At 68.9% G+C, this 56464-nt stretch carries 53 protein-coding genes and 7 pseudogenes (2 of these 60 only partly in view); 37 read left to right on the top strand and 23 right to left on the bottom strand.

Annotation, left to right across the window (positions count from 1 at the left end):
• The 6 genes and pseudogenes from OG798_RS00900 to OG798_RS00875 form a co-directional block, all read left to right on the top strand.
• Positions 1–66: the 3' end of a hypothetical protein gene (locus OG798_RS00900; protein ID WP_328755876.1), read on the top strand. 1182 nt of this gene lie to the left of the window's left edge; the window shows 66 of its 1248 coding nt (coding positions 1183–1248); its start codon lies beyond the left edge, outside the window; the stop codon is at positions 64–66.
• The gene (locus tag OG798_RS00895) at positions 63–2036 is read left to right on the top strand and encodes a VMAP-C domain-containing protein (RefSeq protein ID WP_095849827.1); all 1974 of its coding nucleotides are present in this window, start codon (positions 63–65) and stop codon (positions 2034–2036) included. The genes OG798_RS00900 and OG798_RS00895 overlap by 4 nt, the downstream gene beginning before the upstream one ends.
• Positions 2033–3085: an AAA family ATPase gene (locus OG798_RS00890; RefSeq protein WP_328755875.1), complete on the top strand. Its 1053-nt coding sequence runs from the start codon at positions 2033–2035 to the stop codon at positions 3083–3085. The genes OG798_RS00895 and OG798_RS00890 overlap by 4 nt, the downstream gene beginning before the upstream one ends.
• Positions 3085–4515: pseudogene (locus OG798_RS00885) on the top strand (SAV_2336 N-terminal domain-related protein); the annotation flags it as partial. The gene OG798_RS00890 and the pseudogene OG798_RS00885, both read left to right, overlap by 1 nt.
• Positions 4516–6261: 1746 nt before the next feature.
• Positions 6262–6969: pseudogene (locus OG798_RS00880) on the top strand (Crp/Fnr family transcriptional regulator); the annotation flags it as partial.
• Between the two features lie 27 nt (positions 6970–6996).
• On the top strand, positions 6997–7569 hold the full coding sequence (locus OG798_RS00875) for a TerD family protein (RefSeq protein ID WP_328759959.1): 573 nt from the start codon (positions 6997–6999) through the stop codon (positions 7567–7569).
• 454 nt (positions 7570–8023) lie between these two features.
• On the opposite strand, the gene OG798_RS00870 is transcribed toward OG798_RS00875, so the two are convergent.
• Positions 8024–8719, bottom strand: coding sequence for a TetR/AcrR family transcriptional regulator (locus OG798_RS00870; RefSeq protein WP_328755874.1), 696 nt, complete (start codon positions 8717–8719; stop codon positions 8024–8026).
• Positions 8720–8981: 262 nt separating this feature from the next.
• Here OG798_RS00870 and OG798_RS00865 point away from each other — a divergent pair, with 262 nt between their 5' ends.
• Positions 8982–9353, top strand: coding sequence for a hypothetical protein (locus OG798_RS00865; protein WP_328755872.1), 372 nt, complete (start codon positions 8982–8984; stop codon positions 9351–9353).
• A 684-nt stretch (positions 9354–10037) separates the two neighbouring features.
• Here OG798_RS00865 and OG798_RS00860 read toward each other — a convergent pair.
• Positions 10038–10760, bottom strand: a complete 723-nt coding sequence (locus OG798_RS00860) for a VOC family protein (RefSeq protein WP_328755870.1) — start codon at positions 10758–10760, stop codon at positions 10038–10040.
• Between the two features lie 393 nt (positions 10761–11153).
• Here OG798_RS00860 and OG798_RS00855 point away from each other — a divergent pair, with 393 nt between their 5' ends.
• Genes OG798_RS00855 through OG798_RS00845 form a run of 3 tightly spaced genes read left to right on the top strand, consistent with a single transcriptional unit; the run spans position 11154 to position 12498 of the window.
• Entirely contained in the window at positions 11154–11543 is a 390-nt protein-coding gene (locus tag OG798_RS00855) for a hypothetical protein (RefSeq protein ID WP_328755869.1), read from the top strand.
• A 23-nt stretch (positions 11544–11566) separates the two neighbouring features.
• A complete protein-coding gene (locus OG798_RS00850; protein ID WP_328755867.1) occupies positions 11567–11749 on the top strand; it encodes a hypothetical protein in 183 nt (60 codons plus the stop codon).
• Positions 11750–11751: 2 nt separating this feature from the next.
• Positions 11752–12498 carry a hypothetical protein gene (locus OG798_RS00845; RefSeq protein WP_328755866.1) on the top strand — a complete coding sequence of 249 codons (747 nt, stop codon included), beginning with the start codon at positions 11752–11754 and terminating at the stop codon, positions 12496–12498.
• Here OG798_RS00845 and OG798_RS00840 read toward each other — a convergent pair.
• Together OG798_RS00840 and OG798_RS00835 are read right to left on the bottom strand one after the other, a co-directional pair.
• Complete coding sequence (locus OG798_RS00840) at positions 12447–13346, bottom strand: Ku protein (RefSeq protein WP_328755865.1); 900 nt, start codon at positions 13344–13346, stop codon at positions 12447–12449. The genes OG798_RS00845 and OG798_RS00840 overlap by 52 nt on opposite strands.
• A 121-nt stretch (positions 13347–13467) precedes the next feature.
• Complete coding sequence (locus OG798_RS00835) at positions 13468–13896, bottom strand: winged helix-turn-helix transcriptional regulator (protein ID WP_328755863.1); 429 nt, start codon at positions 13894–13896, stop codon at positions 13468–13470.
• Positions 13897–13988: 92 nt separating this feature from the next.
• Between OG798_RS00835 and OG798_RS00830 the strand changes: the two genes are divergently transcribed.
• The 5 genes and pseudogenes from OG798_RS00830 (at position 13989) to OG798_RS00810 (ending at position 20429) form a co-directional block, all read left to right on the top strand.
• Positions 13989–14828, top strand: coding sequence for an SDR family oxidoreductase (locus OG798_RS00830; protein WP_328755861.1), 840 nt, complete (start codon positions 13989–13991; stop codon positions 14826–14828).
• Between the two features lie 363 nt (positions 14829–15191).
• A pseudogene (locus OG798_RS00825) lies at positions 15192–16393 on the top strand (RNA-guided endonuclease InsQ/TnpB family protein).
• A 301-nt stretch (positions 16394–16694) separates the two neighbouring features.
• Positions 16695–17108: a hypothetical protein gene (locus OG798_RS56340; protein WP_443053686.1), complete on the top strand. Its 414-nt coding sequence runs from the start codon at positions 16695–16697 to the stop codon at positions 17106–17108.
• 87 nt (positions 17109–17195) lie between these two features.
• Positions 17196–18902, top strand: a complete 1707-nt coding sequence (locus OG798_RS00815) for an MFS transporter (RefSeq protein WP_095849821.1) — start codon at positions 17196–17198, stop codon at positions 18900–18902.
• A gap of 639 nt (positions 18903–19541) precedes the next feature.
• Entirely contained in the window at positions 19542–20429 is an 888-nt protein-coding gene (locus OG798_RS00810) for an aminoglycoside phosphotransferase family protein (RefSeq protein ID WP_328755860.1), read from the top strand.
• A gap of 19 nt (positions 20430–20448) precedes the next feature.
• Here the strand turns inward: OG798_RS00810 and OG798_RS00805 are convergent.
• Both OG798_RS00805 and OG798_RS00800 read right to left on the bottom strand, forming a co-directional pair.
• A pseudogene (locus OG798_RS00805) lies at positions 20449–21335 on the bottom strand (IS982 family transposase).
• 66 nt (positions 21336–21401) lie between these two features.
• Positions 21402–21782, bottom strand: a complete 381-nt coding sequence (locus tag OG798_RS00800; protein ID WP_328755859.1) for a DUF2568 domain-containing protein — start codon at positions 21780–21782, stop codon at positions 21402–21404.
• Between the two features lie 302 nt (positions 21783–22084).
• On the opposite strand from OG798_RS00800, the gene OG798_RS00795 reads away from it, so the two are divergent.
• Positions 22085–22597, top strand: coding sequence for a DUF6584 family protein (locus OG798_RS00795; RefSeq protein WP_328755857.1), 513 nt, complete (start codon positions 22085–22087; stop codon positions 22595–22597).
• Between the two features lie 291 nt (positions 22598–22888).
• Entirely contained in the window at positions 22889–23215 is a 327-nt protein-coding gene (locus tag OG798_RS00790; RefSeq protein ID WP_435864134.1) for a hypothetical protein, read from the top strand.
• A 12-nt stretch (positions 23216–23227) separates the two neighbouring features.
• Here the strand turns inward: OG798_RS00790 and OG798_RS00785 are convergent, their stop codons facing one another.
• Positions 23228–23578, bottom strand: a complete 351-nt coding sequence (locus OG798_RS00785) for a hypothetical protein (protein WP_328755855.1) — start codon at positions 23576–23578, stop codon at positions 23228–23230.
• Positions 23579–23859: 281 nt separating this feature from the next.
• On the bottom strand, positions 23860–24153 hold the full coding sequence (locus OG798_RS00780; protein ID WP_328755854.1) for a hypothetical protein: 294 nt from the start codon (positions 24151–24153) through the stop codon (positions 23860–23862).
• Positions 24154–24262: 109 nt separating this feature from the next.
• Here OG798_RS00780 and OG798_RS00775 point away from each other — a divergent pair, with 109 nt between their 5' ends.
• Complete coding sequence (locus OG798_RS00775; RefSeq protein WP_328755853.1) at positions 24263–24490, top strand: hypothetical protein; 228 nt, start codon at positions 24263–24265, stop codon at positions 24488–24490.
• 294 nt (positions 24491–24784) lie between these two features.
• Here OG798_RS00775 and OG798_RS56335 read toward each other — a convergent pair whose 3' ends face one another.
• Positions 24785–25258 carry a hypothetical protein gene (locus tag OG798_RS56335; protein ID WP_435864132.1) on the bottom strand — a complete coding sequence of 158 codons (474 nt, stop codon included), beginning with the start codon at positions 25256–25258 and terminating at the stop codon, positions 24785–24787.
• A gap of 390 nt (positions 25259–25648) precedes the next feature.
• Between OG798_RS56335 and OG798_RS00765 the strand changes: the two genes are divergently transcribed.
• Together OG798_RS00765 and OG798_RS00760 are read left to right on the top strand one after the other, a co-directional pair.
• Positions 25649–25990 carry a hypothetical protein gene (locus OG798_RS00765; RefSeq protein ID WP_328755852.1) on the top strand — a complete coding sequence of 114 codons (342 nt, stop codon included), beginning with the start codon at positions 25649–25651 and terminating at the stop codon, positions 25988–25990.
• 91 nt (positions 25991–26081) lie between these two features.
• Positions 26082–27587 carry a GMC family oxidoreductase gene (locus OG798_RS00760; protein ID WP_328760220.1) on the top strand — a complete coding sequence of 502 codons (1506 nt, stop codon included), beginning with the start codon at positions 26082–26084 and terminating at the stop codon, positions 27585–27587.
• A gap of 349 nt (positions 27588–27936) precedes the next feature.
• Here the strand turns inward: OG798_RS00760 and OG798_RS00755 are convergent, their stop codons facing one another.
• Positions 27937–28971: a helix-turn-helix domain-containing protein gene (locus OG798_RS00755; protein WP_328755851.1), complete on the bottom strand. Its 1035-nt coding sequence runs from the start codon at positions 28969–28971 to the stop codon at positions 27937–27939.
• Between the two features lie 523 nt (positions 28972–29494).
• Here OG798_RS00755 and OG798_RS00750 point away from each other — a divergent pair.
• From OG798_RS00750 to OG798_RS00735, 4 genes are all read left to right on the top strand, one after another.
• A complete protein-coding gene (locus OG798_RS00750; RefSeq protein ID WP_121418137.1) occupies positions 29495–30031 on the top strand; it encodes a DUF4240 domain-containing protein in 537 nt (178 codons plus the stop codon).
• Positions 30032–30087: 56 nt separating this feature from the next.
• A complete protein-coding gene (locus tag OG798_RS00745) occupies positions 30088–30348 on the top strand; it encodes a transposase family protein (protein WP_328755849.1) in 261 nt (86 codons plus the stop codon).
• Positions 30349–30806: 458 nt separating this feature from the next.
• Entirely contained in the window at positions 30807–31358 is a 552-nt protein-coding gene (locus OG798_RS00740) for a hypothetical protein (protein ID WP_143669577.1), read from the top strand.
• Positions 31359–31519: 161 nt separating this feature from the next.
• Positions 31520–32224, top strand: coding sequence for a TetR/AcrR family transcriptional regulator (locus OG798_RS00735; protein ID WP_095849810.1), 705 nt, complete (start codon positions 31520–31522; stop codon positions 32222–32224).
• A gap of 156 nt (positions 32225–32380) precedes the next feature.
• Here the strand turns inward: OG798_RS00735 and OG798_RS00730 are convergent, their stop codons facing one another.
• The 4 genes from OG798_RS00730 to OG798_RS00715 all read right to left on the bottom strand — a co-directional run bounded on the left by OG798_RS00730 (position 32381) and on the right by OG798_RS00715 (position 34762).
• Entirely contained in the window at positions 32381–33298 is a 918-nt protein-coding gene (locus tag OG798_RS00730; protein WP_328755846.1) for an IS3 family transposase, read from the bottom strand.
• Positions 33295–33603 carry a transposase gene (locus tag OG798_RS00725; protein WP_179436216.1) on the bottom strand — a complete coding sequence of 103 codons (309 nt, stop codon included), beginning with the start codon at positions 33601–33603 and terminating at the stop codon, positions 33295–33297. The genes OG798_RS00730 and OG798_RS00725 overlap by 4 nt, the downstream gene beginning before the upstream one ends.
• Positions 33604–33669: 66 nt before the next feature.
• On the bottom strand, positions 33670–34074 hold the full coding sequence (locus tag OG798_RS00720; protein WP_257016064.1) for an SsgA family sporulation/cell division regulator: 405 nt from the start codon (positions 34072–34074) through the stop codon (positions 33670–33672).
• Positions 34075–34372: 298 nt separating this feature from the next.
• Complete coding sequence (locus tag OG798_RS00715) at positions 34373–34762, bottom strand: hypothetical protein (protein WP_328755845.1); 390 nt, start codon at positions 34760–34762, stop codon at positions 34373–34375.
• 578 nt (positions 34763–35340) lie between these two features.
• Between OG798_RS00715 and OG798_RS00710 the strand changes: the two genes are divergently transcribed.
• Positions 35341–36429 (top strand): integrase, encoded by a 1089-nt coding sequence (locus OG798_RS00710; RefSeq protein ID WP_435864136.1) that lies wholly within the window; start codon positions 35341–35343, stop codon positions 36427–36429.
• Entirely contained in the window at positions 36345–37727 is a 1383-nt protein-coding gene (locus OG798_RS00705) for an MFS transporter (protein WP_328755843.1), read from the top strand. The genes OG798_RS00710 and OG798_RS00705 overlap by 85 nt, the downstream gene beginning before the upstream one ends.
• 143 nt (positions 37728–37870) lie before the next feature.
• On the opposite strand, the pseudogene OG798_RS00700 reads toward OG798_RS00705, so the two are convergent.
• Positions 37871–37975, bottom strand: a pseudogene (locus tag OG798_RS00700) (HNH endonuclease); the annotation flags it as partial.
• Between the two features lie 51 nt (positions 37976–38026).
• Between OG798_RS00700 and OG798_RS00695 the strand changes: the two are divergent.
• From OG798_RS00695 to OG798_RS00685, 3 genes are all read left to right on the top strand, one after another.
• Positions 38027–38437 carry an ankyrin repeat domain-containing protein gene (locus tag OG798_RS00695; RefSeq protein WP_328755841.1) on the top strand — a complete coding sequence of 137 codons (411 nt, stop codon included), beginning with the start codon at positions 38027–38029 and terminating at the stop codon, positions 38435–38437.
• Between the two features lie 207 nt (positions 38438–38644).
• Entirely contained in the window at positions 38645–39025 is a 381-nt protein-coding gene (locus OG798_RS00690) for a YrdB family protein (RefSeq protein WP_121413437.1), read from the top strand.
• Between the two features lie 67 nt (positions 39026–39092).
• Entirely contained in the window at positions 39093–39929 is an 837-nt protein-coding gene (locus tag OG798_RS00685; protein WP_328755837.1) for an IS982 family transposase, read from the top strand.
• A gap of 116 nt (positions 39930–40045) precedes the next feature.
• Here the strand turns inward: OG798_RS00685 and OG798_RS00680 are convergent, their stop codons facing one another.
• On the bottom strand, positions 40046–40468 hold the full coding sequence (locus OG798_RS00680; RefSeq protein WP_121413774.1) for a winged helix-turn-helix transcriptional regulator: 423 nt from the start codon (positions 40466–40468) through the stop codon (positions 40046–40048).
• 87 nt (positions 40469–40555) lie between these two features.
• Here OG798_RS00680 and OG798_RS00675 point away from each other — a divergent pair, with 87 nt between their 5' ends.
• Together OG798_RS00675 and OG798_RS00670 are read left to right on the top strand one after the other, a co-directional pair.
• Entirely contained in the window at positions 40556–41371 is an 816-nt protein-coding gene (locus tag OG798_RS00675; RefSeq protein ID WP_121413773.1) for an NAD(P)H-binding protein, read from the top strand.
• Positions 41372–41376: 5 nt separating this feature from the next.
• A complete protein-coding gene (locus OG798_RS00670) occupies positions 41377–42378 on the top strand; it encodes an IS481 family transposase (RefSeq protein ID WP_328755836.1) in 1002 nt (333 codons plus the stop codon).
• A gap of 19 nt (positions 42379–42397) precedes the next feature.
• On the opposite strand, the gene OG798_RS00665 is transcribed toward OG798_RS00670, so the two are convergent.
• The 3 genes from OG798_RS00665 to OG798_RS00655 all read right to left on the bottom strand — a co-directional run bounded on the left by OG798_RS00665 (position 42398) and on the right by OG798_RS00655 (position 45329).
• Positions 42398–43984, bottom strand: a complete 1587-nt coding sequence (locus OG798_RS00665; RefSeq protein WP_328755835.1) for a Na+/H+ antiporter — start codon at positions 43982–43984, stop codon at positions 42398–42400.
• A gap of 277 nt (positions 43985–44261) precedes the next feature.
• Positions 44262–44792 carry an alpha/beta fold hydrolase gene (locus tag OG798_RS00660; protein WP_328755834.1) on the bottom strand — a complete coding sequence of 177 codons (531 nt, stop codon included), beginning with the start codon at positions 44790–44792 and terminating at the stop codon, positions 44262–44264.
• 132 nt (positions 44793–44924) lie between these two features.
• A complete protein-coding gene (locus tag OG798_RS00655; protein ID WP_093479447.1) occupies positions 44925–45329 on the bottom strand; it encodes an FKBP-type peptidyl-prolyl cis-trans isomerase in 405 nt (134 codons plus the stop codon).
• A gap of 405 nt (positions 45330–45734) precedes the next feature.
• On the opposite strand from OG798_RS00655, the gene OG798_RS00650 reads away from it, so the two are divergent.
• Positions 45735–46064: a transcriptional regulator gene (locus tag OG798_RS00650; protein ID WP_095849801.1), complete on the top strand. Its 330-nt coding sequence runs from the start codon at positions 45735–45737 to the stop codon at positions 46062–46064.
• A 35-nt stretch (positions 46065–46099) separates the two neighbouring features.
• On the opposite strand, the gene OG798_RS00645 is transcribed toward OG798_RS00650, so the two are convergent.
• Positions 46100–46954 (bottom strand): trypsin-like serine peptidase, encoded by an 855-nt coding sequence (locus OG798_RS00645; protein WP_328755830.1) that lies wholly within the window; start codon positions 46952–46954, stop codon positions 46100–46102.
• Positions 46955–47240: 286 nt separating this feature from the next.
• Here OG798_RS00645 and OG798_RS00640 point away from each other — a divergent pair.
• Positions 47241–47357, top strand: a pseudogene (locus OG798_RS00640) (PPOX class F420-dependent oxidoreductase); the annotation flags it as partial.
• A 55-nt stretch (positions 47358–47412) separates the two neighbouring features.
• Here OG798_RS00640 and OG798_RS00635 read toward each other — a convergent pair.
• Positions 47413–50187, bottom strand: coding sequence for a hypothetical protein (locus OG798_RS00635; RefSeq protein ID WP_328755829.1), 2775 nt, complete (start codon positions 50185–50187; stop codon positions 47413–47415).
• Positions 50188–50331: 144 nt separating this feature from the next.
• Between OG798_RS00635 and OG798_RS56330 the strand changes: the two are divergent.
• Positions 50332–50562: pseudogene (locus OG798_RS56330) on the top strand (IS6 family transposase); the annotation flags it as partial.
• Between the two features lie 451 nt (positions 50563–51013).
• Here OG798_RS56330 and OG798_RS00625 read toward each other — a convergent pair.
• Together OG798_RS00625 and OG798_RS00620 are read right to left on the bottom strand one after the other, a co-directional pair.
• A complete protein-coding gene (locus tag OG798_RS00625; protein ID WP_328755828.1) occupies positions 51014–52132 on the bottom strand; it encodes a fatty acid desaturase family protein in 1119 nt (372 codons plus the stop codon).
• A 7-nt stretch (positions 52133–52139) separates the two neighbouring features.
• Complete coding sequence (locus tag OG798_RS00620; RefSeq protein WP_328755827.1) at positions 52140–53195, bottom strand: ferredoxin reductase; 1056 nt, start codon at positions 53193–53195, stop codon at positions 52140–52142.
• An 87-nt stretch (positions 53196–53282) separates the two neighbouring features.
• On the opposite strand from OG798_RS00620, the gene OG798_RS00615 reads away from it, so the two are divergent.
• From OG798_RS00615 to OG798_RS00605, 3 genes are all read left to right on the top strand, one after another.
• Positions 53283–54422 (top strand): PucR family transcriptional regulator, encoded by a 1140-nt coding sequence (locus tag OG798_RS00615; RefSeq protein WP_328755824.1) that lies wholly within the window; start codon positions 53283–53285, stop codon positions 54420–54422.
• A gap of 562 nt (positions 54423–54984) precedes the next feature.
• Complete coding sequence (locus OG798_RS00610) at positions 54985–55323, top strand: thioredoxin family protein (protein ID WP_121413763.1); 339 nt, start codon at positions 54985–54987, stop codon at positions 55321–55323.
• A gap of 653 nt (positions 55324–55976) precedes the next feature.
• Positions 55977–56464: the 5' portion of a YcxB family protein gene (locus tag OG798_RS00605; RefSeq protein WP_121413762.1), read on the top strand. Its footprint extends 451 nt past the window's final position; the window shows 488 of its 939 coding nt (coding positions 1–488); it begins with the start codon at positions 55977–55979; the stop codon falls past the right edge of the window.

The following is a 56464-nucleotide window of genomic DNA, read 5'->3' as shown; positions in this document are numbered from 1 at the left end:
AGCGCCTACTGGAAACTCGACGCGGTGTACGACCGGATCGTCAAGGAGATCGAGGCATCGCGGTGAGCACGGCCGATGTCATGGAACCAGTCGATCCGCGCAGGATGTTCGCCCTGGTGGTCGGCATCGAGTCCTACGCGATCAGCCACAGGTGGGATCTGCCCGGCGCGGCGCGGGACGCCGTGCGCTTCGCGGACTGGCTGACGGCCGGCGGCGTGCCCGAGGAGCAGGTCCATGTCCTGGTGTCTCCCCTGGACCGGACCGCGGCGGGCCTGCCGGACTCCGACGGCCCGGCGCCGACACGCGATCACGTCGAGCGTCTGCTGTTCAAGGAACTGCCCGCGTGCGACGGGGACCTGCTGTGGATCTACTGGGCCGGACACGGCTACCTGGACCACGCCCACCAACTGCTCCTGCCGTACGCCGACGCCACCCGGGACTGGACGTCCCATCTCAATCTCGAGGCCGCGCTTCGCTGGTGGAAGGGATCGGGTCCCATGGCGGCCCGCTTCCGCCGGCAGATAGCGATCGGCGACGCGTGCCGAGTGGACGCCCGTCTCGCCCGGAAGCTCTCCTTCGGGGTGGCGGAGTACGGCGCCCGTCCCCCGGACCCTGACCGGCTCCAGTTCACGCTGTACGCCTCCCGGGTCGGCGAACTCGCCCAGAATCTGCCGGACAGCGGAGCCGGGCAGTTCACCGACGCGCTCATCCGCCGGCTCCGGGAGACCTCGCCGCAGACGAGCGTGCGTGAGCTCGTTCCGATCGTCCGGACCGTGCAGGCCGACCTCTTGGAGATGCGCTCCCGCGGACTGGCGTGGCAGCAGCCCCAGTTCGTCGTCGACCGGGACTGGACCGGCTCCACCTTCCTCGGCGACAGCCGGCACACGGACGACCGGCCGACGGGCGGCACGCCGACACACAGCGCAGCCTGCCTCGACCAGCGAGCGTGGGACGAATTGGCGCCGCTGCTCCACCTGCCCCGCCTTCCCTCCCACACGTACGACGCCTACCGCTGGGCGTTCGAGATCACCGACTGCGCCCATCCCGCCCGACGTGGCCTGCCGACCGCCGAGTTGGCGGGCATCACGCACGACCTCGATGCACGCCAGGGCCGACCGGGCATGCCCCTGGTGCTGCCGTTCATGAGGTATCTCGCCGCCCACTGCACGGACAGCGTGTGGGCGCAGCAGGTCCTCGTCTGGATCGAGTCGGCCCGTACGCGGCTGGGCATGTCCCCGGTCCCGGTCCCTCCCCGAGCCGACCCCGAGCAGGTCGGCCTGCATGTGCGGTTCGAGGAGGACACAGAACGGGATGGCGCCTACTGGGTGCGGATGTGGCTCTACCGCAACGAGGGTTTCGAGACGCTCTGGGAGTCGGACCAGCCACTGGACCCGGCCGGGACCCGGCGGGCGCTGGCCCGTCTCCTGGACGAGACGCACGCGTGCGACGTGCGACGTATCGAGTTCCATGTACCGCTCGGTCTGCTGGCCGAGCCGTTCGAATCCTGGCGGCTGCCCATCGGCAGGCGCCGCAAACCCGTCGAGCTCGGCCAGACGTTCGAGGTCGTGGTGCGTTGCCCGCAAGAGCGGGACGGCCTGGCCGGGGCGCTCTGGCTTCGCAAGTGGCAGTGGCTGAAGGCTCATGGCGGAACGGATCCGCAGGCGGTGAGGGAACTGCGGGACGAGGGCGTGTCCGTGGAACTCGGCACCATACTCCAGGCCGCCGAGTCCCCCGTCTGTGTACTGGCCGACGTCTCCGGGCCGCGTCTGACGGAGACGATCGAAGCAGTGCTCGACGCCGGCGTTCCGATCGCCGTGTGGCACCGGGACGGCGGTGAACCCGGTCGCATCGCCGCGATCCTCGCCGAACAGTGGGACCCGGAGGAACTGAACGTCCGACGGCTGCCCTTCCTGGTGTGGCAGTCCAGGATCCCGAACGCGGCTTCCACCGCGCGGACAGGACGTACGTCCGCCGCCCGTCTTGCGTTGATGTGGGACGACCCTGAACGTGTACCCGAAAGGCGGGCATTGTCATGACGGCGGAGGACTGGTGGATCTACCGAGGCCCTGGAGCCCGTGACGACCGGCGGGCGAAGCTCGCGGCCGAGTGTCCTCCTTGGCGCACCTTCGACGGCGAGACGGATCCCGGGTACGACTTCCCGGACCGCGACAGCGCGGCCTGGAGGGAGACCCTACGGCGGGGAGCCGACCACGTTCCGGACACGGCGGAGGCGAACGCGGTCAACACCGCTCTGTATCTGCGCCGTCCGCTGCTGGTGACCGGAAAACCGGGAGTGGGGAAGTCCTCCCTCGCCTACAGCATCGCCGCGGATCTGGGGCTCGGCCCCGTGCTGCACTGGCCCATCACCAGCCGGAGCACGCTGCGCGACGGGCTCTACCAGTACGACGCCATCGGACGGCTCCACGAGGCCAACCTGCGGCATCTGCGGGGGCAGAACCCGGACCCCGACGGCGAGGGCCCCTCGATCGCGCCCTACCTCCGCCTCGGCCCCCTGGGCACCGCCCTGCTGCCTCGCGAGCAGCCCCGGGTGCTGCTCGTGGACGAGATCGACAAGAGCGACATCGACCTGCCCGGTGACCTGCTGACCGTCTTCGAAGAAGGCACCTACGACATTCCCGAGCTGGCCCGGGTCGCCGGTCAGGAACCCGAGGTGCGGGTCGGCACGCACGACGACCCCGAGGCTCGGGTCCACGTACGGCGGGGCCTCGTACGGTGCCGGTCGTTCCCCGTCATCGTCCTCACCAGCAACGGGGAACGGGATTTCCCGCCACCGTTCCTGCGCCGCTGCATCCGGCTCTACATGGAACAGCCCGGCGAGGAGAAACTGGTGCAGATCGTCCGGCGGCGCCTGAGGCTGGACACCGCTGAGGCCGACCGCCAGCGAGGGCTCGTCGAGCAGTTCCTGCAACGGCGACTCGACGGCGATCTCGCCACCGACCAGCTCCTCAACGCCGTACAGCTGCGGCTGCGCGGGGCCTGGCCCGACACCGCCGGCGAGGGGGAGTTCCTCGACGCGGTCCTGCAACGCCTCACCGGTCCCACCACCGGTCAGGGACCCTTGTGATGCTGGCGGAACTGCGTGCGGCGCTGCTGGCAGCCGGAGTCGAGGCCGGACCAGAGGAACTGGCTGACATCCTCTGGCTCGCGAGCCGAACGGGCGCCCACCGCCGACCACGCGGGGACGAGGAGCCCGAGCGGCCGCCGCCCCTCGGCGAGCGGACGCCGACGGCTTCCCCGCCGCCGAGTGACACCCCCACGCCTTCCGCCGGCACGGTACGCCACTACGCCTCCGCCTCACCTGGCGGCCGACCCCGTGACCTACCGCGAGGCAGGCCGGTCCAGGTGCGGCGCGCGCCGGACCTCGCCGACCCGCTCGCCCTCATGCGAGCCCTGCGCCCCCTGGCCAAGCGGACCGTTCCCGGGGTGACCGGCACCGAGCTGGACGAAGAACGCACCGTGGCCGCCAGCGTCGAACAGCGCGTGGCGGTGCCGGTCCTCACCCCGCGCCGCAGCCGGTGGATCGACCTCGCCCTGGTCGTGGACACCCACCACTCGATGCTGCTCTGGCACGACCTGGTCACGGAGCTGTCCAGAACCGTCCAGCGAGCCGGGGTCTTCCGGGACGTACGCACCTGGTTCCTCAGCGGCACCGACGGCACCTCCCCTCCCCGGATCGCGTCCGCACGCGGCGGTGAGGCCCGCAGTCCCCAGGAGGTCGCCGATCCGACGGGGCACCGGCTCACCGTGGTCCTGACGGACGGAGTGGCGCCCGGCTGGGGCAGCGGTGCCCTGCACGACGTGCTGCGCCACTGGGCCGTGCACAGCCCGCTCTGCATGGTGCAGGTACTGCCACGCCGGCTGTGGGGCAGCACGTCGTTGCCGACGACCGGCATGCTGGTGCAGGCGAGTCAGCCGGCCGCCCCCAACGCGTCCTGGCGCCTGCTGCCGGCCCGCGCCCGTCGGCGGCGCTCCGAGCCCCGGCAGGGCAGCCCATGGCCACCGGAGCCGGCCGGGACGATCGCTGTTCCCGTCGTCGAAGCCACTGCGCCGGGGCTGGGTTCCCTCGCCTCGATCGTCACCGGAGGCGGGCGCTGGCACCGGACGTCCTGTCTGGCGGTCCCCCGAGCCCACGCACCCGTGGAAGAGCCACCCGCACCAGCTCCCGCCCTGTCCGGCCCCGCCGCTCTGCGACGCTTCCACGAGACCGCGTCCCCCCTGGCTCTGGAACTGGCCGGCTACCTGTCGGCGGTGCCGCTCACCCTGCCCGTGATGACCCTCGTCCGCCGGGTCATGCTGCCCCACGCGGAGCACGGACATCTCGCCGAGGTGGCGCTGGGCGGACTGCTTCTCCCCTGGGAGCAGGCGGGCGACCGGCCCGACGACATGTCCGTGTTCGCCTTCGACTTCCTGCCCGGAGTGCGCGAGGCACTGCTCGGGGCGCAGCTCCGCCATGACGTGACGGCCGTGCAGGAGCTGGTGCGCCGCAGGATGGGCCGTCATCTTGAACGCCGTGCGACGGGTCCCGGCACCGACTTCACGGCGGTGCGAGTAGGACCGGGCGAGCCGGCCAACGGCGCGGGCCGCGGCCGGGCGGTGGGGGCGGGCGCCGTACCGTTCGCCGAGTCCATCGGCGCTCCGCGGCACGTGACCCCGGTGGGGCAGACCGACGCGATGGCCCTGGGGGTCCACCCGGTCGTCTTCACGGACCGGGCCCGCCCCCTCCCGGACTACGTGGAGCGGGACCACGACGCCCGCCTGCGTACGGCCGTGCGGCGTGCCGCCTCCGGGGACCGAGCGCGTGTCGTCCTGGTCGGCGGGGCGCTGTCAGGCAAGACACGCTCCGCCTGGGAAGCGATCCGGGCCCTCCTCCCCGGCTGGCAGGTGTGCACGCCGGACGGCGGCACGAGCGGTCAGGACGCCGTGTGGCGCGTGGGTCCCGAGACCGTGCTGTGGCTCGACGGTCTGGAGCGATTCCCGGCCGTCGAAACACTTCTTCGGTCCACGGGCGCGCCACGGCTCGTGCTCGCCACCGTGCGGCCGGAGCACTGGGAGAGGACGCACCAGGACCCCGCTTGGAAGGGGGCCACGGTGATCCACGTCCCGCACGCCCTGACCGCCGCCGAGGTCGAGCGCGCGCGCTCCGCCTGGGCCGGCTCCGGCCACCCCGTTCTCGACGCCGTACTGGAACTGGCGGGGCACGGCGGTGGTTTCGAAGGACTGACGGCCGGCCCGGCGTTCCTCGACGCCTACGAGAACGCCGATGAGATGGTCCGGGTCCTGGTCGACGCAGCCGTGGGCGCGCGGTCCCTGGGCTGTCGGGCGCCGTTGCCCGCCCGGGTGCTGGTGCATGCGGCCAGGGACTACCTGTCAGGCCCGGCAGACGGCGACATCGAGCTGCTCCAGGCCCTTGAGCGCGCCACCGCCCCTGTCGTGGGAGGCATTCCCTTGCTGGCAACGCACCTGGGCCGTGACGAGATGGTCTACTTCGCGCATGACGTGGCGCTGAACATGCTGGCCGTGCACCCGACCGCGCTCCGGCGGCCCTCGCTCCTGCGGGCGCTCGGCAACCATGCGTCCCGCCTCGACCTGGCGGCCGTGATCCAGTCCGCCCGGCAACTCGGACTCACGTTGCCGCAGTGGCCCACCAAGCGATTGGGACCACCCCCCAGCAGCTCGGCCGTGTGCCTGTGGGACCAGGACCGCCCGCTGTGCTCGGGCGTGCTGCTCGGTCCTGCACTTGTCACGGCACCGGCCGGCCCCTTGGGCGAGCCGGTGTCCCGGCTGCGGGTCTCCCGCGCGGGGGACCCGGCGGTCGCCCTGTACGAGGCGGGGATCGACTGGGTCGACGAGGTCACCGGACTGGCACTCGTCTCTGTGACGGACGTGCGCTGGCCGCAGGTCTCGAGCGACATCGCCGCTCTCAGCCGGACCGACCCGGTCCCGGGGCAGCGCTTTACCGTGGTGGGCCGGCCACCGGAGCCGTCCGTCGCGCCGGCGGCCTGCGATTTCCTCGACACCACGGTGGTCGCCCCCGACACCCTCAAGCCGCAGTCCTCGGCGCCCTGGACGACCCGCACGGTGACGGGGGCTCCCGTGCTCGACGAGCGCGGATACATCGCCGGGGTGGTCACGAGCGTCACGGACGCCGGCCTGACGCTGGTGACCGGCCGGCGGATCGACGCCGCGCGGGGGAGGGCGCCCCAGCAGCCGTCCCAGGACCGGCAACCCGAAGGGGAGTCCGTGGGACGGCGCGGCACCACGCAGTGGGGGGATGACGGACTTGACGACCGAATTCCTTTCCTGGCCCGGCTCGAACAGCAGGATCGAGCCGACCTGCTCGCCCTCGGCAGCGAAATCACCTACAACGCCCGTACTCCGCTTCTCCGTCAGCACGAACCGAGCAACCACATCCTGATCATCCTTTCGGGCTGGACCAAGGTGACCGCTGCCACCGCATCCGGCTACGAGGCCCTGCTGAGCCTGCGCGGGTCGGGCGACCTGGTGGGTGAGGAAGCGGTGCTCACCGGACGCCCCAGGAGCACGACGGTCACAGCGCTGGAACCGGTCAGGGCCAGGGCCGTGCCGGGCGAGCTGTTCATGGGCTTCCTGCAGCGGCATCCCGACGTGTCCTACCACCTGCTCGGACTCACGTCCGACCGGGCACAGGCGGCGGACCGCCGCCGTCTGGAGCTGGCCTCGATGTCCGTGCGTGAGCGCTTCGCCTCGCTGCTGCTGGACCTGGCGCGGACACACGGACGCCGTACGGAGGAAGGCATCGAGCTTGCCCTGCCCCTCACGACCCAGGAACTGGCCGGGTCCGTAGGCGCGAGCAGGGAGACGACGCAGCGGCTGCTCAGAGAACTGCGCGAGCGGAACATCGTGACAACCGGCCGGCGCCGCATCGAGGTTCTCCGCCCTGATCAGCTGCGGGCCCTGGCCGGGCCGGGGGGCAGCCCTGGTGGTTCTGTGAACGCCCTGTCCCCGTCCCGGGGTCGGGAGAGCGCCGGGAGCGGTCTCTCGAAGGGAATCCAGAAGGTCGAAGTCACCATCAAGTGGGACCCGAGTCCCGCAGGACAACCGCCCACCAACCTGGACCTCGTCGCGGCGGCTTACGCGGCGGGCGATCCGTATGGTGATCCGGTGTACGCGGTGCACTTCGGCAGCCGCTCCCCGGACAGCACGATGCACTTGAACCGGACCAGCAACGACGGCGCGGGCTTCGGATGGGATGAGGTGATGACCCTGGAGCTCGGCCGGCTCGCCGACCGGTATGCGCGCGTGGTGGTCGGCGTCGTCATCCAGCAGCGTCCCGTGCACCGCACCTTCGCCGGCGTGCTCAACCCGGCCCTGCGCATCCGCGAGGGATACACGGTCCTGGACGAGGACGACTTCAGCGGCGTCCTGGAGGCGACGGCGGTCACGGTCGCGGAGTTCGTGCGCGACGAATCGGGTTCATGGACTTTCCGCGCCGGTATCCGCGGCATCGAGGCTTTCGACGGCGGCACGGCTTCCTTCACGGCAGTGATGGGCAGGATGCGCGAACGCTGACGCCGCCGGTCGCCGGAGCCGAGGGGGCGGCCACGACCGCTGCCGACGGACTTCCGCAGTCAGCAAGGCAGCAGGCCGACTGCGTCGCCGTGGGCGGCCTTCGCCGCTGCCCGCCACTTGCCGTGTCTCTCCGATGCTGAGAGATGCTGAACGCCAGCGACTGCTGCCCGCGTGCTCTCGCGCACATGCTCCACGGCTTCGGATACGTCGTGGCAGACGAACAACTCTTCACGTGAGCCACCGGTGCCTACGCCGACTCCCGGATCGACTTGGTCCCAGGCCGACGCATCCGCGGCCATCGCGTCGCTGATCCCATGAACGGGGAAGGCGCCCTCAGTCACCGGCGTCTGCGGATGCCCTGTGAGGTGGGCGGCGTGTGACGGCACGGGCCGGGGCGGCCGGAGGACGGCGGTCGGACGACCCCCTGCCGCCCGGAGCGCTGTCCCTCGTGTGGTCAGGACTGCTCGCGGCAGTCCTCTTCGGTGCACTCGAGAGTGACGAGGGTCTGGTCGACCTGCTGGCTGGTCAGAGGAGGTTCGGGCAGTTCGTGGGCGCCCTCGGTGCGGAAGGCGTCGAGCATCAGGTGGAGGTGGCGGCGCCAGGCCTGGGGGGCGATGGTGCGTGTGGCCCGGATGATCCCGGCCTGGGACCAGATCACGAAGGCGATGTCCTGCGCGGTGACGTCGCCGCGCAGGACGCCCTGTTCCTGGGCGTTGCGCATGATCTGGATGCAGAGTTCCTTGGCGCGTTCGTACATCTCGCGGCCGGCCACGTGAAGGGGCAGCCGTGCCGAGACCAGGTCGTTGAAGGCGCGGTCGCAGGCCTGCAGCTGGCAGAGTTTCTCCAGGTAGCGGCAGAACCCCTCCCAGGCGTCGTCCATGGCCGCGGCTTCTTCCGCGGTGGTGAGCAGTTCCGTGTACTTCGCGTTGAAGAGTGTTTCGACCAGGTCGAGCCGGGTGGGGAAGTGGCGGTAGAGCGTGCCGATCGCGACGCCGGCCTCGCGGGCGACGCCCTCCAGGGACGCCCCGAGGCCCTGCTCGGAGAAGGCCGCGCGGGCGGCGGCCATGATCGCGTCCCTGTTGCGCTGTGCGTCACGGCGCAGGGGTTTCGCCGGTGTCTCCCTCGCGGACGGGGCGTGCTGGTGGCTCATGACTCGAGCGTAACATGAGGCCCCCCTCGAATTCGGGTGTTGTCATGTTTCCGATCGCAATCTTGCCCTTCTGACGTGCTGTGATGAGCCTCACTGCAAACATGAGGCACCCCTCGGGTACGGTGGCAGAGCCGAACGTGAGGCACCCCTCCGGATGACCTTGCGGCAAGCCGACTGACCCGGGATTTCCGGATCTCGGTTCACACAGAAGCGGCGGCCGCCAGTTCGGCGGAACCGCGGCAGTCTCGCAAGGGAAATGACCATGAACAGCATGACCAAGCGCGTCTCGATGGCACTCGCCTCCACGGCACTGGCCGGCGGAGCCCTTCTCGGAGCCGGCGGCTCGGCGTCGGCAGCCACGGCTTCGGTGCCCGTGCAGCACACGCAGTACGTGTCCGCCACCTCCGCGACCAGCAGCGAGCAAGCCGGCCGCCACACGGACGACGACCACCGTGGGCAGGACACCGTGCGCTACGTACGGACTGCGGACCACGAGGGCGAAGCGGTCTCGTGGCGCGGCGTCAGCGCCGCCCGCTGGTACCAGGACCAGGTCGACGAAGCGGCCTCGTGGCACGGTGTCAGCGCCGCCCGCTGGTACGAGGACCAGGTCATGTGGTCCCTGAACCACAGCTGACGCGGCCCGAGCCGCCCCACTCCGGAACGCCGGCGCCTGCCCACACAGCAACACGGCCGCACCCCGGCCGGCCAGGATCCCGGATCGCGCGCCCCACGGCGGTCCGCGCCCGCATGGAGACGAACGCCACACGCAAGGCGAAGGCACTCTGGCCCTCAGCGCCCGCCACGCCGACCACGGCCAGGCCCGCACCGACACATGAACCCCGTCGACCGCCTTTCTTGCCGATCGCTTCCCCACACGCCGTGACACCCCGCCGGACCGGGCAGGTCCACTCCACGCCGGGACAGTCACCCGACGCGAACGCCCAGAACACCACCCCAGGGCGATCGACCGGCCGGGCCGGATCCGGGGCCGCAGTGGTCACAGACGTGCCCGATGAGTCTGCCGACGACGTGCAGCCGTACGCATGGCCGGCAGTTCCTTGCTCCGGTTGCAGCGAGCCGGGGGAGCCCCGGACGCCGAAGCGGTCAGCAGGACTGCTCGCGCGGCCGGCCGGATCGTTCGCGGTGATCGGCTCGCCATCGTGCGGTGCCGACGGACTCCGGGCACGTCGAGGCGCGGGCGCGCCACGCGCCCGCGGTGACCGAACCGGTCCCGTCGGTCTTGCCGCGGACCACACGTCGATCTCCACCAGGCCCTCAGCGCGGCCGCCGAACTGCTCAGCGACCGTGCCCGGCCCCGCTACCGGGGCCTTTGTACGGAGAACTCGTTGCCGTCGGGGTCGAGCATCAGCACCCGGACGCCGTCGCCCGCGCCGATGCCGGTGCGCGTCGCACCGAGCGAGATCAGGCGCTCGACCTCCGCCTCCCCGTCGGCGTCGGCGGGGAGCGCCAGCTCCAAGTACAGCCTGTTCGTGCCTGTCTTCGGCGCCACCGGAGGACCACCCCAGGTGATCTTCGTACCGCCGTCCGGCGATTGGATCGCGGTCTCCTGGTCCTGGTCCCAGACCAGCGGCCACCGCAGCGCCTTGCTCCAGAAGTAGCCGACCTCCTGCGTACCGTCGCAGGCCAGCGCTCCGATGACACCGGTGTCGGCGAGGAACTTGTTGCCCGCCTCGATCACGCAGAACTCGTTGCCGTCCGGATCGGCGAGCACCACATGTCCTTCTTCCGGGAGTTGGCCCACGTCGATGTGTGTCCCGCCGAGTTCCAGTGCCCTGGCCACCGTCTGCTGCTGGTCCTCCGGGGAGGTGCTCGTCAGGTCGAAGTGTGCCCGGTTCTGGCCGGTCTTCGGCTCCTGGCTCGGCAGGAAACGGATGCGGAACCCGTCGGCATCAGGGGGCAGGATCGCGACGCCGTCGTCCGGACCGTCGGCCAACTCCCAGCCCAGGACCCCGGACCAGAAGCGCGCCAGGCCCGACGGCCGGGTCGCGTTGAAGCAGATCGCGAACAGTTGACTGGTCATACCCCGTGCATCTCCGATCCATCGACGGTCGACACGGCGACTCGCCCTCCGCGCGGGCGCAGCCTAGGGGCGGCCGTGCGGCACCCGCATCCGAGTTTCCGGCGCGGGCACGGCGGCGCAGGCGGTCAGATCCAGGTCGAGGCGGGCAGGGGCGCAGTGTTCTGAGGGGCCGACATCCGAGGTCAACTGGTCCTGCTGAACACGTCACAGGCCGCAGCGCGTTGCTTCCGCGATGCAGCACCCGCCGTCCTTTACTCGGTCGCTGCGGCGCGCTTCTTCTTCGTCTGTGCTCCCCGGTTCACCGCCGACGGGCGGGGGAACTGCGCACGGCGGAGAGCCGCGCCGGGCGGCCGGTGGATGAGGGCGGCCGGACGCGGGAGCACCTTCCGGACCGTGATGGCCGTCGAGGACCGGGCCGGTCTGGCATCCCGCGAGGTCTACGACCTGACGGTCGACGGTATCCACACGTTCTACGTCAGCACCGAAGGTGCCCACCCGCAGAACCTCCTCGTCCACAACTGCCAGGACCTCGTCGTCGACGAGGATGTCGAAGGGGCGCACACCATCGGCGACCACGGGACCCCGGACGACGACGTCATGGAGGCGAAGGCCCTCGACCCGAGAACCGGGGCATCGCCACGCGCTGGGCCAGTCTCGACATCGCCCGAGAGGCCGTCGACAAGGCCGTCACCCAGTGGCTCGAACACGATCCGGACCACCTGCAACAGCTCGTCAAATGGCAGAACGAGCAGGCGCAGAGAAAGGCCAAGGGGAAGCTGCTGAATCTCAAGAAGATCCGCTGGGAGGTGAGGGACGTCGAAACCAGGGGCGGACCGATAGGCTACAAGTGGGTCAAGGACGGAACTACCGCCGAAAAGAGCGCGGTGACCTCCAAGTGGGTCATCGTCCATCTGAAATACATCGGCAAGGGCAACCGCGCGCACCCTCTTGGCAAATGGGTCGTGTACACCTCCTATCTGGAAGGGTGACCGTGGCCCACGAGCATGAGAGCGATGTCGAGGACGATTTCGTCGAGGCCGAATTCATCGAAGACATCTACGTGACGGACCTCGGGCTGACCTGGCTGGCCTCTCGATGGGAGGTGCTGGAAGAGTTCTACAGGGAGCACTTCCCGTCCCGTGCCGTGGACCCCGGCCCCGTCACGGTGTGGCTCATGCTGGCGGACTCATCGGTCGACCAGTTCGACCGCTCCAAGGCCGCCCAACTGGGCCAGGACGTGCAGCGACTGCTGCGCTCACCGCTGCCGGACGAGACGATCCGTACGGTGTGGCTCGCCGCCACCCACGGCATCCTCGACCCGCACGAGCACGGCATGACGGCCCGTACCTGGCTGCGGCGGATCGAGGAGGCGTGGCTGGCCCGCGTGCACCAGGACGATCCGGCGTTCGCGCCTCCGCCACCACAGCCAGTGGTCGACGAGGAGCTGCGGCGGGCGGTGATCCAGGTGATCCACACGGTCGCGGAGCCATTGCGCCTCGCCTCGGAGCAGCCCCCGTACGGGGTTCCGGTGACCGGCCTGGTCCCCGCGCTGGAGCGGGTGGTCACCGAGGCGTGCGCCGACCTCGGCTACCGGCTCTTCCTGCGCGCGGTGAAGGCCTACTTCGTGCCGGTGCCGGCCGACGGGGAGACGTACGGCAGGTTCGTCGCTCTCGGTGAGCGGTTCGGCTACCCGTACTGGGTCGTGCGCGAAGGACTCAACGACCGCCGGACCGACTGACGCCGAGGTGTGGGGCGGGCGGACAGACTCCGCCCGCCCCACGCGGCACGTCGGGGGTCCGGCATCCACATGACGCACCCCCGCACGTCGGGGGCGGGCACCCACGTGACGCACCCCACCTCCCACGCAGGCCCGACTACGGTGGCGGACACCCCATGACCCCGACCACAGCAGGCCAGCGCGCTGGCGTACCTGGCCGACCTCCCGTGCGCCCGGGGTTCTTTGAGGAAGCCCTTCGGGAGGGTGCCTTCTTCGCGGGCTTGGCCGGCACCTTGGGCGCATCCGTCTCGCCGCGCGCCGCCCGGGCCTTGTGGACCGACTCCTGCAGCGTGGCCATCAGGTTCCACCAGCTGTCCCGGCAGGGCCGTCGGCTCGGGGGCCTCCGGCGGCGGGCGGTCTGCCTGCTTGGCCTCGATCACCGCGTGCAGGACTTCGGTGTACCGGTCGGTGAACTCGGGGCCGGTGAGGTCGTCGCGGGTCATGGCCTCGATCAGCGCCATGGCCTCGTCGATCTCGTCTTCGCCCAGGGTGACCGGAGGGGGGACCACAGCGGCCGGGACGAACGCGATCAGCTCGATGGCACGCGCCTTGGGCAGCGGCAGGGCCCGCAGCTCTTCGTCCGTGACCGGGACGACCCGGCCGTCCGGCAGTTCACAGCCGCGCCCGATCTCTGCGAATGTGACCTCGCGGTCCTCCGCCTCGCACCAGTGGTGGTTGCGCACCAGGCCGTGGTCGGCGGTGTGGATCTGGCGGAAGCGCGCGGCATGGTCTTCGGTCGCGCTCAGGACCGTGATCGGGACGCTGACGAGCCCGAATGAGATAGCGCCGTTGAAGATGCTCGCGGGCATGGCACACCTCCGGGGCCCGGAGCACTACCAGCTGTGGGATCTCAGATTGGCTCCGTGCTGGGAGTACGCATGAACCTTTCTGCCGTCACGATCAGTGTCCGTCGTAGAGATGGTGAAGTTGTTAAGGATCTGGGGTGGTCAGCTGCTTCGCTCGACCTGTTGCGCTCAGCCGCTCCGCGGCGGACGTTCCGCTGGGTGGCAGTCGCTGTGTGATCCGGTCGAACAAGTCCGTCAGCGGCTCGCCGACGTCCTGACCGAACTCGGTCAGCCCGTAGGTGACTTGGGGCGGCGTCGTCGGCTCGACCTCCCGCCAGACCAGGCCGTCCTGGACCAGTGCGCGCAGTGTCTGAGCGAGCATCTTCTCGCTGATGCCCTGGATGCTGTCACGCAGCTCGTAAAACCGAAGGTCGTTGCTCCGTAAGGAGATCAGCACCCAGATACCCCACCTGCTGGTCACGTGGTCGACCACGTCGCGCGCAGGGCAGTCGGTGTGAAACACCTCATACCGATTGCCCGCCTCGGCCTGCGTCAGCTGCGCGCCTTCCCCCATGTCCGGAGCTTACCTCTGGGTATGTTCTTACGGAAAGTAAGCCCGACTCCTAGCGTCAATTGCCGCAGTGCACAACGGACTAGGAGCTGAACATGATCGTGGTGACCGGGGCTACCGGGAATGTGGGCCGGCCTTTGACGCAGGCCTTGGCCGAAGCGGGCGAGCAGGTGACAGCGGTGTCGCGGCACGCGGCGGCGGTGCCGGACGGGGTCCGGCACGTGCCGGCTGACTTGGCCGAGCCGCAGGGTCTCACTCCCGCGTTGGACGGGGCGAAGGCGCTGTTCCTCCTGCTGTCCGGCGACCTGCACGCCCCCGAAGCCAGGCCGACCGACATCATCGACCTGGCCGCGGCCAGCGGGGTCGGCCGGGTCGTCCTGCTGTCTTCGCAGGGCGTGGCGACCAGGCCGCTCGGCCCGTCGCGGATCGCGATGCGCGCGGTGGAGGACGCGTTGAGAGAGTCCGGCCTGGACTGGGCCGTCCTGCGACCGGGCGGCTTCGCCTCCAACGCCTTGGCCTGGGCGGAGTCCGTCCGCACGCAAGGGATGGTCGCCGCACCCTTCGGCGACGTCGGGGTTCCGATCGTCGACCCGGCGGACATCGCCGAGGTCGCGGCGGCCTGTCTGCTGGACGACCGGCACACCGGCGGAGTCTTCGAGCTGACCGGGCCCGAGGTGATCACGCCGCGTCAGCAGACGGAAGCCGTCGCCGCCGCGCTCGGCTCGCCAGTGCGGTTCCACGAACTCACCCGCGAGGAGGCCAAGGCCGCAATGACCCAGTTCGTGCCGCCGGAACTCGCCGACGACACCCTGGACATCATCGCCGCCCCGAACCCCGCCGAACTACGGATCAGTTCGGACGTGGAACGAGTCCTCGGCCGCGCCCCGAGCCCCTTCAGCAACTGGGTCGCCCGTAGCATCGCCGCTTTCCGCTGAGGCACAACTCAGCTGAAGCGCCCGGGCAGCTTCGTGCGACTACGGCCGCACGGGGCGACCCCGCAGCGCCACCTCCCGCCACCAGCCAGAACGACGTTCACCGGATAACCGGAGGATGCCCTGGCCTTTAGGCCGGGGAGGAATCCGGCTTCCCGCGTAGCGGGGCAGGGGTAGCCGAGTCGCCGCCGGGCGATTCGGCGTCCACTGCGGAAGTGCCGAGGACGCCTTCCAGGGGGTAGATGAGATCGGCGTTGAGTGACCGCCGCTCGCGCTTGGCGTGGGCAGTCCGGCGGGCATGAAGTGCGGTGGGGATCCTGGCAGTTATGCGTATCCCGTCGTCCATGGTCGCTACGCTGGCACACCATGACGGCACCATTGGAAGTCGGGGAGGCCGGGCACGCCCGGTACACCTACCGGCTTCGGGTGTCATCCACCGCGCTCACGGCGCTGCTGGGCGAGTGGGACCGGTGCCGGTGGATCTGGAACGAATGCTGCGCCCGGTCCAAGAAGGCCCGCCGGGACGAGGAGAAGGCGGTCCGGCGCGGCTGGACAAGATGCTGACCGAGGCCCGCACCCGCAATGCGTGGCTGCGTGAGGGCAGCAGTGTTCCGCAGCAGCAGATCATCCGGGACTTCGGCAAGTCCCGTGCCAGGGCGTTGAAGGACATCAAGGACCGGCTGCCGATGCGGCAGCGGGCGGGGATGCCGAAGTACAAGAAGAAGTCCCTGGCCGACCCGAGCCTGAACTACAACCGCAACGGTTTCCGGCTCAAGGACGGGCGCCTGCACCTCGCGGGCGGCATCGGCGTGACGGTGGTGTGGTCGCGCGACCTTCCTGGCGACCCGTCGTCCGTGCGTGTCCACCGCGACAGCCTCGGCCACTGGTACGCCTCGTTCGTCGTGGCAGCCGAGGTCCAGCCGCTGCCGGAGACCGGCAACGTGCTGGGTATCGACTGGGGGGTGAAGCAGACCGCGACCACCACCAGCGACACCCACGACCTTCCTCACGTCGAGCACGGGCGGAAGGCCGCCGCGAAACTCACCGGGTATCAGCGGATGATGGCCCGCCGTAAGCCCAAGGCCGGGCAGGCCGCCTCCAAGGGCTACCGGACAGCGAAGAAGCTGACGGCGAAGCTGTACAAGAAGGTCGCCCGGCAGCGCCAGGACACCGGCCGAAAATGGGCCAAGCAGGTCGTCCGCGATCATGACACCATCGCCGTCGAAGACTTCCGCCCGAAGTTTCTCGCCAAGTCCACCATGGCCCGCAAGGCGGCCGACGCGGCGATCTCCGCCACCAAGGCGGAGCTGATCAACATGGCGCGTAAGCACGATCGGGACCTCCGGCTCGTGCGCCCCGCGCACACCACCATGGACTGCGCGCACTGCGGAGCGAGAGCCAAGCACGCACTGCCACTGTCGGAACGCACCTACACCTGCACCGCGTGCGGAATCTCATCCCCCAGGGACAAGAACTCCGCCCGCGTGATGCTCGTCCGGGCTGGTCTCAACCCGGCTAGTGCTGATCGTAGAAGACCTGACACCCCGCCGGGGCGGCAGGCAGCGTGAGCTAGGAATCCCCCTCGCTTACGAGGGGGAGGATTCAACGTCCACCCGATGCGACCGCGCGCGGTCAGTCGAGGATGCGGAACACCGGCCCGCTTCTACGCGGCTGGCCGGCGGTGCGAAGCGCACCGTCCGTAGCGCAGCAGCGAAACGCAGGTGGGGTTCACTGGCCGGGGGCCGCCGGGCCCATGCCGCCGACGGTGGAGGGCGACGACCGGCGCGGAACGTCGGGCGCACGGCTGCAAAAGTCGGCTTCTGGACGGGCCGGGGGCTGGCCGCAGTCGGTCTCGCGGCCGGGGACGTGGTGACCGAGCGGCAGGCCGAACTGCCGCTGGGGGAAGGCCGGCACCCGGACGCCGACCGGATCGGGCGCGAGCGCCTGGACGCGGGCAAGAGCCCGGCTGAGGCGCGGCGGGCGACGGTGCTGGGCAGGCCCGTCGAGCACAACCGGTCGGAGCGCACCGAGAAGGCGAAGGAACGGTCGCCCTGGCTGGCGGGACTGACGTCCCATGGATGGTGCCCGTCACGTTCGAGCTGGTGCAGGGCCCGGGCCGGAGCGCCGGCGGTGGTGTCGTGGCCGGCGATGAGCAGGGTCATGGTGCGGCTGCGGATCTGCTCGTCGCTCTGGACGGCTTCGCTGGGGTCCGTCGGCGGCCGGGTGAGGAACGGGGTGAATAACCTTGCGCAGACCCTAGGCGTACCGACTAGTCGGTACTAGCCTCTGGCCACGCTCTCGGAGCCGGGCGCAGCGCGCTCCCGTCGCCCCGACACCAACACCCGGTTTCCGTATCCCAGGAGGAACCGTATGTCCGCCACTCCGACGGCGTTCGACGCCGGCAGACCCACGCCCGATGGGCCCGCCGTGGACGCCCGCGGCCCGCTGGCCCGGCTGTACCGCCGCGACCTGGCGGACTACCCGCCCACCGGTCGCCGTATGGCGTATCTCGCGATTGTGGTCATCACCACCGTCGTCCTGTACTACATGCTGTACATCCAGTACGCGGTGGCGACGTCGATCATCACGCACTTCGACATGACGTACCGCTACTTCGTCTGGGTCTCGGTGATCGGCAACGCGATCGGGGCCTTCGCCTCGCTCGTGGCCGGTCTTGCGGACCGCTGGGGCCGGGCGAATCTGGTGGTCTACGGACTGCTGATCGCCGCGCTGCTGGTCTTCTTCGGGCTGCCGAACGCGGCGAACAAGACCGCCTATCTGGTGCTCTTCGCGCTCGTCAGCTTCGTCGAGGGCATCGTGCTGGTCGCCACCCCAGCCCTGATCAGGGACTTCTCCCCACAGCTCGGCCGGGCCACCGCGATGGGGTACTGGACGATGGGCCCGGTCATCGGCTCCCTGGTGGTCACCACCGTCACCAGCAACACCCTCGACAGCGCCACCTGGCAGGACGAGCTGCGCTATTCGGCAATCGCCGGGTTCGTCGTCTTCGTCGTCGCGATCTTCGCGCTGCGCGAGCTGTCCCCGGCGCTGCGCGACCAGACCATGGTGTCGCTGCGGGACCGGGCACTGGTCGAGGCACGCGCCAAGGGACTGGACACCGAGGCGGTGCGCCGCGGCGAGTGGCGGCAGATGATGCGCCTGGACGTGCTGGGCTCGGCCTTCGCCATCGCCGTGTTCCTGCTGCTGTACTACGCGGCGGTCGGCAACTTCGTCGTCTACTTCGCGACCACCTTCGGCTACAGCGAGCAGCGCACCAACGCGCTGGCCAACTGGTACTGGGGGGCGAACGCCATCGCCCTGGTCCTGGTCGGCCTGCTCTCGGACCGGCTGAAGGTACGCAAGCCCTTCATGATCGTCGGCGCGGTCGGCTCCGTCGTGGTGACCGCGATCTTCGCCACCCGCGCCACCCACCTGACGACCGACTACTACACCTTCGCCTGGCTGTTCATAGGCATCGGCGTCTTCAGCGGCATCGCCTACGCGCCCTGGATGGCGAGCTTCACCGAGACCGTGGAGAAGCACAACCCGGCGGCAACCGCGGCGGGCCTGGCGGTGTGGGGCTGGACGGTGCGCATCGTGGTCGCCGTCTCCGCGGCCTTCATCCCGGTGCTGGTGACTTCCGTGACCCCGCTCGTGGAGCACGGCGCCGAGGTCAAGGCCGCCTCGGTGCAGGCTGCGCCCGCGCTGGCCATCGTCAACGCGCACCCTCAGCTCTTCGCCGAGCTGAACAAGTACACCCCGACCACGGTGCCGCCCGCGCTGGGCGCCCGCGCCGTCAAGGAGGTCGGTGCGGAGGACCTGGGTGTCGTGCAGAAGGCGGCGCCGCAGCTGAAGCTGCTGCAGGAGTACGGCCCCGAGGTCCAGAAGGCGTCGAAGGACGGGCCCGGCGAGTGGCGCAACTGGTGGTGGATCTGCGTCGGCGGCCAGGTGCTCTTCCTGCCCTTCGTCTTCGTGATGGCAGGTCGCTGGAGCCCGAAGAAGGCGCGTGAGGACGCCGAGGCGCACCAGCTGGCGGTCGACCGCGAACTGGCCGCCCTCGCCGCCGCCGAGGAGTGACCGGACGCGGAGCCGGCCGGCCGTGAACGGGCCGGCCGTCTCCGCGGTCGCGTGCATCGGGGCAGCGAAGCCCCGCACCCCGGGTGGACGGCCCCTCGAACCGGCGCCGGTGGTGAACAACAGGGTGCCGGCCCCGGCCTGCTTCCCCCGCTGCCCGAACCCCCCACCGAGACCGCCTTTGTACCGGGCGATCCGCGTCGCACCGTCCGGCAGAGGCACCTGAGCCGCGGTCACGTGCTGCCGGAGCGGCCGGTGAGGATCAGCTCGACGCTGTAGGCGAAGCGGTCGTCGTAGTGGTCGGCGCTGAGGTGCTCGGCCGCCGCGGCCAGGGTCCGTTGAGACAGACCGCGAGTGTCCTTTGACAGCGAAGTTAGTCGGTTGCGATGCCCTGACCTTGAGCGACTAGGTTCGATGGCAAACGATCGCTCTCGGTGGGTGCCTCTCATGTTCCGTCTCAGTGATCTGGTCCGAAGCCGCGGCTGTGACCTGGGGCGACCAGAACGGTTGAGACACCTGGGTGGCCGAAAAAATCTCAGTTGATCTGGAACCTGGCGTCTGAATACTGGCTGTCGTCTCAGTTGATCTGGACTGCTTCCGTCGTTTCGAACTGGATTAGTGGAAGGGCCTGCGAGATTGACCATGCACGATGACCAAGTGGACGTGACCACCGACATCGTTGCGACCTTGATCCAAGAACAGTTCCCTCAGTGGAGCGGCAAGGCGATCCAACTCCTGTCGTCGACCGGGACGGTCCACTCCATCTTCCGCATCGGGGACGACCTCTCCGCGCGTTTCCCGCTGCGTCTGACCGATGCCGCGGAGGCGCAGGCGGTTCTGGAACGGGAAGCCCAGGCGAGCGCGGAGCTGGCACAGGTGTCTCGGTTCCCCGTTCCGGAACCCGTCGCCCTGGGAAAGCCTGGAGCGGGTTACCCCATGCCGTGGTCGATCCAGACATGGCTGCCGGGAACGGTCGCCTTCGATGCCGACCCGAGTGGGTCGGACGCTTTCGCCGAGGACCTTGCGGCCTTCATCGCAGCCCTGCGGGACGCCGAGACGCGGGGGCGGCGTTTCAGCGGCGAGAACCGTGGCGGCGTTCTCGCTCACCACGACGACTGGATGGCGAAGTGCTTCGAGGAGAGCAAGGGGCTGCTCGACGTGCCCCGGCTGCGCCAAGTGTGGAGGCACCTCCGGGAGTTGCCACGCACGGCTGCCGACGTGATGAGCCATGGTGACCTGATTCCCGGCAACGTACTGGTCGCGGGAGACCGGCTCAGCGGCGTACTCGACACCGGCGGCTTCGGCCCGGCCGACCCCGCGCTGGATCTGGTCAGTGCCTGGCACCTGTTGCAGCCAGGCCCGCGGGAAGTGCTCCGGCAGACACTGGCCTGTGACGATCTGGAGTGGGAGCGCGGCAAGGCATGGGCGTTCGAACAGGCCATGGGTGTTGTCTGGTACTACGTCGAGAGCAATCCGACGATGAGCAGAATGGGGCGCCGGACACTCGACCGCATTTTGGAGTCCGACTAGACGAATAAGTCCGATGTGTTCAGTGATCGAATGCGGTCAGGGATCGAAGGACTGGCTGCCCGGTCTTGTGGTTGCGCCAGATCGCGGCGGCCATGGCGAGGACGCGCTGGGCGACGCGGACGGTGACGCCCTCGAAGGTGCGGCCGCCGTGTTGTTCCAGGTCCAACTGGCCCTTGAGTGTGTCGTTTACGGACTCGATCAGCTGGCGCACCGACTTGAGGAGGGACTCGCCTTTGCGCTTCTTCTCCCGTTTGAACGAGGGCCGCAGTAGATCGATCCCGCGCATGGCCAGGTCGATCTCGAACTCCTTGGAGGCGAAGCCCTTGTCCGCGATCAGCAGCAGGCCGGGCCGGTCTGCCACCAGGTCTTCCTCGACGTCGAGCATGGCCTGGAGCACCTCGCGTTCGTCCAGCTTCGGGTTCGCGAGCGCCCAAACGATGGGCATCCCGGTCGGGGTGCAGACCAGGTACAGGCGAAGCCCCCAGAAGAACCGCGAGTGCGAGGCGCAGTACCCGTATCCGGCCCAGCCGGCCATCTCCGACCGCTTCACCGTCGGACGCGAACGCCCGCACTCCACGGGTGTCGAGTCCACGATCCAGTGGTTGTCAAACCAGAAGTCCGTGTCCACCGCGAGCATTCGTACTTGACCAAAGGCAACGCGGCCTTGAGACGTTTGTTGTACCCGGACTGCTGCGGCAGGTACGGGAACATCGCGGTGAGGTGCTTGCGGGCGTACCGCAGCCACCGGGCCTCGGAGTGGAAGCCGAGCAGCGCCTGGGCCACGGCGAGCGTGACCAGCTCGGCATCGCTCAACTGCGGTGGACAGCCCATCCATCGCTCCACCTCCAGCTCGTCATCGATCTTCGCGTACAGCGCCGTCAGCAGGGTGTCCAGATCGTTCGTCACACAACGATCATGGACACCCCGTTCACGTTCCCGGACGCACCGCCCTCTGATACCCCCGGGGCGGACTCAATGCCTGAGCAGCCACAGAACCCGGTCCCACGACAGCAGGTGGTACACGACCAGCGCACCGGCAAGGATCACGGCGAGAGTGCGGGATCCCGCCGCGTACAACGCCGCCGCACCGCCGAAGAACACAGTCAGCTCCAGCAGGAACCGCAGCGGTCCAGGTGTCGCAATCACCGTCCCCCCGGACCGGGATGCATCGTCTGGGGTGGCAAACACTCCCCACAGCACAGCCACGGCCAGCGGAACGGCTACAACGGAGACGTACCGCAGGGAAGCAGGCGCGGCAGCCCATGCCCAGAGCCCGAAGCACACCAGTGCCACCAGCTCAAACACGAACCTCACACCAAGAGCCAACGGGCGAAAGCCATACCCGAACGACATACGCGCAATTCCCTCCGTCGCAGCCCCTCCATGATCACAGACCGGCGAACGGGAAGACCAGACATCGGACTTGCTCGTCTAGGTTTGCTGGCAAGGAAGCCGAAACGACCGGGTTCGCTGTCAAACGCCTCGGTTGGATGACAGCGGACAGCGAGTCTCGTGCCTGTCGCCTCGCGTGTTGCCCCGTCTCACTGAACCTCGACCGATCTCATCGAACTTTGATCAGCGCAGCAGCAGAACAGCAAGGCGTGAGCGGCGAAAACAGGTCGACACCTTGTGCTGCGCCAGTCGATCATGAGCTCATGCCACTGATAGACACCCTCGCCCGAGTCGACGCAGACTTGGCCGCCGGCCGGGTGCCCATGGCACGCCAGCGTCTGCGCGGACTGGTTTCGTCCTTCCCCAACGACCTGCCGCTTCGCCGGCGCTTGGCTGAGGTGTACCGGCTGTACGACGAGCCTGCGGAAGCGGGTCGCTGGATGTACCTCGAAGAGGACCAAAAGGCCGACGAGACCTCCGCTTTCCAGGCGAGATACCAGACGCCCCAACAGCGCATGGGGGCACTTGCGTGGAGCGGACCCGAGTCGCTGGCCCGTTCCGCCTTTGCCGTGAAGCAACTGGCGGCGGTAAGGACGGCCTGCTCCGACGCCCTGGGGCGCCCCATCGACTGGGACACGGTGTCCTCGGCTCAGGACGACGAGCCGGGCTCCGGGAAAAGGTCGTTCACCGGCTCCCTGGCGGGGGTCGGATGCCTGGTGGTGCTCCTTGGGATGCTGGCGATCTGGGTGAACGGGCTCATCGCCCTCTTCAACTGACCCAGCCGGCGGAGACCTTCTGGCGCGCCGGTCAAGAATCGGTGAGACCCGTCAAGGTTCCCTGCGTTGTCTGCGGGACCGTGCGGGCCCTTCGTATGGCTGGCCCATCCAGGGGCGTCGGGTGTGGCTCTCAAGGTTCTGCCGCTTGTGGCTTCCGTTGATTGGCCGCCCGACGACGACTCGGCTGCCCATGAGGAATTGCGAATGATCGCTCCGTAGGGAAATCGACAGCGAGGTCGTCCGACGGGAGGAGAGCCGGACCGGCCGGTCGCCGGACACCTGGACGGCTGGGTGCAGGGCGCCGTCGGTCTGCGGCGGGGCCGGGGCGAGGAGGCCGACGAGTTCACTCGGGCCGACAAGAAGAAGCTCATCCTGAGTGGAGTGCGAGCTGTGATCCCGCAGCCTGCCGACCAGATCGCCAACCGCAAGCGCAAGGGTCGCGGCGGCGGGCGCCCGCCCAGATTCGACCGTGATGCCTACAAGCAGCGCAATACCGTCGAAAGTTGTATCAACCGCCTCAAACAATGGCGCGGCCTGGCCACTCGCTACGAGAAGACCGCCACGGTCTACCGCGCCGGTCTCCTCATCGCGGGCATCTTCCTTTGGTTCGCCCGCTGAAGAGCAGGCAGCTCACGGCCGGAGGCACTCTCCCTGCGGATCGAAGCAGAAGAGGCCGTGCTCGCGGGCCAGTGCAGCGGCGTATTCGGATACTTCCTCACCTTTGCTGTAGGACATGAGCAGGTACACGATCGGACCCGATGCCTCATCGATGACCGGGGGCGACGCCCCCACGACACTGTGGTCGACGTCGTCCGGGTATCGCGCGACGAGAGCTTCCACGTACGCCACGATGCGCGGCGCCGGAGGCACGACGACATCGTCCGACTCCAGATAGCGCTCGTAGAGCTCGTCATACATCGAGCTCGCAGCACGGTTGTCGAATGGACGGTCGCCGTCCCACACAGCAAGGTCGTAGCTCACAGGCGCATCGTCGCAGGCAACAGTTCCGTCGCCACCAGCAGGTCCTGAGATCTCTCTGTCAGTGATCCGTAAGAGAGGTCCAAGGAGGGGCATCAACAAGCCCTTGTCAGACCCCTGACTCAATCTCGGTCGCCACCGGGTGTGAGCGCACCACACAAGTGGGACCAGAGCCCCGGCTCCGCCTCAAACATCCCGAGGTTGCGATCGCCTGGGCTGACTCCGTCAAGAAGAACTGCACCCCCGCCAGGGCCGCACTGCTCGGCCGCCGGGTGAGGCTCCGCTCAGGAGCAGTTCCACTGGCGTGCCAGGGCGACGGGCGCGAACCGCGAGCAGCCATCGGTGGCCGGATAAGCGTCGGAGCCGACGAACCACCACCCGTTGCTGGGGGTGAACCGGAAGAACTGCAGGCCCGAGCCCTCGTCCTGGAGTTGGACCCGGTCGTCGCCTGTCGCGCCGGCACCAGCTTCGAAGCGCACGGCTGCATATAGCGTGGTGCCGCAGCTGCCGTAGTAGAAGTTGCCGGGCTTCGGCTGGATGTGGCTGGCCCCCTTGGCGTGCTCCCAGGTTCGGGTCACTGCAGACTTCACGTCGGCGTGGACCGCCAGGTTCTTACACGCGGCAGAGACTGCAGCGGCGGCGCTCGGCGTTGCCGTCGGCCGGGAGGCGCCGGCTATCGCTTTGGCGGTGGGGGCCGGAGAGGTGCTCGCCACCGCGGTCGGGCTGACGGATGCCGTCACTGTCTGCGAGTCCGTCGGTGTGGGCGAGGCCGAGGACGTTGCGGATCCCGACGCACTGCGGGCAGCCGTAGCCGCGGCGCTCGCACTCGCTGCCGAGCCGGAACCGTCGTTGCAGGCCGCCAGGCCCGAACAGGCTGTGAGTGCCAGTGCGGCGGTGGCCGCGGCCCGTCCGTAGCCGAAGGTCATGAGTCCCCCACTCCCGACGCGATCTCTCGCGCTCCCGCTTCTCGCCGCAGACTATAGCCCCGGGCCTCGCCCACGGTTTGCCTCGGACCGCATGAGGACGTGCCTCACGTGTCTCAACGACCGAGACCATCGCTGAACTGCGCAGATGTCCGGCGACCACTAGGTATCGGCGGCTCCCGGCGACATCAACAGTCTTGCGCTGCCCACGACGTCGTGTACGCAGCGGCACGCTCCACACAACGAGAGCCAGAGCCCGTTCTCGTGAACAAAGCCACTCATCGAATCAGCACAGACCCGGTGGCGGGCCGTCAATCGACGGCGCTGGCTGGACTGGCGCGGGGTGCGTTTGGCGGTGCGGCTGACGATGGCCGTCTCGACGTGGGTGATGCCCAGGCCGACCATGTCGCGGGAGAGGAAGCCGTCTTTCGCCGCGTAGGCGACCGCCCTTCACGACCACGCACGTCGACAGCCCCGGCCGGGTTCCGTCCCGGCCGGGGCTGCTTGCGTATCGATCACGCGGGCATCGTGGTGCGCGGGACGTCGGCGGGGGAGAGGCCGGCGCGGGCGCGGTGCCAGCGTGCGGGGTGGCGCCACCGACCGGCAGCGTCGCGGGCGACTCCGACTTCCTCTCGGCGACGACCTCAGGCCGTCTGGCGTGGATCGTGACGTCGCTGCCGGCGTCGGCGAACACCTTCGCCAGCGTCGTCCCCCACGACCCTGCGGAGAGCACCGCAACCCGAGCCACCCGACACCCCATCCACCTCGCGAGCCCTGACCCCGGTGACCCTGTCCGCCACCCGAAGGCCTCCTCAGCGTCACGGCCAAGGCCTCGCGCGTCGCCAACCGGGGCAGGACCAGTCCGGCCTCCCGCGCCGCCTGGTCATCACCGAACTCCCGGCGCGGCTCCGCTTCGTGAGGCTGCCACAGCCGGTAGAGGCACCTCCACATCGCCGGTTCGTCCGGCCGCTCGTCGATGTACTCCACCGTGAGCCCGGCCGCGCGCGCTCCCACGTTGCCTATGGCGCTCAGGTTCCGAACGGACGTCGCGGTGGTTCAAGTGCGAGCTGTGTCGGTTTTCCTAAGCTTCGACGGCAGAGGGAACACCCGGGCTGTTCCTGGACGGGTAAACATCAAAGACGAGAAGCTCGTGAACCAAGAGAATTCCGGCCGCGTGGCCGTCATCGCAGGTACCGGCGCCGACATGGACAGCCCCAACGGGGTGATCGGCCGTGTGCGGATCGGGCGTGCCCAGGGCCGCCGGATCAAGGTGATCGTTTGTCACCGGGTCACCTCGGTGTTCGTCAGCACCAACAACGCCCAGACCAGCAGGGGCGCGTGGCGGGCCACCATCCGGACAGCCGCGCTCCACTGGAGCCCGCTCGCTGCTGATCAGCCGGTTCCACGCCTTCTGCGCACCGAGCCCGGACGCGGCTGGGCGACCCATAGGTCTGACGCAAAGACAGCCATCCTCACTTTTAGACCCCTTTAGTACAAAAGCGTAATCAGCTCCTTGATCGTCGAGGAGCTGATTTTCTGAAATCCGGTGGTCGGACAAGGCTGCCGTGGAAAGCGGAGACATGATGGGCAAGAGTCCTTATGACTATGTCGTGGTGGGAGCGGGGACAGCGGGATGCGTGATTGCCTCCCGACTTTCGGAACGCCCCGGTGTGAGGGTGTTGCTGCTGGAGGCCGGAGCCCGGGACGCAACCGAGACGATGGCATCTCCTTGGGGCTTCCTGGGGTTCGACCCGTCATCCCTCTGGCTGGGCGCCTCGACCGTGCAGGCCGGTACAGGCAGGGCCGCTGACGTGCTGCGCGGCAAAGCGCTCGGGGGATCGTCGAGCATCAACGGCCTCTACCACCTGCGGGGGCACCGCTCCGGTTACGACGAATGGCCCGGCCTCGGTGCTCAGGGCTGGGGTTTCGACGATCTGCTGCCCTATTTCCGCCGCAGCGAGAGCGCTCGCAGCCGTGATGCCTCCGTGCGGGGCACGGACGGGCCGGTCGTGGTCGCCCCGGTCCTGGAACCCCATCCCCTGGCCACGGCGGGCGTCGACGCCGCGGTGGAGGCTGGGTTCGCATGCGTCGATGACATCGGCGGCGGGCTGGAGATCGGGTTCGGGTGGAGTGACATGAATCTGCCCGGCGGTGCCCGCCAGAGCGCGGCCGACGCCTACATCCGTCCGTTCCTCGACCGGCCGAACCTGGACGTCGTCACGGACGCGACCGTGCAGCGGCTGCGCACCACCGCGGGCCGCTGCACCGGCGTCGAGTACACCATTGGTGGGGAGCACCTGTCCGTCGATGGCGCCGAGGTGGTACTGACCGCGGGGGCCATCGGTTCCGCACACCTCCTGATGCTGTCAGGGATCGGCCCGGCACAGCACCTTGAGGAACACGGTATCGACGTCGTCGCCGACCTGCCGGGAGTGGGCTCCCATCTGCAGGACCATCCGATGGCGGGCGTGGTGTACGAGGCCATCCAGCCCGTACCGTTCGTTCCTGCCAACCCGCCGGCCGAAATGATGGGCCTGCTGTACAGCGACCATGCCGCGGCCCGGCCGGACCTTCAGGTCTACATCGTCGCCGCACCGCTCCCGTCGGCATGGGGGCAGCCGCCAGCCAACGGCTACTCCATTGCTTTCTCCGCGATGGCTCCGCACAGCAGCGGCACCGTGCGCCTGGCGGACGCCGATCCCGGCAGCGCTCCCGTCGTCGACCCCGGCTACCTGAGCGACGACCGTGATCTGGAGGTCATGCGCAAGGGCTTGGCCCTGGCACGCCGCATCGGGGAGGCCGACGCGTTCGCCGACTGGCGCAAGCAGGAAGCGGTGCCGGGTTCCGGGACGAGCGGCGAATCCGTGGACGAGTTCATCCGCAAGGCCACCGGCCCCTACTTCCACTTCACCGGCACCTGCCGCATGGGAACCGACGCCGATGCCGTCGTCGACCCTGCGAACCTTCGCGTGCACGGGATAGCCGGACTGCGGGTCGCCGATGCCTCGGTGATGCCGTCCATTCCCTCGGCCAACACCAACGCGACCGTCTACGCCATCGCCGAACGGGCTGCCGAACTGATCGACTGAGCCTTCTTCAGCGCCCACGGCGCTTCCACAACGCGCTCATCCCCGACGCCTGGACCGCCGGCAGCTGGTCGGAGTCTTCGACCAGCTGCCGGCATCCTGCTTGCCGAGGCGGGCAGCAAGCACCACCCAATGGTGAGCCGCGGGGCGGTGGATCACCTCTCAGTCGCCGGGAAGCGCCGAGTTCCTGAAGTCCGAGGGCCACGCGGGCACCGCCGGCGAGGTCACCCAGATCCGCGCCCTCATCGGCAGCATCTCGCCCAGGTCACATGCCCAGGCCGCCCACAGCGCCGGCCTGCCTTGCCCGGGACACGAGTTGGCGGCATCCGCTGAACTGCGGTCGTACCTTTGGTCACGCGCTTTCGGCCGGCCCGTGGCCCGGCAGGTGCCTGTTCGGCGAGAGCGAGGCTGCTCCGGTCGAGCGGGCGTACTCGGTGGGAGTCTGACCGTAGTGGTTCTTGAAGGTCCGGGTGAAGTGGCTGCTGTCCGCGAACTGCCAGTGTGCGGCGAGTTCCGAGATACTCAGGCGACCTGACGGCGCGGTGAGGGCGAGCCGGGCCTCTTGCAGTCGCCGGTGGCGGATGTAGGTGGCCACCTGTTCTCCCACCGCGGCGAATGCCCGGTGCAGCGTACGGACGGAGATGTTGAGTTCACGCGCAAGCATCGCAGGAGAAAGTTCGGGATCAGCGAGCCGGCGGTCCGCGAGGTCCTTGGCTGCCTGGGTGAGCGCGGGAGCCAGCCGGGGTTCTACGTCGTCGAACCGGCCCTTCGCCACCGCCTTGGCCAGCTCGATCAGGGCGCCGTGGGTGGCTTCCACACCGGCTGGGCCGAGGTCGGCCACAGTTGTGTGGATCATGTCCGTGAGGGCCGTCAGCAGGCGTATCTCGGCCGAGTCCGCCGGCCCGGTGATGACCCGGTTCCCGAGCAGGGGTTTGAGCTCGCCGGGGGGCAGGACTAAGAACTTCGCCGTGAGGTGCGCCGACGTTTCGAAGGCCGTCAGGCGCCCGACGTGCCGGACGAGGAACTGCCCGGCCGATACGGTCTGCTCGCCGCGACCGGGCGGCCCGCCCAGCGTCCATGCGCCGCGCTGCACTACGTACATGGCCACCAGATCCTGATCGCCGCCTGGGGCGTCCGCGGTCCGGGTTGCCGACGCGGCGTGAAGATCGGCGATCGCCGCGCCGTGCACCTTGGCCACGTTGCCCTTGACCCGGAAGTCACCGATCGTGTCCGGGCTGAAGGCCGGCAGTTGGAAGACATCGTCGCCGATCTGCGTCTGCCACCCGCGCCGGAAGGCGTCGAGTCCCCACGGTGCGGCGTCCGGGGCGGTCGAGTCCACTGCGAGCACCCCGCGCGCGCCGTCGACCCCCGCTCCAGTACTGTGCATGACTCTCTGATCCCCTCACCGTCATTGCTTCAACGCCATCCTGTGGTGCTCGTGTTCCGCAGTACGTCGCCATGGCTCATGTGGGCACCGTGCCAATCTTCCTACAGACGACCCGCTTGGCAGCGGTCGAGGGGCAGAGCTGATGCGCTCTGATTCGGCGAGATGAGCTGATCGCCTGCGTACGTGCCGCCGTGGTCGGTTCGCCCAGTTCGGCAACGAGAGACGCGACCCCTGATGAGCAAGCTTCTCGAAACTGCGCGGACACCGATTCCCCTGCCCGGAACCGTCACAGCTCACCTGCCTGGCGGACGTGTTGGGCCGGATACCCCGGTCCCCGCCGGGTCCGGGGCCGCCGCTACCGCCTAATCCGTAGTTGAGGACGTGCCGATGGAGCGGATGCTGCTCGGGATGTTCGAGCACGGGGCTGCGATGCCTCCGGCCAGGAGATGGAGACAGCGGCAGCGTGACATCCGATCAGCGGGACCGAATGCGCTGTCAGTATCGGGTGACATGCTCTGCCATCATGAACAAACAGCAGTTCTGGCAGCTCATCGCGGCAGCACGCAACCAGGCGCTCGACCCGAATGAGAGCGGGACGGTCGCTCGCGAGGCAACCTCACTGCTTGCCACCCGTCCGGCCGAGGAGATCGTCGCCGCCCAGCAGGTGTTGTGGGACCTGATGGCCGACTCCTACACGAACCCTTTGTGGGCCGCTGCCTACGTCATCAACGGCGGCTGCTCCGACGACGGCTTCGACTACTTCCGCGGTTGGCTGATCGCACAGGGGTGTGAGGTCTTCGAGCGCATAGTCTCTGAGCCTGACGCCCTCGCACAACTGCCCATCGTGCAAGCCTCGGCGGCCGACGGCCTGGACCTGGACGGTGAGGAAGTGCTGAGCATCGCCTGGAACGCCCACAACATGGCGACTGGTGAGCAGCTCCCTGCCGACGCATTGACGATCCGATACCCGGAGCTAGACCCTGCCTGGGACTTCGACTTCGACGACCGAGGAGAGATGACCCGCCGCCTGCCACGCTTGGCCGCTCTCCATCTGGAGTAAGTCACCTGGTCGGTCACCAAACGGTGTTCGAAGGTCTCATCCCGACGACTTGACGAGTGAGCAACGTGAGGTGTCTGGGCTCCCTGCCCGCGCTGTGCATGGTCGCCGTCCTCGGCGGAGCCACGTCCCTGGCGGCCATCGCCCGCTTCGCCGCCGATACCGACTCCGACCTGCGCGGACAACTCGGACTGACCTCCAGCACGCCGAACGCCTCCACGCTGGGACGACTTCTGGCCCGCTTGGACGGCGACGCCCTGGACGACGCCGTGGGCGCCTGGCTCGCCCGGTACGCCGCCACCGGTCGACGAACCCGGTGACACCCTGGTCGGTCTGGCCGTCGACGGCAAGACCGTGCGAGGACCCCGCACCGACGGCGCAGCCGTCCACCTGCTCGCCTCCGCACTCCACGCCTGCCGGACCGTGATCGCCCAGCGCCAGATCGCCGCGAACGCGGGGGACTCACGGTCCAGCGCCGACATCAACACCATCGGGAGACCGGCAACTGCCCGCCGGTCCAGCATCAGTGAGCCGCGCCGACCCGGGGCACGTCCAGGACCTGTCCGGCCGATCGCGCACACACGCGGGGTGTGGCACGCACAGCTGCGACTTGTCGTCGGCCACCTGCCTGGACGCGGCGGGACTGTCACACCTCCCTGCCATGCTGTGACCCATGACAGCAGCCAAGGATTCGCCCGCTTCCGCCACCCCAACGGCCACCATGGACGCCCTGTTATGGCGGTGGGTGGATCACGTCAATCGGAACGGTGAGAAGGGAATGACGCGGCCGGAATGGTTCGCGTGCGTCGGAGAGTTGGAACTCGCGGAGTACGTCACCTGGTACGGGATGGCGACCACCGGTCGATGGGGTCATGGCGGCCTGCTCTCCGACCCCAGCAGGGCTCCGGTGTACGCGGGCTTCTACTGGTCTCAGGTGGGCGACGAACCGGCGGTGGCCCGGGTCAGCATGGTCGTCCTGCCGCTGGCGGATCCCGCCCGGATCGTCGCGGCCGACTGGACCGACGGATACAACGGCTACGAACCGGCGGCGCTGGACGGATACGCCGTCCTGTGCGGCGATCCGTTCGATCCGCTGCACGTCGACGGCCGCGATGCCGAGGCCGATCTCCGCGAGGCCGAGCGGATCATCGCGGCCGGCGACGGCCAGGGCCGCCGGGTCAACTACGCCGAGATCGTCACCGATCCGGACCGCGGTGGCAACGCCCTGTTCTTCCCGGTCAATGAGGAGGAACGAGACGGCTACGAGGCACTGGAGGAGGACGGAACGGTCGTCTGCCTCGCCTTCATCGCCTACGACTTCGCCTACTAGCGTGATGCGCCTGCAAATTCAGGCGCATCACACCAGCGGCCTGTGCCGGAGTCTCGTCGTCTTCGGCGCGCCCTGCGTGCGTGCTTCTGGACCACGTTCCGTCCGTACCGTGAGCACGATCACAGCCTAATTCGAGGGGTCCCTCATGTTAGTCTTGATGTATGAGTCACCAGCACGTCCTGTCCGCGCCCCAGGCGCCGGCCAAACCGCTGCGCCGCGACGCGCAGCGCAACAGGGACGCGATCGTGGCCGCTGCCCGCAAGGCTTTCGCCGAGCAGGGGCTGGACGCTTCCCTGGAGGGTGTTGCCCGCGAGGCGGGTGTCGCGATCGGCACGGTCTACCGGCACTTCCCGCGCCGGCTCGACCTGGTCGAGGAGCTCTTCACCGCGAAGTTCACGGATCTGCTCGCTGCGGCCGAAGATGCCGCGGCCATGGACGACGCCTGGGAGGGGTTCTGCTCCTACCTGGAAAAGCTCTGTGAACTGCAGGCCTGTGACCGGGCCTTCAACGACCTGGTCTCGGCCCGCCTGCCCGTCCACGCGCTCGGCAGGGGAATGTTCGAGCGCACGGAGGAATGGGTCGCTCAGATCTTCCGGAACGCCCAGGAGCAGGGCGTCCTGCGTGACGATGTCACTCCGGAGGACGTCGCTTTCGTGATCTGGTCCCAGGTCGGGATCATCCAGGCCACCCGTGCCGTCGCTCCCCACGCCTGGCGCCGCCATCTCCACCTGCTGCTCGACGCCTTCCGCGCCGAGTGTGCCCACGAACTGCCCGAACCCCCGCTGACCCCTCAGCAGTTCGCGCAGACCCTCACCACTCTCGAGTGCCCCGAAGAGGAGTGCCGCGAGTGCCGTGAGGAGGCATGAGCCGCGGCTGACGAGGTCGTGCAACACGGCATGCAGCGGGACATGCGGCGGGCCCGGTGCCGCCGTCGGCATCCGGGCCCTCAGTCCCACGGGGGCGTCACCGTCCAGGGGGATGGTGTTCAGTTTGGGGTTCCCCCGGTGTGCGGGAGGTGCTGATCAGCTGGTCAGGGCGGGTTGACGGGGTTTCAGGCTCGTTCGTTCGGCCGTTGCCTGGTCGGCGTAGTGCTTCTCCTTGAACTCGATCGGGCTGAGGTAGCCGAGCCGCTTCTGGATGCGCCGGGAGTTATAGAAGCCGTCGATGTACTCGAACAGAGCGAGATTCGCCTCGGCGCGGGTGGCGAAGACGCGCCCGCGGATGCACTCCGTCTTGATGATCATCCACAGGTTCTCCGCGAGGGCGTTGTCGTAAGAGTCCCCGACTGAGCCCATGGACGCGTGAACTCCCGCTCGCACCAAGCGAGTTGTCAGCTTCACGGACGTGTACTGACAGCCGTGGTCGGCGTGGTGGACGAGCGTGCCGGGCTCGACCTCGCGGGAGGCGAGGGCGTACTCGAGGGTGGTCAGGACCAGGTCGGCGTCCGCGCGGGCGGAGGTCTCCCAGGCGACCACCCGGCGGGAGAACGCGTCCCGGATCGCCGAGAGCCACAAGGGCCCCTCACCGGTGGTGATCATGGTGAGGTCGGTGACCCACAGCCGGTTCGGCGCGGGTGCGGTGAAGTCCCGCTCGACCAGGTCCGGGGCGAGTGTGGCCTTGGGATCGCGGCGTGTGAAGGCGCTTCGGCGTGGGCTGATGCCCGCGATCTCGGCCTCGCGCATCAGGCGCTCGACCCGTTTGCGGCCCACGTGGACGCCCTCGCGCTTGAGCAGGGCGTGCACGCGCGGCGAGCCGTAGATCCCGCCCGAGTCGGCGTGGATCTCCTTGATCTGCTCGGTGAGTTCCACGTCGCGGCGCCGGCGTTCGCACGGCTCGCGCTCGGCACGACGCCAGCGGTAGTACGTCGAGGAGGCGATGGAGAGTTCCCGGAGTACGCACTCGACTCCCAGGTGCGGGTGCTCGTCAACGAGCGCCGTCACCTGGGCCGGGTCGGGTCGAGCTGCGCCGCGAAAAAAGCCGAGGCCGTCCGCAGGACCTCGTTGGCCCGCTTGAGCTGGACGTTCTCCTTGCGCAGCGCGGCGAGCTCGGCGCGTTCATCGGTGGTCAGCCGGTCGTCGCGCTCGCCGGCGTCCGCCTCGGCCTGGCGGATCCAGCCGCGCAGGGCCTCGGGGTGGACGCCGAGGTCGACGGCGAGCTTCTTGATCTGCGGCTTGGGGTCGGAGGTGCGGTACATCCGTACCGCACGCTCACGCAACTCCAGCGAGTACTTTCTGGGAGCGGCCATGGTCGATGTTCCTCTCATGAGTCCCATCTGACCCTCTGTCAATACACTCCGCATCTCGGGGGAACCTCAGTTTTCCGCCAGCAGCTGTGCCAGTTCGGCGTCCAGGTCGAACCGGCTGGATTCGGTCCCCGGCGGCACCGCGGACCGCGTTTCGCGCAGGAAGGATTCCACGCTCTGCGCGGGGAATTCGAGCAGGGCTGATCCTGCAGGCGAACTGAGAACCATGCGCACCACATCGCGTCCCGAGTCACTGGTCGGCCACATGCGCACGTCTGCGTGCCCGGTGTGCTCGCTCAGAGCCTGAGCCACCATGTCGCGGCTGAGGAACCACTCGACCGTTCCGCTCTGGTCCAGGGGGTGGAAGACGGCACGCACGGCATAGGGGTCATCCGCGTCGTACTGCAGTGCTGCAGGTATCGACACCGACAGGTCGTGCGACAAGACGAGCCGCACGGGCAGCTCGTGTGCCACGGTTCTGACCGATCTCACTGTCCCTCACTTTCATGTCCCCGCTCGCCCGGCACTGCGATGGCTCCCTGTGTGCTTCGAGGCGCGGGGGTGGCGGTACCGCCGGCGCGATCGGAAGCGCCGGTAGGCGGGAGCAGCCCACGCGGTTCCCGCGTGTTGTCCTTGTTCGCCCGGGGGGCGATTTCACCGGCTTGCGCCCGATGTCGGCTCGGCGAGCGGTCGGTTTGACGAGTCGCAACGGCGCATCCCAAAGCCGCGTCGTTGCGGCCGGTCAAACCGACCGTGCTGGCCTGCGGCCGCATCAGCGCTGGTCCGCGTACCACGCGACCTGGTCCAGGTACCAGCGCTCGGTGCTGACGCGGTACGTCGTCGCCTCCTCCCAGCGGTACCCGTCCCAGACGTACAGGTGGCTACCGTTCCAGCGCTCTTCCCCGTAGTGGCCCTGACGGTGGTCGTTCGTGTACCAGCCGCGGGGTGCGCCCCAGCTGTCGTTCTGTGCGTCGTGGTGAGTGCTCTGGTATCCGTTCGTGCGGTCGCCGCCGGTGGTGAAGGCGGTGATCGCGGTCTGCGTGTGCGTCCCGGGCGCCGAGGCCGTCGCTGCTGACGCCGTGCCGCTGACTCCGAGAAGGGCTCCGCCTGCCAGCGCCGTGGAAGCGACAGCGGTCGAGACGCGCTTGATCCACTTGTTCATGGTCATCTCCTTGTGATGTGCCGCGATTCCGTTGACCGGGCGGCCGTCCTGTCCGTGATCCGGGGAATCCGGATCGGCCGGGTGCCGAACTGCGAGGATCATCCGGAGGGGGTCCTCATGTTCGGCGTTGCCCAGCGTACTCGAGGGGGCCCTCATGTTTACGGTGAGGCTCATCACAGCACGTCGGAGGGGTCGAATGCCACGAGCAGGGCGACGACGGCCGAGGCGGCGGGCGCCCGGCCCGACCCGCAGGAACGGGCACCCGGGACCCGGGGCGCCGACGCCAAGCGCGCGCCGGGAGCCGCCGGGATCAGGCGCCGCCTGCGCCGCGACCTGCGCATCGGGGATGTCGTCCGACATCACCGCTCGGCTCTCCCGCGGCCGACGCTGCCCTTGCCGAAAACCTCATCCGCTCAGGTGGAAGTCGGTGTGCGAGACGCTGGAAGGCCGCGTGCGCGGATGCTCGGATTGGTACTCTCGCGCGGCCTGCGATCACCCCGGCATGATCGCCGGTCGTGCTGCTGTGACTGGCTTGCCTGACCGTGGCGAAAGCGTTCGCCGTGCTGCGCCTGCTGCCCATGAGCGATCGGGACAAGCACACAGAGATCCTCGCCCTGCGCCATCAGATCACGGTGCTGGAGCGCCAACTCGGTGGCGAGAGGATCCGGTTCTCTCCAGGCGATCGCGCGTTCCTGGCAGCGTTGCTGCACGGCCTGCCCTCGGAGGTGCTGCGCAGGATTCGGCTGGTGGTGCGTCCGGACACGGTGCTGCGCCGGCACCGTGATCTGGTCGCGCGCCGCCACGCTGCGCGCTCCCGGCCCAAGCGGCCGGGGAGGCCGCGGACCGTGCGCTCCGTCCGGCTGCTGGTGCTGCGGCTCGCCCGCGAGAACTCCAACTGGGGATATCGCCGTATCCACGGCGAACTCCTCGTTCTGGGCGTCGGGGTGGCAGCCTCCACCGTCTGGGAGATCCTCCAGGAAGCCGGGATCGATCCGGCACCCGAGCGTGCTACGAGCACGGGGGCGGACTTCCGGCGCTCCCAGGCCGACGCCCTGCTGGCGTGTGACTTCCTGGAAACGGTCACCTTGCCCGGGGCGCGCATGTATGTGTTCGCGGTGATCGAGCACGCCAGCCACCGGATCCGGATCCTCGGCGCCACCGCGCACCCCACCGCCAGGTGGGTGACGCAAGCCGCGAAGAACCTTGTCATGAACCTCGAAGACGCCGGCTGCCGGGCCAGGTTGCTGATCCGGGACCGGGACGGGAAGTTTCCCGGCCTGTTCGACGCCGTCCTCAACGATGCGGGGATCGAGGTAGTACTCAGCGGAGTACGGATGCCTCGCATGAACTCGATCATGGAACGGTGGGTGCCGACCTGCCGGCGCGAGCTGTTGGACCGCACCCTGATCCGGAACCAACACCACCTGCTCCACGCGCTACGCGGGTTCGAGAGGTTGAGCTGCCACCGGGTGATCTCGCAGTCCCGCATATGTCCCTTATTGTGGCTTTTGATGTCGTGTCTCGGCGGATGGGACGGAGTTGGGCCGTGGCGTTCGCGGAGTCGGCCGGCGGTGGTGAGTCGATGCCCTCTCCCGAGCCGGCCCCGGAGTCCGAGCGACGGTTCTGGGCACCGCTGCTGGCGGTGTGCGCCGGGTATTTCATGGTGATCCTGGATGTGACGGCCATCAACGTCGCCGTGCCGGTGATCGGCCGCGAACTGTCGGCCTCGCTCACCGGCATCCAGTGGATCACCGATGGGTACACCCTGGTCTTCGCCGGGTTCCTGCTGACCGGTGGCGCGCTCGGTGACCGGCTGGGCAACCGTCGGGTCTTCTGCACGGGCGTGGCGGTGTTCACTCTGTCCTCGGCCGCGTGCGCGCTCGCGCCGGGCGCCCCGTCCCTGGTTGCGGCCCGGTTGGTGGAGGGGCTCGGTGCGGCTCTGATCGTGCCCGGTTCCCTGGCCCTGCTCCAGCAGGCCTACTCGGCGCCGGCCGCACGCTCGCGGGCTTTCGGACTGTGGGGTTCGATGGCGGGCATCGCGGCCGCTGCTGGTCCGCTGCTGGGTGGGCTGCTCGTCTCCACGATGGGCTGGCGCTGGGTGTTCCTCATCAACCTGCCCGTCGGTGTGGCCTGCCTGGTGCTGACGCTGCGGCATGTGGCACGCTCGCCCCGGCGCGCCGCCCGGGCCCTGGACTGGCCGGCGCAGTGCGCGGTGGTGGCGGCGGTGGCGCTGCTGACCGCGGCGCTCAACGAGGCCGGGCGGCGGGGCTGGTCCGATCCGGCTGTTCTCGCTGGGGTGGGCCTGGCCGTGCTGGCCGCCGCGGCGTTCGCGGTGCGCGAGCGGCTGGCCCGCTCTCCTGTCCTTCCGCCGAGCCTGCTGTGCTCTCGTACGATGAGCGGTGGAGCCGTCATCGGCCTGCTGTTCAACTTCGGCTTCTACGGCATGCTGTTCACCGCCAGTCTGGAATTCCAGCACCAGCGCGGCTTCAGCGCCCTCGGCACCGGGCTGGCGCTGTTCCCGACGGTGGCGATGACCATGTTCGCCTCCGTCCTGTCCGGGCGGCTGACCCGCCGCACCGGCGACCGTCCACTGGTGATCTCCGGCATGCTCCTGGCTGCCCTGGGGCTGGCCGGCTGGGCCGCGGCGGGAGCCGACCCCGCCTACCCGCTGCTGCTGGCCCCGATGATGGCCGCGGGATTCGGTACCTCCTTCGCCCTCACCGGTTCAACCGCCACCGTGATGGGTGCCGCGCCTTCGGCGTACTCAGGCGCCGCCTCCGCCCTGTTCAACACCACCCGCCAGATCGGCAGCGCCACCGGCGTCGCGCTCGGCGGCAGCCTGCTCGCCACAGCCACCGACTACAACACCGGGCTGCGCACCAGCATGGCCATCGGCGCGCTCGCCTACCTGGCCGCCGCAGGCCTCGCGTGGCTGTGCGTGCCGGCGATACCGAAAATGACCTAGGACGTCTTGGGGCCGTCGGGCAGGCCAGGCAGTCTGCGACTCGCCAGCAGAAGGCTGGATGCGGAATCCGGGCCCACCGATTTCCCCGTAGTGGCGGGCCTGGCCTTGTGTGTTCAGCGGGCGAGGGTGATGGTGATGGGCTGGCGGCTGGAGGCAGCGGAGACCGCGATGAGCGCGCGCGGGTCGTCCAGGTCGTCCAGGTCGTTGGCGTAGGCCTCGCGCTCCTTGGGTGTCCAGGTGGAGGCGCCGATTGGGGGGTGCCCCTATCTGTTTGGTCAAGCCGGGTGAGGATGGTCGGCATGACGGATCGGGATCGGTTGGGGCGGACGGCGGTGCACTATGCGGCTGCCGATGGGGACGCGGATGGCCTGAGGGTGCTCTTGGCCGGAGGTGCCGCCGCGGAGGCAGTCGACGATGCGGGCTGGACGCCGCTGCATTTCGCGGCTCAGGCTCAAGCCCCATCGGTTGTCGAGGTTCTCCTGGCCGCGGGTGCGGCGGTTGATACCGCGGATCGTCATGGCAATACGCCGTTGTGGAGGGCGGTGTTCTGTTCACAGGGCGAGGGCGCGACGATCCGGCTGCTGCTGGAGGCCGGTGCCGACCCTGACCGAGACAACGGCCATGGCATGAGCCCGCGGGTGTTGGCGGTACGCATCGCCAACTATGACGTGGCTGCTCACTTGCCTGCCGGAGACGCGACTTCCTCCTAGGCTCCACCGCCCGTGGTGGCGGCTCGTAGAAGGTCCCGTCGCGGAGCATCGCGAAGAGGACATCGGCCCGGCGCCTGGCGAGGCAGAGCAGGCCCGCGATGCCGGGTCACCTAGACGAATAAGTCCGATGTCTGATCTGGTGGTTCTTGAACTTCCCGTGCGGCGGTCTGTGATCCTGGAGGGACTACGACGGAGGGAACTGCGCGTATGTCGTCCGGGTATGGCTTTCACCCGTTGTCTCTCGGTGTGAGGTTCGTGTTGGAGCTGGTGGCTCTGGGGTGCTTCGGGCTCTGGGCATGGGCTGTCGTGCCTGGTTCCCTGCGGTATGTCTGCGTGGTTGCCGTTCCCCTGATCGTGGCCGTGCTGTGGGGAGTCTTCGCCACCCCAGACGATGCATCCCGGTCCGGGGGGACGGTGATTGCGACACCTGGTCCGCTGCGGTTCCTGCTGGAGCTGGCTGTGTTCTTCGGCGGTGCGGCGGCGTTGTACGCGGCGGGATCCCGCACTCTCGCCGTGATGCTCGCCGGTGTGCTGGTCGTGTACCACCTTCTGTCGTGGGACCGGGTGTTGTGGCTGGTCAGGCATTGAGTCCGCCCCAGCCGTATCAGGTTGGCGGTGCGTTCGGGAACACACAGAGGGTGTCCAAGATCGTTGCGTGACGAATGACCTGGACACTCTGCTGACCGCGCTGTACGTGAAGGTCGATGATGAGCTGGAAGCCAGCCGTTGGATGGGTAGGCCGCCGCAGCTGACCGATGCCGAGCTGGTCACCCTCGCGGTCGCGCAGGCGCTGCTCGGCTTCCATTCCGAGACGCGCTGGTTGCGGTACGCGCACACGCACTTGGCCGCGATGTTCCCGTACCTGCCGCAGCAGTCCGGGTACAACAAGCGCCTCAAGGCGGCATTGCCACTGGTGAAGAAGGCGATACGGATGCTCGCCGTGGACACGGACTTCTGGTTCGACAACCACTGGATCGTCGACTCGACACCAGTGCCGTGTGGGATGTCCCGGCCGACAGCGATACGTTCAGAGATGGTGGGCTGGGCCGGATATGGGTATTGCGCGTCCCACTCCCGGTTCTTCTGGGGCCTACGCCTGTACCTGGTTTGCACGCCGGTTGGCATGCCAATCCTGTGGGCCCTTGCGAACCCGAAGATGGATGAGCGTGAAGTACTGCAGTCCATGCTTGACGTCGAGGCCGACCTGGTCACAGACAGGCCCGGACTCCTCCTGATCTCCGACAAGGGCTTCGCCTCCAAGGAGTTCGAGAACGATCTCGCGATGCGGGGCATCGAGCTGCTGAGGCCGTCGTTCAAGCGGGAGAAGAAGCGCAAGGGCGAGAGACTGCTCAAGTCCGTACGCCAGCTGATCGAGTCTGTGAACGACACGCTCAAGGGACAGTTGGGCCTGGAACAGCACGGCGGCCGCACTCACGAGGGTGTTGCCGTCCGCGTCGCCCAGCGCATCCTCGCCATGGCCGCCACGATCTGACACAACCACAAGGCCGGAGCACCCATCATGCGCTCCCTCATCGCATTTGATCACTGAGCACATAGGACTTGCTCGTCTAGGTGTTGCGGGTCAGGAGGTTGATGACGTTTCGCTGATCAGCGGATCTCGTTGTCGGGGTGCTCGCTGTCGTAGGTCTCACGGGCGCGGGCGATGCGGGCCCGGTGTTCGAGTGACCAGTCGGCAAGTGCCTTGACGAGGTGTGTCAGGCTCGCGCCCGTCTCGGTGAGCCGGTAGTCGACCTGGGCCGGCACGGTCGGATACACGGTCCGAAGGACCAGGCCGTCTCGCTCCAGTCGGCGCACCGTAAGGGTCAGCATGCGTTGGGAGATCCCATCGATGGCGCGCTGAAGTTGCCGGAAGCGTCGCGGGCCGTTGGCGAGCTCGACGATGACGAGGACCGACCACTTGTCACCGACCCGGTCGAGGACGTCGCGGATCCCGCAGTCGGGGTGGTCCTGCTGTCCGCAGGGTTCGAGTTCAGCGGGTTCAGCGGTTACCTCGGTGTGCGTCACTGACACGAAACTGCCTCCTTGTGGGTCGACCTGGGCCGGTTGAAGATCTCACCGTAGTTACTGAAGAGAACCACGGTAGGAGACAGAACCACAATGATCATGGTGACCGGCGCGAACGGACAGCTCGCCTCTCTCACGCTCCAGGAGTTGGCTGAGCGCCACGTGCCCGCCCTGGGCGGCACTCGATCGCCCGCAGAAGGGCAGCGGCGACTCGACTTCGACGACCCCGCGAGCCTCGACCTCACCGGCGTTTCTACGCTGGTCCTCGTCTCGGCGGGGTACGCCGAGGACGATCAGGTCATCACCCGGCACCAGGCAGCTGTAGACGCTGCGGTGCGCAATGGCGTGAGCCACGTGGTGTACACCAGCCTGGCTGGCGACGGTGACCACCTTGGCTTCGCCCTCGCCCATCGGGCCACCGAGCATCTGATCAAGTCCAGTGGACTTGGGTGGACGGTCCTGCGCAACGGGCTCTACGCCGAACTCTTCGGGGCGCTCCTGACCTGGACCGCTGACGGTGTGGAATCGGCGTTCGGCGACGGAGCGCTCGTCGCTGTGGCGCGGGCGGACCTGGCCGCGGCCGCAGCCGTCGTGGCCGGCAATCCGACCGCGCACGCCGGCAAGACCTATGACCTGGTCGGCGAACCGATCACCGCCGTCGGCATCGCCGAATCCCTCGGAGTCGCGCACCGGACCATTGGGCTCGGGGAGTACCGGGCCCAACTCCTCGCTGACGACACGCTACTGCCGTTCCAGCCGCCGATGCTCGCCTCGATCGCGACCAGTGTCCGCCACGGGTTCCTCAGCACCACCGGCCCCGACCTCGCCCAACTACTCGGCCGACCGATCACCGACCCGCTCACCGTCGCCACGGACACCGCGGCCGCGATGCGCCCCGACGCCAGCTGACGCGGATGGTTCACCGCAATGCGCCACTGTCCATCGAAGGTCGCCGTCGCCTGATCGAACGCTGCCGCACCCGGCCGATCGCGCACGTCGCCGCCGAGATGGGTATCTCCCGGGCGTGCGCCTCAAAGTGGGTTAACCGCTATCGCCAACACGGGGACCTCGGATTGTTCGACCGATCCTCGACTCCGTCCCGCCAGCCGACCGCAATCAACGCAGACGTCGTTGCGCAGATCGAGGACCTGCGACGCAGGAACAAGTGGTCCGCCTCCCGAATCGCCTTTGAGCTTCAAGAAGACGGCTGGCAGATCAGCCGCCGTACCGTCTCGCGGTACCTGCACACGCTCGGGCTGAACCATCGCCGGTTCCTCGACCCGAACGGAGAATCCAACCGCGAGCCACGGCGGATCACAGCCCGCCGGCCCGGACACATGGTCCACATCGACGTGAAGAAGGTCGGGCGGATACCCGACGGCGGCGGTTGGCGAGTCCATGGCCGAGGGAGCGCTCAAGCCAAGGCTGCCGAGCGTCGGAAGCGGAAGGGCCGGCGTGCCGGATACGCCTACCTGCACTCGGCCGTCGATGGGTACAGCCGACTCGCCTACACCGAATCGCTGAGCGATGAGAAGGCCAGCACCGCCATTGCGTTCATGCACAGAGCGCGAGCCTGGTTCGCGGCGCACGGCATCACTCGCATCGAGCGGATCGTCACCGACAACGGCTCCTGCTACCGAGCCGACGCCTTCACTCGGGCTCTCCTCGGGTCACGGCACCAGCGGATCGCTCCATACACGCCCCGCCACAACGGCAAGGTAGAGCGATACAACCGGATCCTTGCCGAGGAGTTCCTCTACGCCAGGACCTGGCAATCCGAAGACCAACGAAGCCAGGCGCTCGACATGTGGAACATCCACTACAACTACCACCGGCCCCACAGCGGCGCGGGAGGGCAACCGCCAGCTGCCCGACTACGTGACGGCGTCACCAACGTCGTGGCCTCGTACACCTAGGGGTTACCGGGACTGGCAGTCAGCCGCGGTCACGGAGGCTGGCTTCTTCGAGGTCGAGTTCGTGCTGGATCCGGCGCCGGGTGGCGTTGCTGATCTTGTTCGCTTCGTAGAGGCGCTGGAGCTCGGCCGCCTCGATGGCGATGAGTGTCCGGCGTATCTCGCGGTAGGCGTCGGCAGGACGGGCGTCCGGGTCGCTGTAGTGGGCGTCTTCAACCTGGTGGATGCGCGCTTCCAGATGACGACGGGCCTGTTTCAAGGCGGCCTCGGCGGCGGCACCCAGATCAGCGAGCTGATCCAGATCGCCAAGCTGTTTGAGCTCTTCGAGAGCGGCGTTTGCAATGTGTCGGCGGGTCCGGGCCTCCTCACGGGCGGTGCGCTCCGGTTCCAGAGCGATGCCGGAGCGGCGGACGACGGGGACCAGGGTGAAACCCTGGAAGATCAGAGTGAGCGCGATGGTCCCGGTGGTGAGCGTGAGAATGAGCGCCCGGTGCGGCAGCGGCGCCCCTGTGTGGGTGACCAGGGGGATGGAGAGCGCGGCTGCCAGCGGCATGACGCCTCGGGTGCCCGCCCAGGACAGGACAGCCGGGACGCGCCAGGAGAGGCGGTTGTCGCCCTCCCCGTGCCGGTGATGGATCAGGGCGGACAGCGGGAAGATCCACAGCAGGCGGATCGCCAGCAGAGTGAAGGCGATCACCGGCACCCACAGCGGCCAGCCGTGCTCGTCGCGCGCGAGATGACGGACGGCCGAGGGGAGCTCGAGGCCGATCAGGGCGAAGACGACGCTCTCCAGCAGGAAGGTCACGGTGTCGTAGACGGCGTGGACCTGGAGGCGGACGGGGGCGTTGCTGAGCTTGTGGCCGGTGCTGCCGAGGACGACCCCGGACACGATGACGGCGGTCACGCCGGAGGTGTGCGATTGCTCCGCGATGACGTAAGAGGCGTACGGCGTGACCAATGCGATGACGGTCTCCAGCATGGGGTCCTCGGTCCGTCTGCGGATCAGGGCCACCACTGCGGCGACCGCCGCGCCGATGAGGCCTCCTCCGCCTGCAAGGATCAGGAACTGCTCAACGGTCCCGGGCACACTGATGGCGCTGCCGGACACCGCGGTGGCCACGGCGACCTTGTACAGGACCAGTGAGGTGGCATCGTTGAACAGGCTTTCCGCCTGCACCATGGCCAACACGCGCGGTGGGAGAGACAGGCGCCGGCCAAGCGCGGTCACGGCCACGGGGTCGGTGCTGGCCAGGACAGAGCCGAGGATGAACGCGGTCGCGGCCGTGAGCGGGGTGATCGCGTGGGCCACGTACCCGACGGCGATGGCCGAGGCGAGGACCAGGCCGAAGACCAGGCCGGTCACCGGCCGCCACACGGTGCGCAGGTCGCGGACGGAGATTTCTCCGGCCGCGGCGTAGAGCAGCGGTGGCAGCACCAGCACGTTGATCACGTGAGGCGGCAGGCTCACCTCTGGAACCCAGGGCATCAGCCCCACGACCAGACCGGCAACTACGAGGAGCGAGGGGGCGGGCAAGCTCCAGCGTCGGGCACCGGTCGCCACGGCGGTGGCCAGAACCACGAGCAGCAGGATGACGGTCAGGCCGGTCATGGAGTGTCCCGGGTGGGTTACGGCTTGTTACCCCCCTGTGACCAGGTGCTTTATCAACGTAACCGACCTCGGGCGGTGATGCAGCCGACATGGAGCCGCGACCGTCCAGGGCGCGGCAGTCGTTGCGGCGGCGCACCTGCCCATGGTTCAGGCCCTGCCGGCGGTGAGCGCTCCGGGCTCGCACATGCGATCGACGATCGCCTCGCGGTCGGGGTGACTGGTGGAGAGGCGGTATTCCGGAAGCGTGCTATCCGGTGCCCGTCAACTTGTCAGCCGGTCAACTGTTCAGCGAACCCAGGAATCCCAGCAGCGTCGCATTGACCTGGTCGGAGTACTCCTCGGCGATGCAGTGGCCGCAGCCGGGCAGGATGTGTGCCGGTCCGATGCCCGGGTGAAGCGTGGGCAGGGCGGGGATCAGTTGGTCCATCCCTGGGAACCCGTAGACCAGGTCACGGTCACGGTCGCCGGTGACGTAGCGGCCGGGCATCCGGTACTGCGCGCCCTCCCACGGGGCGGTCAGCTGCCAGTTGCGGTACCAGTTGAGAGCGCTGGTGAACCCAGCTTCGGTGAACTCGGTCGCGAGCGTGTCGATGTCGGCTTCGGCGAGCCAGGAGGGAAGTTCCTCAGGGTCCTCAAAGAGGTCCAGGAATCCGTTGCCCGGTGGGACGAACGGCTCGACCTGCGGGTCGCTGTGCGGATTGTCGCCGCAGAGCCCGTACATCACGCGGCGGAAGGTGCGGTGCGGGTCCTTCGCGAGCTCGGCGGTGAGCGCATTCGACCTCGACTGACGGTGCGCCAGGCGAACCACCCCAGTTCGAATCCACCGAACCCGGGGCGGTTCACGCTGCGGAGGCGGAAGTAGGAGCGGCAGCGAGGAGCGCGGCGGCGCCAACCCCGGGGGACGACGCAGCACGTCGTAGGGGAGGAGCGGTCAGGGGTGCTAGGCGTTGCTCCACCCGGTTGTGCTGGAATACGAGTCCAGCAGGTCCACCACGAAGACCAGGGTCGAGCCCGCCGGGATCAACGGCGAGGGCGACTGATTGCCGTAGCCGAGACGCGGGGGAACGATGATCTCGCGCCGACCGCCGACCTTCATCCCCCTCACCCCCCGGTCCCAGCCCTTGATGACCTTGCCACTGCCCAGGGCGAACTTGAACGGCTGGCCCCGGTCCCAGGAGGCATCGAACTCCTTCCCGGACTCGAAGGTCACCCCGACATAGTGGACCCTGACCACCATGCCCGGCTTCACCTCAGCCCCGTCCCCGACGACCAGGTCCCGGATGGTCAGCTCGGTAGGAGCGTCACCCTCCGGAACGTCGACCTCGGGCTTCGTCAGTTCACTCATTGCAGCCTCATCACTCTCCGTCGGAAGCCGTCGCACGGACCAGCCGGACACATGGACACTCCATGCAGCAGATGGTCACGCTACCGAGAATGCCGGCCCCCGGAGCACACCAGATCCAGCGGCCACACGTGATGATCTTTCGCACAGCCGATGAACGCGACCGCCACGCACAGGTCACGCAGTAATCGCCAGAACGAGACGAGGTGCAGACGGCTGTCGGCACATTGCGAGACAGGGCCCTCCACCTTGATCGTGGACACCTCGACACTGGATTTTGAGTCCAGGGAGAGGAGTCCCGGGTGGGGACCTACAAGTACTCGGCGGAGTTCAGGGCCGACGCGGTGGCGTTGGCTCGTTCGTTGGGCCGGCCTGTCTCGCTGAGGCATGATTCGCGAATCATGAATTATGCCTCAACAGGACGTGGAGCGGCTGCGTGAGGTGTCCGTGCGGGTCTTCGGCAACCGTTACCGGGCGGAGTTGATGTGGGCGCTCGCATCGGCGGACGAGCGGGGTGTGTGCCTGGGAGACCTTGCCGCCGCCCGCAACGCACCGGCGAGTGTCTACCAGGCGCCGATCCGGGCCCTGGTGGAGGCCGGGCTGGCCGAGCGGCTGACGAGGACGCCGGGGGAGCGGCGCCGCTGGTACCGGCGCAGCGACAACGACGCGCTCTGGCAGTGTCTTGAAGGCCTGTTGAGGTGTTTGGCAGAACAGTCCGTACCCATGCGGGTTGGATAGTCGGCGGGGCCGCCGCGTGCGGCCGGAGCCCGGGGTCAGTTTCCGTCCTCGTCCTGGGCGCGTTGGTAGAGCTTGGCGATGTCGTTGTCGAAATACGCGGCATAGGAGACGTCGTCCTCGTCGCCGCCGCCTTCATGGCCGCCCAGGATGCCGATGACGGTGCCGGTGCGGCTCTTGGGGTCGTAGTTGGCGAGCCAGGGGCTGCCGCTCGTGCCGCCCTCGAAGTCGGTGCACTGGATGCGCAGTTGGGTGTCGCTGTATTTCGTGGTGCGGTTCTGGCAGGAGATCGGGGTGTCACGGCTGGTGGGGTAGCCGGTGATCTTGACTTCGTTGTTGAAGCCGCGGTCTATGCCGAGGCTGTTGCCGCCCAGGACGTCCTGGATGTTCTTGCCGTCCTTCGGGTCGACCGTGAGGAAGGCGACGTCGAGGTCCTCGTCCTGCGATTTGGCCCAGCGGTCGTCGACGACGACCTTGTTGGCCTTCCACAGGCCGGTGGGTTCGTCGCCGTTGCGGTAGCCGGGGGCGAAGACCAGGTCGTCCACCGGCTTCCCGGCGTCGGCGTCGAAGGCGCAGTGGGCCGCGGTGATCAGCATGTTCCGGCCGGGGCTCTGCACCACGCTCGCGGTGCAGAAGTGGGCGCCGTGGTCGTCCTTCTCGAAGACCGTGCCGATCCGGGCGTTCTCATCGGTCCTGCGCGGGGTGTACGCGGTGCCGTCCTGGGCGGGGGCGGTCGCCGAGGGGTCCTGGTCCTGAGGGGTCTGGCCCGGCTCGCCGGACTTGCCGTAGCTGCTGCGACCGCTGTTTCTGCTCGTGTGGGTCTCCTCCGCGGCGGAACCCACCACTGCGGCTGCCCCCACGATGACCAGCGTCAGTGCTATGCCAGCCTTCATGGAGCGAAACGGTAGCCCAGTCCGGGCATGGTGATCGGCCGGGGTGGGGCAGACGGCTGACAGGTCCCCGACCCTACTCAGGGCGGCCGCCGAGCGGGCGCACCCGGCAGCGGTACTGATGATGGGTGCCGTCGGCCTGGACGGTGAGACTGGACTGGCACTCAGAGCCGGATGCAGAAGGCTGAACCGCCCAGATCATTCGAGGAGTTCCGTTGCGGACGCCCCGCGTGTTCTTGCTGCCGCGCTCATGGCCCTCGCGGCCTTCGCCGCCGTCGGGTCGCCGGCCGCCCGCTACCGGCAGCTCCTGGCCCGCAAGTACGGCATCCTCGGCCGGCTCACGCTCTTCGGCAGCAGGCTGCGCCGGGGGCTGGACGGGACGGTCGGGATCCGCGTGACCTTGTAGCGCGGGGCCCGGACAGACCGGACCCCGCGCAAGAGGGTGCCCTCGTACATCGTGCTTACGGTTTGTCTAGCACCGTCCCCGTCAGCACCGGCCTGTCGGGCAGCGGAACGGCGTTTCTGTCGGTCAGTGCGAGGCGCATCGACTCGGTCGGCTCGGCCACCTGGTCCCGCACGGTCGGCACGACGAAGTCCACGCTGGTGTTCCCGGCCGGGATGCTCAGCCACACCCACAGGTGCGCGTCGGACAGCGGCCGCTCGGGGTCGGGCACGTCACCGGACGAGTCCTTGAGCCACTGCGGGTCCACGTCCTTGGTGGACAGCTCGGTGCCCTCGGTGACCGGAAGCACCCGCACCGCTTGCCCGATGTCCACCGCCGCGGGCGCGTCCATGGACAGCCGCCAGGTCAGCGCCTCTCCCTCGGTCACCCGGCCCGCGACCTGTGACAGGGTGACCACCGGCTCGGGGTCGTCATTCTGGACGGTGAGCCCGCCCCGGGGCTTGCCGACGACGGCGTTGTGGACGGCCTTGACGGCGATGTCGTGCTCTACGTCGTCGTCGCCGTAGGCCGTGTCGCCCTTCACCTCGACTGGCACGTCGATCGCGTCGCTGCCGGGCCATACGGTCACGAGGCGGTTCTCGGCCCGGCCGCTGTCGGGGTCGAGGACGTACACGCGGACCTGCCCGCTGCCGTGCCCGGAGATCTTGACCGGGATCCGGTAGGTGCGGGTGCCCGAGTCGCCTTCCTTGACGACCGTGCGGCCCACGTCGACACGCGGCAGTGCGGCCGCGTTCACCGCCGGAGTGCCGGGCGCCCAGCCCCAGGCGTCCATCAGCCAGGCCCGCCCGGACTGCGAACGGGGCGTCAGCTCAAGGGACTTGACATGGCTGAGATCGAGGCCGGCCCGGGTCGCGGCCGACAGCGGGACGCGCAGTTCCTGAGCCCAGTAGGAGGCGGTGAGCCCGGAGCCCGGGAGCCCGTCCACCTTGACCGAGCCCAGCGTCACCCGACGGTTGGAGAAGTCGGTGACGGATACGTCGAACTTCGTGCCGGTCGTGTTCGGCGGTACGAAGACCCGGAGCGCGAGCTTCTGGGAGTCGCGGAGGGAGAGCGGCTTGGCCGGAGTGATGCGCGCGGCCGTGCCCGGCGCGGACCACTTCAGGCCCACCGCGCTGCGGCCGGTCTCCTGTTGCGTCACCCACTGCGCGAAGTGCGGTGACGATCCGAGGGTCTCCGGGTCCAGACAGGCCACGGCCGGGTCGGGGTCGACCGCCGAACACAGCCGGGCGCCGGTCACCTTCGCCCCGCCGTCCGGCAGGAAACCACCGCTGCGGCGGCCGCCGACCGCGTGGGTCAGCACCCGGGCCGGGTCCGCGGACGGGGCCCGCGTGCCGGAACCGTCGAGCAGCGGACGCACCCGGTCGTCCCCGGCGAGGAAGAGCCGGGCCGCGGCGGCGATGTACGTCGCGCCCGCCTTGTGCTGCTGGGCGGCGGTCAGCCGGGTCGCGGCACCCGGCGTGCACACCGGGTCCGGTTCCTCCTCCGGGTCGGTCCGGAAGTCGTCCCTGGCCGGTGCGACGGCCTCGCCCGGCGTCCACTCGCTGTTGAAGTAGTTGTGGTTGGCGCCGACCACGTACACCGCGCTGTGCAGTGCCGCGCCCCGGCTGATCCCGCGCGTCCCGTCGACGAAGGTCTCGCCCTGCAGGTCCGACACGTCGCCGTCGCAGCCCGGCAGCAGCGTCACGGACGGCACGTCGGCGACTGGATTCTGGCCGAAGATCGTCGGTCCGATAAGCACAGTCCCGCGCACCTTCCAGCGCACCGGGCCCCGGTAGCCGTCCTCGGCGGCCGGCGGCGGGTAGAGGCTGTCCAAGGCGGCCCGGTTGACGCCCTCGCCACCGCGCGAATGGCCGACGAGCAGGACATGGGAGAGGTCCGCCTTCGCCGCCTCGCGTACGACGGCCGGGGCGGAAGAGCGATGGGCGCTCCAGTCGGCCCAGCGGGCGAGGTGCTGCCGTACCAGCGAGGAACGCGCCTGCGCGCCGGCGTCCTCGGCCTCCCAGTCCTGGGCGTTGATGCCGTTCGCCGAGATCGACACCGTCACATAGCCCTGGGAGGCCAGCAGTTGCTGGTCGCGCAGATAGCCCAGGTAGCTCGGGATCGGCTTGTAGCCGTCCGCACAGGGCCAGTCGCCGGTCACGTCGTCCTCGGAGCCCGGCTTGTAGCAGGTGTCGTGGCGGCCGTGCAGGAACAGCGCGAGCGGCCGGCTGCCGGAGGCACCCTTCGGCGCCACCACCTCGGCGGTCATCTCCACCGGGGTGTCGAACCCGGGCAGGCGCACCAGGTCGAGGTCGTACTCCCCGGCGACCGTGCGGTACGCGCCGGGTTTGCCCGGATCAACGCCGTTCGCCGGCGCCTGCGCGGGCATCCGTGCCACGCTCGAGCCGGACCTGTGCGTGTCGTCGGCCGCCGCGTCCAGCCGACGTCCCGCGGCCGTCACTTGAAGGTCCGTCAGCTGCTCGGGCCGCGTCTCGCCGAGGGCGAGCCGGAAGGTCCGCCCATCCCTCGCCGGCTTCGGCACCCCGAGCAGCCGGTCCCCGGTACGGAACTCGACCCGCGCATCCCCCATGGGCACGGCCTTCGGCGCACGCCAGACCAGCTCACGCGCCCCGCCCTCCCCGTCGATCCGCCACCCCGGCGGAAGTGGGCTGTCGTCCGTCGCGCTCAACAGCCCTGATTCGTGCGGCTGTTCAGCCTGTGCCAGTCCGGGCGAGCCCGCCAGGACCGCCAGCACCGCCACGGCGGTCACACATATTCGCCGGGCACGGATCAATGATCCTCTCCTCAAAACCCCGTGCGCAGACGTCCCGTCGGTCCCGGGCGCCTCTCGCATCACCTAGGACGGGGGAGGGCGCTGTCACGTTGGCTGACCGGGTGGGATGATCTTCTGGTTGATCATGCTGGGAGGGCGTCGTCCGTGGGGAGCACGTCACCGTCGTACAGGGGGCACCGGTACCCGGGCCAGGTGATCTCGCACTGTATGCGGCTGTACTTCCGCTTTCCGCTCAGCTTCCGCGAGGTCGAGGAGCTGATGCTCCAGCGCGGCGTCATCGTCTCCTGCGAGACAGTGCGCCGCTGGTGCGCCAAGTTCGGCCAGGCCTACGCGAACGGACCGCGCCGCCGCCTGCCCCGGCCCGAAGACAAGTGGCAGGGGAAGGCCGGCCCCATCTCGGTGCCGCGCCTCGAGCGCAGTACCACCCGCCCCGCGTCGATAGAGACCAGGGCCTGCCACCTGTCTTGCTTCGGCTCACCCGCCCACCCCGGCAGCAGCGCAGGGTCGGACACAGGGGCGGCGAGCATCGGTTCCGGCAGTGTCCACGTCACAGCCCATGCCTTTCACCCAGCCCGCCCGTCGGCAAACCGGGTGCGCGTACGCACCCGACTACCGGCCCGGCCACGGCAGGTCAGCGCACTACAACACCTCGCCGGGGGCTGTGTGCTGAGCTCCTGGCGCACGTCCAGGCAGCGCAGCCGGACACGGGCTGCCCGGATCCCGTGTCGTACGGTCTGATGTCGCGGCCGCCCACCGTCCGCAACGGATCTCACCGAACCCGGCGGTGCCGCCGGTACGGCCGAAAGATCTGAACCAATACCGGGAATCAGGCCGCGACGAGCTCCTGCTCGCGGTCCGGCGTCTTGACCTTGGGCTTCTTGTTCGGCAGCGAGAGCCGGAAGACCTTGTGCCACGCGGAGAACACCTGCTTGGGCAGCGGCCCGGTGACGTACTCCAGCTCGTACTTTTCGAACAGCGCGCGCACCTTCACCGCGACCTCGGCGTACCGGTTGCTCGGCAGGTCCGGGAACAGGTGGTGCTCGATCTGGTGCGACAGGTTGCCGGTCATGAAGTGCATGGCCCTGCTGCCGCTGATGTTCGCCGAGCCCATCATCTGGCGCAGGTACCACTGGCCGCGCGTCTCGCCCTTGATCGACCGGCGCTCGAAGACCTGCACGCCCTCGGGGAAGTGCCCGCACATGATCACCGAGTGGGACCAGATGTTGCGGACCAGGTTCGCGGTGAACGTGGCGGCGAGCGTGGTGAGGAACGACGGGCCCGACAGCAGCGGGTGGATCACGTAGTCCTTGAGTACCTGCTTGCGGATCTTGCGGCCCACGGCCTTGGCCCGCGCGCGGAACTCCGGGTTCTTGCGGCGGCGCTTGTGCAGGTTCTTGCCGAGCTCCAGGTCGTACGCTGCGATGCCGTACTCGAAGAAGCAGGCGTTGAGGAAGTTCCACAGCGGCTGGCCGAGGTGGAAGGGGTGCCACTTCTGGTCCTCGTCGACGCGCATGATGCCGTAGCCGAGGTCGTTGTCCTTGCCGATCACGTTGGTGTACGTGTGGTGCAGCTCGTTGTGCGAGTGCTTCCACTGGTCGGCCGGCGAGACGTGATCCCACTCCCAGGTGGTGGAGTGGATCTTCGGGTCCCGCATCCAGTCCCACTGGCCGTGCAGGATGTTGTGGCCGATCTCCATGTTGTCCATGATCTTCGCCACGGACAGACCGGCGGTGCCGATCACCCACGCGGGCGGGAAGATCGAGAACAGCAGCACGCCCCTGCTGACCAGTTCGAGCTTGCGCTGCGCCGAGATGACCTTTCGGATGTAGGCGGCGTCTTTCTCGCCGCGGCCGGCGATCACCTCGTCGCGGATCGCGTCCAGCTCGCGGCCGAGCTCCTCGATCTGCTCCGCGGTCAGGTGGGCGGTGGGGTCGATGGCGGTCAAGGTGCTCCTACCGTTCGATGTCGCAGGGGCCCGCGGCGGCGGACACGCAGGTCTGGATGAGGACGCCCGGCTCGGCCTCGGTGATCTCGCCGGTGCGCAGGTCGCGGACGGCGCCCGCCTTGAGCGGCGAGACGCAGCCGAAGCAGATGCCCATGCGGCACCCGGAGGGCATGAGCACGCCGGCCTCCTCGCCGATGTCCAGCAACGGCGTGGCGCCGTCCGCGTCGACCCTCTTGCCGGTGGCGCTGAACGTGACCTCGCCGCCGTCGCCGGTGACGACGATGCTGGGGCGGAAGCGTTCGGTGTGCAGGCGCTCGTGTACGCCGTGCTGGGTCCAGTGCTCTTCGGCGGCGTCGAGCAGGCCCGCTGGCCCGCAGGCCCAGGTCTCGCGCTCGGCCCAGTCGGGCACGAGTTCGTCGAGACGGGCGATGTCGAGCATGCCGTCTGTGTCGGTGTGCACCTCGGTGAGCCGCAGCTTCTTGTCCGTGACCAGGTCGTGCAGTTCGCTGCGGAAGATCACGTCTTGCGGCTGTGGCGCGCAGTGGACCATGACGACGTCGTCGAACTCGGTGTCGCGCAGCATGCCCATCACGGGCGTGATGCCGCTGCCGGCCGTCAGGTAGAGCACCTTGGCGGGCTTGGCCTGCGGCAGCACGAAGTCACCGGTCGCCTGGTCGAGTTGGATCAGCGTGCCCGGTTTCGCCCTGCGGACCAGGTGGTTGCTGACCTTGCCGTCCGGGATCGCCTTCACGGTGATCGTGACGCGGCCGTCTGGGCGGTTGGTCGGCGAGGTGAGGGAGTAGGCACGCCACAGGCGCACCCCGTCGACGTCGACCCCGATCCGCACGTACTGACCGGCTGTGTGGCCGCGCCAGCCCCGTCCCGGCCTGATCACGATGGTCGCGGCGTCACCCGTCTCGGGGTGTACGGCCTCGATGCGCCCGCGCAGGTCGGCGCCCGCACGCAGCGGGCTGACCAGGTCGAGGTAGTCCGACGGCAGCAGCGGCGTCGTGACCATCTCCAGCAGTTTCCACGCCCTGCTGCGGAGGGCTGTGCTCGTCATGGCTCCAGCTTGCTGCGTCTCAGGGCGTAAAGTCCTGACCGCAGGACGTGAATCTGATCGGCGGAATTGTTCGCAGGGAATAAGAACGTGAGCCATGTAACCCGGAGGGCCAGCGAACTGGCCCTGGACGAGACGACGGTCACCGTGCTTCGGGCCGCGCTGAAGACCACCGCCGACGAGGTCGTCCAGGCGATCATCGACGAGGTCCCTTCCTACGCCAACGCCCTTTCGGGCAGCATGGGCGGCACCATCCGCCGAGCCGTCCGCACCGCCCTGGGGCACTACCTGGACCTCGCGAGCGGGAGCGCCGCAGGCGGCGACGGCGGTGACGCGGCCTACGAGCTGGGCCGCGGCGAGGTGCGCGACGGCCGTTCGATGGACGCCCTGCTCAGCGCCTACCGCGTCGGCGCCCGCGTGGCCTGGCGATGCCTGGCGGCGGGTGCCGTACCCGCAGGTCTGCCCGCCGCCGAGGTCGCCAAGTTCGCCGAGCTGACCTTCGCCTACATCGACGAGCTCTCCGCCGCGAGCGCCGCGGGTCACGCCGACGAACTGGCCGCCCGGGGCAGGGACCACGAGCGGCACCTGGAACACCTGGCCCGCGACCTCCTCGCCGGCGCGAGCCCGGACGTGCTGCTGGCCTCTGTTCAACGGGCCGGGTGGCAGCCCCCGGTGTCACTGACCGCGGTCCTGCTGCCCGCCGCCCAGGCCAGGCCTGCCTACCGCGCGCTCGACCCGAGCACCCTCGTCCTCGACGATCTGCCGGACGCCACCGGTGTGCTGCTCGTCCCCGATGCCGACCGGTCACATCTCCTGCGGCAGCTGACCGACCGCACCGCCGTGGTCGGCCCGGCCCGGCCATGGACTCGTGCGTCCGCCTCGTACGCACGAGCCGTACGCGCGCGCTCCCTCTCCTCTGATATTCGCGACACCGAGGACCACCTGCCCGAGCTGGTGCTGAGCGCTGACGCGGACGCGTTCGCAGATCTGCGTGCCCGGGCCCTCGCACCGTTGCGGACCTTGCCTGTCGCGACCGCACGGCGGCTGGAGGAGACGTTGCGGGCGTGGCTGCTGCACCAGGGCAGGCGGGACGAGGTGGCGGCGGCGTTGTTCGTCCATCCCCAGACGGTCCGGTACCGGATGTCGCAGCTGCGGGAGCTGTTTCCGGATCTCGCATCGCCACAGCGGGTCCTTGAACTGACGCTGGCGGTCGGTCTTCGGGTCAGCTGACGCGTACTTCGACCGTCCACGCCCGCGCCCGCGAGCGGACCAGGAATCGTGCCTCGTTCTCGGTGCCATCAGCTAGCTCATGCGGCCCGGGGAAGAGCGGTATTAGCCAGCTGAGACCGGGGGTTGATGTGAAGACCAGACAAGGCCTCAGGAAGCCCGTCGGGGGCGCTGTCTCCGAGAAGCGCGGTGGCGGATACGGCTCGACTGGATCCGGTGGACGATGCGCACCGGCCCGCTCGCCGACGCGCTCATCGAGCATCTGGTCGGTGATCTGGGCAGCTATGCCCTGGAAAACGGCTTTCATATCGTCGTGGATGGCGCTGTCCTGGCACGAGCTGACCCACGGGCGCGCGGCGGGCTGCAGCTGGGTGACCGGCGGGGCGGCCACGCCGGGTCACCAGGGGCGGGGGGCCGGGCCGCTCGCGCCGGGGACCACCGTGGTTCTGCGACGGCCCCGTGCCTCCCTTCCGACAGGTCAACCGGACGACCGACCGGGCCGGCCTGGCACACCGCGCGAGGGATGATGGGGATGGAATGACGGAACGTGAGGTCAGGAGTATCCATGGCGAAGCGGGTTCACCAACCCCGTGAGGACGCGGAGTTCGATTTCATCCTCGGGATGAGCACAGTTCCGGTCCTCGCGTACTTCACCGGGACATGGCCCAAGGCGATCGAGCCCTGCCGGGTGATGGACCTCGTCGTGGGTGGCATCGCCGACGAGTACACGGGCCGCCTGACGGCCGTCCGCGCTGACATCACGCGCTGTCCGGCTGCGACCGAGCGATACGGGATCACCGGAGCCCCGTCCTACGTCCTGCTGAAGGAGGGAGAGGCGGTGGCGCACGGCACGGGGCCCATGACCATCGCCGAGGTACGGGAGTTCCTGGACGGCCACCTGTGAGCGGCCGCTGCGGCACGTGGCCGCGACGCCCCTCACGTCTCGTCTATGGGAGCTGCGCCGCCTGAGACACCCCCACAGGTCACATAACGCCGTCCAGCGCTGTCGCGTCCGGCAGCTGCGCAGCCCCGGACACCACCTCCGGAAACGCCGGCGTCATCTGAGTGCCGCGTCTCAGAAGCGGGCCGACCGTCTGAAGCGCAAGACCGATGTACTGACCTGGGTCGGCCTCGCGGTCCCGCTACTCACCGGAGCACGGCACCGATGTGTCCTACCCGATGGTCCGGCGCTACGTCTCCGACCGGAAGCCGGAGGTCCTCGCGGCCTCGGGCAAAGTCCCGGTGGAAGCATTCGTGCTGCAGACCCATCTGCCGGGCCACGAGGCGGAAGTCGACTTCGGCAGCGTGACCGTGCGACTGGCCGGCGAGCTGTTGACCGGGGGGCCGATCTTGGCCTGGCCCCGCCAATTCGACCCCGGAGTCCTATTAGGCTCGCGGGGGACGGTCTTGGTCCTCTCGAGGTGCCCGTGCTCCGTCGACCGCGGCACTCCGACCATTACGTGACCTCGATGACGTACGGTGCCGACCACCGCCAGGTCGCCGGAGCGGCTGAGAAAGCCTCTACGATCCGGTTGATCACCGAACGGGGGAGGGGACATGGCCGAGGGCCGGGAAACGGACGCGGTCGCCGAGAGACCGGTGGAGCTGGCCTACCGGCCGACCGTCGGCGAATTGGCGTCCGCGCTGCGGGCACGCGCGAGGAGCACCGGCGCGGGACGCTTTCAGCGCGGGGCGCTGGTCTGGACGGTGGCGGTCACGAGCATCGGCTCCCTGCTGTCGGCGGCTGGCTCCGGCCACCGGGACACACCTTGGCCGCTGTATGCAGGGGTGGTGGTCTTCGTCGCCTTCATGACTGCGGTGCCGTGGTTGCAGGCGCGCCGCCTCCACCGGCTCGCCGAACGGCAGGGGGACATCCGCGGGACGGTCGACGACACCGGGGTCCGGCTCACCACCGCGCACAGCTCGGCCAGCCACAACTGGCACCTCTACTCGCGCTATGTGGAGACGCCGGAGCTGTTCGTGCTTCTCAGCGCCGACAAGTCCGCCGTCGGCTTCGCCGTCTTGCCCAAGCGGGCCGTGGCGGA

The organism is Streptomyces sp. NBC_00271 (assembly GCF_036178845.1).
Taxonomy (GTDB): Bacteria; Actinomycetota; Actinomycetes; order Streptomycetales; family Streptomycetaceae; genus Streptomyces.
Note: the sequence above shows the minus strand (reverse complement) of the source record. Positions and strands in the feature narration are given on the sequence as shown.

What these genes read in the sequence shown, in the direction of transcription:
- OG798_RS00890 (WP_328755875.1), top strand. Translation starts at nt 2,033, where the DNA reads ATGACGGCGGAGGACTGGTGGATCTACCGAGGCCCTGGAGCCCGTGAC.
- OG798_RS00870 (WP_328755874.1), bottom strand. Translation starts at nt 8,719, where the DNA reads ATGAGCCACCAGCACGCCCCGTCCGCGAGGGAGACACCGGCGAAACCC.
- OG798_RS00865 (WP_328755872.1), top strand. Translation starts at nt 8,982, where the DNA reads ATGAACAGCATGACCAAGCGCGTCTCGATGGCACTCGCCTCCACGGCA.
- OG798_RS00860 (WP_328755870.1), bottom strand. Translation starts at nt 10,760, where the DNA reads ATGACCAGTCAACTGTTCGCGATCTGCTTCAACGCGACCCGGCCGTCG.
- OG798_RS00840 (WP_328755865.1), bottom strand. Translation starts at nt 13,346, where the DNA reads ATGCCCGCGAGCATCTTCAACGGCGCTATCTCATTCGGGCTCGTCAGC.
- OG798_RS00835 (WP_328755863.1), bottom strand. Translation starts at nt 13,896, where the DNA reads ATGGGGGAAGGCGCGCAGCTGACGCAGGCCGAGGCGGGCAATCGGTAT.
- OG798_RS00830 (WP_328755861.1), top strand. Translation starts at nt 13,989, where the DNA reads ATGATCGTGGTGACCGGGGCTACCGGGAATGTGGGCCGGCCTTTGACG.
- OG798_RS00815 (WP_095849821.1), top strand. Translation starts at nt 17,196, where the DNA reads ATGTCCGCCACTCCGACGGCGTTCGACGCCGGCAGACCCACGCCCGAT.
- OG798_RS00810 (WP_328755860.1), top strand. Translation starts at nt 19,542, where the DNA reads ATGCACGATGACCAAGTGGACGTGACCACCGACATCGTTGCGACCTTG.
- OG798_RS00800 (WP_328755859.1), bottom strand. Translation starts at nt 21,782, where the DNA reads ATGTCGTTCGGGTATGGCTTTCGCCCGTTGGCTCTTGGTGTGAGGTTC.
- OG798_RS00795 (WP_328755857.1), top strand. Translation starts at nt 22,085, where the DNA reads ATGCCACTGATAGACACCCTCGCCCGAGTCGACGCAGACTTGGCCGCC.
- OG798_RS56335 (WP_435864132.1), bottom strand. Translation starts at nt 25,258, where the DNA reads ATGGGGTGTCGGGTGGCTCGGGTTGCGGTGCTCTCCGCAGGGTCGTGG.
- OG798_RS00760 (WP_328760220.1), top strand. Translation starts at nt 26,082, where the DNA reads ATGGGCAAGAGTCCTTATGACTATGTCGTGGTGGGAGCGGGGACAGCG.
- OG798_RS00755 (WP_328755851.1), bottom strand. Translation starts at nt 28,971, where the DNA reads ATGCACAGTACTGGAGCGGGGGTCGACGGCGCGCGCGGGGTGCTCGCA.
- OG798_RS00750 (WP_121418137.1), top strand. Translation starts at nt 29,495, where the DNA reads ATGAACAAACAGCAGTTCTGGCAGCTCATCGCGGCAGCACGCAACCAG.
- OG798_RS00740 (WP_143669577.1), top strand. Translation starts at nt 30,807, where the DNA reads ATGACGCGGCCGGAATGGTTCGCGTGCGTCGGAGAGTTGGAACTCGCG.
- OG798_RS00735 (WP_095849810.1), top strand. Translation starts at nt 31,520, where the DNA reads ATGAGTCACCAGCACGTCCTGTCCGCGCCCCAGGCGCCGGCCAAACCG.
- OG798_RS00725 (WP_179436216.1), bottom strand. Translation starts at nt 33,603, where the DNA reads ATGGCCGCTCCCAGAAAGTACTCGCTGGAGTTGCGTGAGCGTGCGGTA.
- OG798_RS00715 (WP_328755845.1), bottom strand. Translation starts at nt 34,762, where the DNA reads ATGAACAAGTGGATCAAGCGCGTCTCGACCGCTGTCGCTTCCACGGCG.
- OG798_RS00710 (WP_435864136.1), top strand. Translation starts at nt 35,341, where the DNA reads ATGAGCGATCGGGACAAGCACACAGAGATCCTCGCCCTGCGCCATCAG.
- OG798_RS00705 (WP_328755843.1), top strand. Translation starts at nt 36,345, where the DNA reads ATGCCCTCTCCCGAGCCGGCCCCGGAGTCCGAGCGACGGTTCTGGGCA.
- OG798_RS00695 (WP_328755841.1), top strand. Translation starts at nt 38,027, where the DNA reads ATGACGGATCGGGATCGGTTGGGGCGGACGGCGGTGCACTATGCGGCT.
- OG798_RS00690 (WP_121413437.1), top strand. Translation starts at nt 38,645, where the DNA reads ATGTCGTCCGGGTATGGCTTTCACCCGTTGTCTCTCGGTGTGAGGTTC.
- OG798_RS00675 (WP_121413773.1), top strand. Translation starts at nt 40,556, where the DNA reads ATGATCATGGTGACCGGCGCGAACGGACAGCTCGCCTCTCTCACGCTC.
- OG798_RS00670 (WP_328755836.1), top strand. Translation starts at nt 41,377, where the DNA reads ATGGTTCACCGCAATGCGCCACTGTCCATCGAAGGTCGCCGTCGCCTG.
- OG798_RS00665 (WP_328755835.1), bottom strand. Translation starts at nt 43,984, where the DNA reads ATGACCGGCCTGACCGTCATCCTGCTGCTCGTGGTTCTGGCCACCGCC.
- OG798_RS00655 (WP_093479447.1), bottom strand. Translation starts at nt 45,329, where the DNA reads ATGAGTGAACTGACGAAGCCCGAGGTCGACGTTCCGGAGGGTGACGCT.
- OG798_RS00650 (WP_095849801.1), top strand. Translation starts at nt 45,735, where the DNA reads ATGCCTCAACAGGACGTGGAGCGGCTGCGTGAGGTGTCCGTGCGGGTC.
- OG798_RS00645 (WP_328755830.1), bottom strand. Translation starts at nt 46,954, where the DNA reads ATGAAGGCTGGCATAGCACTGACGCTGGTCATCGTGGGGGCAGCCGCA.
- OG798_RS00620 (WP_328755827.1), bottom strand. Translation starts at nt 53,195, where the DNA reads ATGACGAGCACAGCCCTCCGCAGCAGGGCGTGGAAACTGCTGGAGATG.
- OG798_RS00610 (WP_121413763.1), top strand. Translation starts at nt 54,985, where the DNA reads ATGGCGAAGCGGGTTCACCAACCCCGTGAGGACGCGGAGTTCGATTTC.